The organism is Bacteriovorax sp. As-1 (assembly GCF_058446905.1).
The window spans coordinates 3,302,543-3,358,934 of the sequence record NZ_CP184341.1; the positions used below are offsets into that span (position 1 = coordinate 3,302,543).

Below are 56,392 nucleotides of genomic sequence, written 5' to 3' on the forward strand. Positions count from 1 at the left end.
GGTGATGAACTTCGCGACATCGTCCAGGTTGACCGCGTTCACTATCACCAGATAGAAAGCAAAAGCACGACAAGCGAGACTTAATTAAGCTTTTTTGATTTTAAAAGTCAGCACCCCGTCCTGATAGTTCTGGGTGATGTGTTTTGGGCTCAGGAGATCCTTAGCGTTGAACTCTTTTGAGAAAAGTTCACTGCGGGTAGACCTGTTTACACTGCCATCTTCGCTGTTCATGCTATCAGTGTATTTTCTTGAAAGGGTGATTTTAATATTTCGCCCTTGAGTTGAAAGGTGCACGTTTTCTTTCTCATAATCGGCCACAGGCAGGCTGATTGTCACTGTTTCTAAGTCTTCCACCATACTTGGGTTTAGTTTATCCACGCGGTAGAAAGGGTCAGTGACCTTGTCAGAGATTTGCTTTTTTTCACTTGAGGTCTGATCGACCATTTTTTTCACGTCAGCGGCAAATGTCGTTTTTAAATGGCCCAGGATTTCATCGTGTTCCTTAACCATTCTTTCATAACGGACCTTAAAATCGGCCTCTCGCTGCTTGAGCATGTCTTGTTGGTGTTTATCCTGAAATGTCATCTGATCTTTGTGGACTCGGTTTTTTTCGTCACTTAAGCGCTTATTTTTTTCCGCGTCCATCGTCATCATTTTTTTGAGTTCGCTTTTTTGTCTTTCGACTTCCTGATTGTGAAGGCGTACATCGTTGTCGAGTTTGTCGCGGAAGTTGCGCTCACCTGCAGCTGCTTTTTGATTGAAGTCGCTTGATAGGGCATTGATCTCATATTGAGCGTTACTTTCCATCGCCATTTTTTCGATTTTTGATTTCGTTGCGATTTCTTTTACCGCATCCTGAGTAGAGCTCTGGATTTCGCGTTGTGCTTCCTCAGAACTTAAGTACTGATCTTGGAAGTTAATTTCCATCTGATCTTTTAAATCGGCGAGTTTTTCGCGGTGAGAGCCTTTTAGCGCTTCCTGCTCTTTTTCAACAGTATCCTGGGCCTTTTTCAACTGGTTTTGGTAGCCCTGCATTTTTTCTTCGTAATTTTTAGTTTCACCGACTAGGCGCTGGTTGTTGCGATCAAGGCCTTGCATGTACTCGCGTTCGCCTTCCGTTTTGGCGGCAGCGAGCTTTTTGTCATAGAGCTCGTCGACTTGTTTGATTTCCTGCTCTTTGCTGGCGATCTTTTTTTCCAGGCCATGATTCATGCGTTTTAGCAGGTCCTCATTGTCCTTAAATCTTTGCGCCATTTCCGAATTGGCAGGGATTTTCATTGGGCACTTCCTTCGAGCTCACGCCCTTCACTCATACTACAGATGGATTTTTTGCTCGTATCGCCCATGCAAACCCATGAGCGCAAGAGGTTCACTTCAATTGAATCCTTCCCTCCGTGATAGACAGCGTAGGCAGAAGGGTTCATGGTTGAAGTCACCAGTTGAGCGTTAGTAGGGTTGATGTTTTTTAATTTAGAGCGGACATAATACTGATAAACTCTATATTCACCAAAAGCTTGTGAAGAAAGGAGAGTTAAAAGTAGAATGATTGATCCGTGTTTCATTTTCTAGTGAAGCTCCGGCCTTTGATCAAGGATTTTTCCTTCAACCAGTTTAAAGAAAGCTTTCATAAAAAGTTTTCTGTCTTCATCACACATTGAAAGCAGCACTGTTTTTTTGTGTTCAAGTTGACGGTGTTTAGAGACTTGTTGAAAAAGTTTTTTCGCTCTGGCGCGCTCGATTCCTGTAATTTTTTGGAATCTTTTTTCTTTCATGTCTGGATCATTCATCCAAATGTCGTGAAACAGAGGGAAGTGTCCCGTTGTTCCAAGGTGAATCAGGGCCTTCATTGATTCTTCAGGGCGATAAGTAATGTCCAAACAATCCTCCTAATAGTCGCTCGCTCATCCTAAGCAAGTACCTTTTATTTTACTGGGCACCCCCGACTTTTTAGGAGAGGGTAACTTTGTCCTTATTTTTTCGATTCGAAGGATTCTCATAACTTAAGATATTTGCCCGGAATAGTCGGATAAATTTTCAGGGTATGGATTTAAAAAAAGTTTAAGTATACTATTAAGGAGTAAACATTTGCCCATAAGATTTGGGCAAAAATTGACCAGGAAGGTTTGAATGAGGAAGTCTCTGCTTTTATCGTGTGCTCTTATTTCTTTAAACGCACATGCCTTGGTGGATTATTCAGAAACTGTAAACGAACCCGCTGATAAATCACCTTCCAAATCAGTTCAAAAAATGTCAAAACCACAAAGTTCAGGATCGGGAAGAAGTCTTTCCTGGAAAGCGGATATGTCGCTTGAAACAAATTATGAATCGCTTGAAGTCGGTGGCAATAAATATGGAGTGATGAACTTCGCCACTCACATTCAAACGCCGGTGGATGTTTATTTTGATGCTTCTTACTGGCACGTCAATGGCGATGAAGGCTCATCAAGTGGTAACCCAAAACTTATTTTAGGATTTAACTGGCTTCGTTTTGGAAACCCAAGCGAAGAAGCAAGAGTCGATATCTATGGTGGAGCGAAACTTTCTTCAAGTTCAAAACTTGGAAGTTCGCGCACGGATAAAATCATTGGTGCTGAAACAACAAAACGTTTTGGAACATTCGGTCTGGGGATCGGCTACGACGTAACTCTGGTAGGGAAACCAAAAAATTCACAAGAGCGTGCTATTGGAAATATCAGCCGCCTGACAATCAGCGGGGGATGGATGGTCTCTAACGACATTCAATTTGAGATCGAAGCTGAAAGTTTTACTATCGATAAAGCTAAAGACACTAACCTCGCAGCACGCCTGGGCGAGAAAGTGAGTTTTTCAACCTTATCACCCAAAGTCAATCTGGGGCTTGCACCGGCCGTTAACCTGGAGCTGGGAGCGAGATTCAGAATGAAAAAAGCAAAGAGCGAAGCTGACCTGATGTCGGCCAAAGTTTTTGACCTCCACGGGGCAAATTCCAACTCTCTTTTTGCGGGACTTAACTTAACAATCTAGTGACAACATTAAAAAAACCTCTTTATTTCTGTAACGAATGCAAAAAAGTAATGGGTCATCTCGATGACCTGCTCTTTGTTGATGAATACTCCCTTAAAGGCTTCTGCTCTGAAGACTGCATCGAAGACTTTTATTTTCCACTGATTAAATATTATGAAGTGATGGAGAGTTCTCTTCGAAAAAAACTTAATCTCCTAGATGAGGCCGTCAATCAGATCGTCGATCAGGAGATGGTGGAAGAGGTGCTGGCCACTCCGGATGAGATTTACCGCCAGAGCAATGAACTCCATGAAACCTATTACAATTTTATAAAGCACTACTCACACTCCTCGGTGATTGTAGTCACCAGCGTCTATCGCAAAGAAGCGTCTTTTGTCTTTTTGACAACCAGAACCAGCTCCAAGGCCTTAATTAACGAATTTAGAACTGGAGAAGAAGTGCGCGATTGGTTTTCTTCTTTAAACGAAGAAGAGGCACCTACGGGCATGATGAGTGTATCCGAAGAAGAATTTGCGGCCGGTATGGAAGAGGCCGATGCTGACGAGGACATGATCTTTCTTCAGCTCCTGGAAAGTAAAAAATCAAAAGTTCTTGCTGATATCCTGATTAAAAGAAAAGACAACGATATTCCTTTTGAAGACTATTCAGGTTACGAGTCTTGTTTCCAGGAGACTCTGGATCAACCGGATGAAGTTTTTGAAACCCGCGACAATGAAGGGGATAAACTCTTTCATTACATTAAATCATTTTCGATGGGCACTCGTGCAGATGAGAGTTTTTTCTACATTGTCATTTGCCTGAAGAGAAATTCAGACAATGCTACGACAAATGTCTACCCGATTCTGGCATTGCCGACGATTGATATGGAAATGTGTCAGGAATTTAGGACCGGTACAAGATTGACCGGCCCTATACAAAATTAGAATTGATTAAAAAGATTTTAGAACGTACTGGCCGACAGTTTTGAAGGCCTGGCAGTAATAAGCGTTGTTGTACGCTAAAGCGTTCATACAAGTCTTATAGGCGTCTAAAGTCATCATCGTACGGTTGTATGGTGATGAGTAGTAGTAGCTTGTATCCTTAAAGAACATGACAGAGTTAATAAGGGCACTGCTGTACTGAGTGTATTTTACGAAAGTGATTTTCTTGACAGTTTTAGGATCAGAGAATGTCCCGCACATTGGGTTACCAACGTAAATCGAATTAGATCCGCTTGTCGTGTGTGGGATAAAACAAATGCTCACATCCCCAGAACTTCCGACAGGTGGAGTTTTAACTTGCATGTAGAAGCTGTTTTTATCAGTACTACTTTGGCATAGAGTGTATGAACCAAGGTGAGTGCTTGTCGATTCAAATCCATTGACTCCGTCAGTAGAGAACTTACAGTGAGAAGCATCTGAAGGAATGTTTGTGTTGGTCGTTGTTGCAGTTGTATTGTCTGTCGTTGTTCCACCCAGATCAATACCGCTGCCAGTTGTCGTTCCATTGCCAGTTAGTGAGTTTCCACTTTGAGATGAAATGATTGATCTTGCAGACCTAGGTGAGTCACAAGAGGTTGCAAAGATAGCAGTAGAGACTAGCAATACAAGTGTTGGAATGTGTTTTTTCATAAAATTACCTTACCCCAAAGAAGGCGTGGCCTATTAGTTCATTAAACTCTTCGGCTATTATTTTAAATAGTTTAGCCAAAATCGAGGGACCCCCTAATCTTAATGCTTTAACGAGTCGATAAGGGGTTATGTTAAAAAAGATTATTTACCTGATCATAACACTGGCCCTTTTGGGAGGTGCTGTTGTCCTGGTGGCGATTGCCCCATACCACATCTATACCCTGACGTTGACGGAAGGGGTGAACACACAGTTTTTACAAATGAAGCCAACCAAAGCTGTGTTTTATGACGGTGAAACAATCGACGTTAAGATCCCAGAGAGAATGGATGATGAAAGACTGTATCAGAGTGTTCATTTTGGGCATTTTGAAATGCCGATGCCCATTAACCATTCGCTCTTTTCTTTAATTCCTATTATTCGTATTGAAGCTGCAGGACCGAGGCTTGGAGCAAGTTTTCAAAACTCTAAGAACTTAGAGTTTTTTAGTTTTATGATAGAGAGGCCTTATAAGTTTGAAACAACTTCAGGTGATCAGAAGATTTTTATCCTGCCGATTTTTAAAAACTACATCAATCGCAAAAGTAGTGATGATGTTTGGGCCGATGTATTTAAAAAACAACTTTCGCTTCCATCTAACGAAGGAAAAAGTTTCTTTGAATCACTAGTGACTTTGCAGGACGTGAGCTATTACGAGCTGGTTTACAATCTCTATATTCTTTACAACCGCCATTTTGTTTTACCTGAAGAGACGACAAAGTTTTCCTTTTATCCTGAACAAAATATGGGGATCGTAGAGCTTCCAAGTAATAGCGACAAGATGAAAGTCGAGCGCTTATTTATCATTGAAAAAGGATTGATCTATCCGGTTTTAATTAAAACAAAAACGAACGAAGTGGCCGCGATGAATTTCAGAACCAAGTTTATCCGCGAGATTAAATACAAGGCCACAAGCACAGATTCGGCCATTCCGATCTACGCCCGTTATAAGCAGATCTCTTACACCCAGCGCCTGGATCAGCAGGGGATGATTTATCTTTATTCGGCGTGGTCGCACGATTTGAATAACCGCGATTTCGTTCGTGTTATTATCTTGTTTCTTGAGCGCGGGAAACTTAACCTGAAGTACTTAAAACCGTTTTATGAGTTTGCTTACCGCAAATTCGGGTCAACACTTTCATCGGCCAGTGGTTATTTAAATGAGACGGCGACAGAGGCCTTAAAACGCAAGATGAGTGAAGAGCTTGACAAAGAAGTGAATCAGGAATCAGTTGATGGCAAACCAAAGTTTGAAGGGCAATTCAGCACTCCTGAAGAAAACATTCAGTTCAATCTTCAGAAGGCCAAAGACAATAAGGTCAATTCAGATGATAGTGATAAAGTGCTCTCGATTGAATAGTTCTATCTAAATTCGAGCCCTGCACCGATAAAAAGACTCACACCAGTGATGTCTTTGACACCTGGGATGGCATTACCGTTGAGGTCTTTAACCGTGGCCAGGTCAGTGACGCTGTATTTTCGAAGACCCATTCCTGCAAAGGCGTGGTATTTGGACGTCGGGAAAAACACAACACGCGCATTACCTTGAACTCCCCAAATCCATCCGGCCGGCTCTTCTTCGAAGTTGCTCTCGATATTGTATTCCAGGTTCATACCAAGATCGAGTGAACCGTAGATATCAATAGAGAAAAGTGGATTCTTAAAAATGCTGTAACCAACAGTTGGTGAAAAAAGCCAGTAACCAAATTTCATATTGTCTGTTGAAACGGCACTATAATCAGCAGCAGCACCCCAGAAGAAATTTGAAGTCGTCTGGCGGTGGATAAACTGGAGGTTAAACCCAGTCATGACATCTTTTTCAGTATTGTCGTTTGTGAGAAAGAGTTGCTTAATCTCATCTCCAGCGCCGTAGCGGTGAAGGCTAAAGTAAAAAGAGTTATTCTCAGAAAGGCGCTCTTCTGGCTTTTGAATAGTGACATCTACGTCGTGCTCTCTTGGTGCCCCGCGCTTGGTATTGTATTCTTCTTCGGTGCCATCTTCAAAGCGGATGTCTTTTGTTTCAATGTAAGCAATTCTTCCGTAAACCACTAATGGTACGAGGTCGCGGTTCATGCGTCTTGGATTTCCAACAATAATGGCCTTTCCATTGGCAATATACCCAAGAGGTGTAAGCATATTTTCATCGGCGTAGACAATCGCTTTACTATTGATAACACGGGCCTTATGGGTCGAACCAGTCAGGACGACTGTGCCGTGGTCATTGATAACAGAATTGTCGGCTGCCATAGTGACGAACGACAAAAGAAGTCCTAAAATAACAGGATAAATTTTAAAATTTAGCATTAAATAAATTATAAGGGGAATCCTTTGAAATTTCCAGGCAAAAGAAAGACGAAGCATTACTTTCCAGTCAATGAATCAGGACGTATTCCTTTTGATCCGGATTTCTCTGAAAGAAGTTCAGTGTACGTTGTGGGCATCGACCAATTAATCGTTGATATCGAGGCCAACGTTAGCTTTGAGTTTTTGGAGAAATACAAGATTCAAAAAGGTGAGTCAGTTGTTTTTGATGATAAAATAGTTGAAGAAATTTATCGAGAATTAAAGGCCAACAAATGCATCGTCGGTGAGTACGCCGGAGGAGCAATTGGAAACACTCTTCACAACTACAGTGTCCTTTCTGATTCGCGCTCGGTGGCCCTGGGAGCGATTTCAAAAAATATTTCTGTAGGTGACTACGCTTTTAAATACATTTGTACGACGAACTCGTTTGTCGATTTCTCTTATTTGAAACCAGTTGACGGGCCAATGGGCAGAGCGCTTTGTCTTTTGACACCTGATCATGAAAGATCATTTTTAATCGGCAAGGGAATCATGAATGAACTCTCGCCTGATTATGTTCCGGAGGAAGTGGTCAAGGGGGCTGCGGCCCTTTTAGTGTCGGCCTACTCACTTCGCGATGAAAACTCATCAATGTTCCAGGCCAATCTAAAGGCCTGTCAGTATGCCAAAGAAAGCAATGTGCCGGTTATTTTATCTCTTGGAACCAGTTCTCTCATTGCGGCCAAAAGAGAGTTCTTCTTAAATTTTATCAGAGAGTATGTTTCTGTCTGTGCAATGAACGAAGAAGAGGCCCATGCTTTGGTTAATGAAAATGACCCGCTTCTTGCCTGTGAAAAAGTCCTGGATTACACCGATATGGTGCTTTTAACAGTAGGCCCAAGAGGGCTTTATATCGCAGCTTATGCCGATGAAGAATATAAGCGCGAAACAAAAGACATGATCCATTCAAAATCAATCGGAGAGTACAACAAGTATGAGTACTCGCGTGCGATTTTAAAGAAAGACTGCAAGCACCCGTTTAAGATTTACACGCACATCAACCCTTATATGGGCGGCCCTGGTGTGATTAAAAACACTAATGGTGCTGGAGATGCAGCACTCTCAGCACTTCTTCATGATATTGCTTCCAACACTTATCACCGCCAGGTGACACCGAATTCTCCTAAACACAACACGCGCTACTTAACGTATTCATCGATTCACCAGGTAAGTAAGTACTGTAACCGCGCAAGTTTTGAAGTACTAAAGCAGAATTCACCAAGACTGATTAAAGGTCTGCCAAATAGAGAGGAAAGTTTAGAAGACGCATATTGGGATTTATAATTTTAGTTTTAACAAGGATGTTTTAATGAAAAAGTTTCTAACCATCGCTTCTCTTTTAGTAAGCGCCAATGTTTTTGCCGGCATCAACATGGCCTGCGTGACAGAAATTCCTACGACAAGTTTTGTCGCGATGACAGAAGGGGATGAAACAATTATCCGCCTGATTCACCACAACGGACCAAAGTACATGCCGATCTGGGGCAACATCATCACTCCTAACGACCTTCCAAACATTCAAGAAGCTGCCAATGCTCTTTATGACCTGGGAAGTGTACTCGATTTCAAAATGCCAGCGAAAGCTTGTGAGCAATTAGATGGAATGCTGATTAACTGTTTTGGAACTCAGCCAGCAGTTGAAATGGGTGGCCACCAGGTGAGCCTATGGGCCGTTCACACATCTGAAAGTGTAGAAAAAAGTTTTGCCGGAGAGTACGCTTACGTGAAGTCATCACTGGCACTAGACGTTGATGGAAAGACTTTCCACGTGCCGATGAAATACTCAGACTACGAATGTTTCAAGGCAAACTCGGCAAGTGAGTTAAGAGCTCGCTTAAAAAGTAAAAACCTATTCCTTAAGTAATCGCAGACGCTCACTGAGGTTTTGAGTCTTAGTGAGCGATCGCCCCATCACCAGGTAATCAGATCCCGCATTGAAGGCTTCTTTGGGGTCCATGACACGTTTTTGATCCTGCACCTGTGCACCTTCAATTTCATCGCGGAAACGGATTCCTGGGGTCACTGATAAGAGGTGAGGGTAATGTTTTTTAAGGAGTCCCACTTCATGAGGGCTTGAGACAATCCCATCAATCCCGGATTCAGAAGCCGTTTTAAAGAGTCTTAAGAAGGCCTCTTCGGTATTGGTGATGCCGAAGAGGTCGTTTAAATCTTTTGCTTCGAGGCTGGTTAAAAAACTCACGCCTAGGACTTTGCATTGAGGAATGCTCATACGGGCTTCGGCCATCGCTGCCTTTAACATTGCTTCACCACCACTTAAGTGAACAGTGAGAAAATCAATTGGCAGGTTTTTTAGTGATGAAATCGCCTTGGCCACAGTCACTGGAATATCATGCAGCTTTAAATCTAAAAAGATTTTCTTTTTATATTCAAGGCTGATCTTGTGAACTAAGTCCGGGCCGTATTTGACAAAAAGTTCCAGTCCAATTTTAACAAAGGGCAGGTCGTTTTCTTTTTGTCTTAAAAACTGGTCGATCTCATCTAATGACATCTGATCCAGGGCCACAATAATTTTATCCAGTTTACTCACGCGTTCTCCTAAAAATTCATTTCCTGCAGGGCCAGCGGCTTAACCTCTAAGTCATCAGTTCCAATTAAGGCCATGGCCACTGCACGGATATTTTCCGGGCGAGTAAAACATGGGATCGCGTACTGGATGGCCGAGTTTCTGATGTGCTCTCCATCGTTTTGCGATTGCCCCTGGTTTTGAGGAGTGTTGAAAACCATTTTCATGTTTTCATCTTTAAGCGCTTCTAAAATCGTCAGCCCCTTTTCATCAAGCTTCATCACCAGTTCGCATGGGATGCCTTGCTTTTTGATATAGTCACACGTCCCGCGAGTGGCGATAAACTTATAACCGATTTTATGCAGAGACTTTAAGTAAGGAAGGATAAGCTCTTTGCTGTTGTCAGCAAGGCTCATAAGGATTGTTCCTTTCTCTGAAAGTTTTGGGTAATTTCCTTGATAAGATTTTAAGATCGCCGTTTCTTTATCGCGGTCAATTCCCATCGTCTCACCAGTTGATCTCATCTTTGGCCCAAGCAGGATATTGTCTTGAACGAAACGATCGAATGGGAAAGTTGATTGTTTAACCGAGAAGAAACCTGAAAGTGGCTGCTCGATCGTTTCAATCTTTTCACCCAGCATTGCGTCTGTCGCAATTTTTGGCAGAGAGATATTGTACGCTTTACTTAAGAAAGGAAGCGTTCTTGATCCTCTAGGGTTGGCTTCAATACAGTAGATTTTTCCATCTTTAATCGCAAACTGGAAGTTGATCGGTCCCACAATTTTTAAAGCATCAGCAAGCGCATAGGAAATTTTTTTTAACTCTTCATAGTTTTTCTGAGTCAGAATAACTGGAGGAGTGATCATTCCCGAGTCACCTGAGTGAACACCGGCATATTCAATGTGCTCGCACACCGTAAAACAGAAGTTTCCGAATTGATCGCGCACTAAATCCACATCGTATTCAATCGCGTTTTCAAGATAGTTCTCTACCTGGAAAACTGCTGTTGCACTTTGCAGTTGATCTTTAAAAGCTTTTGGAAGCTCGTTAAGTTCGTCGTGGCCGTAGAAAATATACATCGATTCACCACCGATAACATAACTTGGACGGATGATGACCGGAAAGCCGATATCCACCATGGCGTTAACCAGGTTTTTGTACCCAGAAACTTCGCGGCTTTGCGTTTGAGCGAGTTTTGTTTTTCTTGTGACTTCGCCAAAAAGTTTTCTATCTTCTGTCAGCTCCAGGATTTCCCACGTAGGTCCCAGGAAATTCATTTTGAAGAAGTCCTGACGGAAGCTCTTTTCTAAGTGCTCTCTTAACTGAATTCCTGTTTGACCAGAAAAAGAAGCGATCACTCCAAATGGGTTTTCGTTCTTTAAGATATCAAACAAGTCTTCTGAGTAAAGAGGAGAGAGATAAAGTCTATTTGAGCTGTCGTAGTCTGTAGAAACTGTTTCCGGGTTAGAGTTAATCATGATGGACTGAATGCCTTTTTCTTTTAGGCGCTCACATGATTTTACACACGAGTAATCAAACTCGATCCCTTGACCGATTCTGTTTGGCCCTGATCCCAGGATGGCCACAGACTTTCCTTTTTTACTTAAGGCCTCAGCTTCGTTTTCCTCAGCATAAGTCGAGTAGAAGTAAGGTGTCTCTGCCAGGAATTCTCCAGAACAAGTATCCACGGCCTTATAGACCGGGAAAATGTTTTGTTTAAATCGGTATTCTAAAATCTCTTTTTGCGAGCGGTTCATCATGAAAGCAAGGTGCTTATCAGAGAAGCCAAGCTTCTTAAGATTTAAGAATTCCTCTCTCTCCATATTGATGTCTTTGTGGATGTGAGAATTTGCTGTTTCATGTTTTAGTGATTTTTCAGCTTCAACCACTAAGGCCATCTGGTCGATGAACCAGTGAGTGATTTTTGAAAGTGAGAAAATCTCTTCTTTTGTCATGCCGATGCGAAGAGCTTCAAGCACTGTCAGAAGTGAAAGTTCACTTGGCGTTTTTAATCTCTCGGCGATGTACTCGCGAGAAAGTTCAACCGGAACTGTTTTTAGCTGAGATAGTGATGGAACTTCAAGCCCCATTTCAAGAGCTCTTAGTGCTTTCATGAAAGCTTCATTGAAACTTCCACCAAGAGCGAGAACTTCACCTACTGAGCGCATTTGCGGTCCAAGAGTTTGTGAAGAGCTCGGGAATTTGCTGAATGGGAAGATAGGAATCTTAAGGGCCACGTAATCCAGCGTTGGTTCAAAGGCCACTGGAGAAGCTTTTGTGATGTCGTTTAAGATTTCTTTTAACGTATAGCCGATTGAAAGCAGGGCCGAAATTTTAGCGATCGGGTAGCCTGTTGCTTTTGAAGCAAGGGCACTTGAGCGTGAAACTCTAGGATTCATTTCAATAACCACGATATCATCTTCGTTGTCTGGATTGATGGCAAACTGAACGTTGGCCCCACCAGCAACAACTCCCATGTGTTTAGCAATCGTCAGAGTCATCGTACGCAGCTGTTGCATGCAGCGGTCACTGATGGTCATGGCCGGAGCGACAGTGATTGAATCTCCCGTGTGAACTCCACATGGATCGACATTTTCGATTGAACAGATGATGACTCCGTTTCTCTCGCAGTCAACCATGACTTCAAGTTCGATTTCTTTTTGGCCAACAAGAGATTTTTCCATTGTGACCGGGAACTTGATATCTGATGTGAACACTTCTTTTAGTTCATCTGTGTTCCAAACCAGGGCCGCCCCCTTTCCACCAAGAGCGAAATCGCGTCTGATGATCAGCGGGAATTGCACTACTGATTTGGCCATCTCTAGCGCTTCAGCTTCAGAGTTCGCGGTAAATCGCTTTCCTGTCTGGTAACCAAGCTTATCTAGCTCGCGGGCAAAAAGCGCTCGGTCTTCTGTTTTCTTAATCGTATCAACGTTTGCTCCCAGAAGGGCTACATTGTGATCTTTTAGGAAATTTTCTTCTTCTAGCTCAACACACAGGTTAAGGGCCGTCTGTCCTCCCATCGTAGAGAGAACCGCATCGACTTTTTCTTTTAAAATGATTTTTTTTATCGTCTCTTTAGTAATCGGTTCAATGTAAGTGCGCGCACACATTTCCGGGTCAGTCATGATGGTCGCTGGATTTGAGTTTAATAGAACAACATCAATTCCTTCTTCTTTAAGTGACTTCAGGGCCTGAGTCCCAGAGTAGTCAAACTCAGAAGCCTGGCCGATTTTAATCGGGCCTGAACCGATAAGAAGAATTCTCTTATACGGAGTTGGCTTTTTTACTCGGTTAGTAAGTTTATTAAAAGAATGAAGTCTTTTTGTATCGATCGGGTATTGGTTCTTTTCTTCTAAGAAAGCTTTTACTTCATGGAAGAATTCGTGAGCATCATGAGGCCCAGGGTTGGCTTCAGGGTGAAACTGCACCGATTTAACAAAGTGGTCACTTGAAGCAATCCCTTCGATTGAATCATCAAAAAGGGAAGTGTGCTGCACGAAAAGCTCGCGCTTAAGCGGGTTTTCCATGCGCATTTTATTAAACGATTCTGTTTCAATTGCATAACCGTGGTTTTGTGAAGTGATCACAATTTTATTTGTGATGTGATCGATAACCGGATGGTTGGCCCCACGCTGACCAAAAGGAAGTTTAATAATTTTAATTCCCAGGGCAAGGGCAATCAGTTGGTGCCCCAGACAGATCGCACGCACAGGAATATTGAGTGTGAAGATCTCGCGGACAACTTCAATTTCTTTGGTGAAGTTTCTTGGATCCCCCGGGCCGTTTGAAAGAAAGATCAGGCGCGGATTGTATTTTTTTATAGTTGCTAAGTCTGCGTTGTGAGGAAGACTCACGAGAGGCATCTTTAATGTCATTAATTGATCAATGATTGCTTGTTTAATCCCGTAGTTCATCAACACGATCGGATTTTCTCCAGGGATGTGAACAATTGGAGAGGCTTGTGAAACAAGAGGAAGATCATCTGTTTTTAATCTTGCTGATTCAAAAACAGATTTCGACGGAACCTGTTCACTGAAAGTCAGAACTGATTTATGTGATTTTGATTTCCCGTTTGTTAGGTAGCGAACGAGTTTTCTCGTATCAACACCAGAAAAAAGTGGGACATCAATATTTTCTAAAAAATGGTTGTGAGAAAAGTTTCTGGCAATAATCACTGTGGCATGAGTCTTTTTTGACTGCATAACAGTTTCATTGTGTTCATAATTTCCGATGTGAGCGTTAGTGAAGATAATGTGCTGGCCGAGAAAAGATGGGTCGGTGATGGTTTCTTGATAACCGCTCATACCTGTAGTGAAAGCGGCCTCTCCCCAAATCCCTTTAACTAGATCCGGGTCTGAGTTCTTACGATTGACGTAGCCTTTAAAAGTCGTGCCGTCCTCAAAATGAAGATAGGCGATAGATTGCTTGAGACTCCTGTTAAAACTTTTCTCCATTAATAATTCCTACGTTCTGATCGTTATTTAAGAGCATGGCCTCGATAATGGCCATTCTCATTGGGATTGAATTTTCAACTTGCAGATAACCTTTATAGAGCGATGATTTAATCAACGCCTGGTCTAATTCCACACCAATATTGGCCGGGCCCGGGTGTAACACCGGAATTAATTTATTGAGCGACTTGAGTAAGTCTAAACTCACGCCGTAATTTTCAAGATAACTGTCGTAGTGAGCGTTGGCCGCTCCTGCATGTCTTTCCTTCTGAATTCTTAAGAGATAAATGAAATCACTTTTTAAAACAGTTTCATTTCTATTTGTTGAAATCTCAATATTAGAAGGAAGGGTCTTCGGGTCTGGAAGATAATCTTTTGGCCCGCTTAAAATCACTTTCATTCCAAATTGCGGAAGAAGTTTAATGAGTGAGTGCCCAACACGCGAGTGAATATTGTCTCCAATGATAGAAATGGTTTTCCCATTTAAATCACCGTTAGAAAGATTAATCAGTGTATAAAGGTCTAAAAGGGCCTGTGATGGGTGTTCATTGACCCCGTCACCGCCGTTAACTAACTTAATAGGAGGCGATTCTCTAAATTCTGAAAGTTGGTGAGAAACACTTGTGCGGAAAACACAAAGATTCACTCCCTGATAAAAAAGAGTGAGGAAAGTTTCTTCTAAGCTTTCACCTTTTTTTAAGCTCGACGTCTCTGCATTGAAATCTAAATAAAGCCCGCCTAGTCTTCTGATTGCGACAGCAAAAGAATGTTTTGTTCTGGTAGAATTTTCGAGAAAAGAAGTGGCAATGATAGGTTTCGGAGTCGAGGAAAAAGGGGCAAATTCGGGATGGTTTTTAAAGTGCTTTGCACGGGAGAGGAGCACATCGATCTGGGTCCTGGTTAGATCGTCTATGCTTTCAAGTAATGAAGGAAATGAAGTCATTTTCTTCCTTGTTAAGTCTTGTTATGCTTGTGCATAAGAAAGAGCTCATTTTTAGATTTGTAATAGTCTATAAAAAAAGTAATCTGTTTGAAAAGAACTTTATTATGAAAAAGATTGACCAAAATAATCAATTACAAATTGAATCACTTATTAATGAGTGCAAAGGCAATCTGTTTGAATTTCTAGTCGCACAAACGCTTTCGCGCAAATTTAAAAAAGAGGACGTCTTTCTTTTGAATTTACCCCGCGATTTCCGCGGAAGACTGCAGTTTTACGAGGAGACCATCCGTCAATTTGACTCGGAACTCCTAAAGAATCTCCCCCTCTTAGCTGAAAAAGCGGCAAGCGAGATCGAAAATCACCCGATTTTTAAAAATAAATCTCAGTTCAGTTTCACCGTCATCGGGAAAATGGTGGCGACAAACGACAATGAACTCTGGAATGAAACGGATATCGTGGCCCTGGAAGAGCTTTCCAATGGCGAAACAAAAAAGCACTTTATCAGCTTAAAACTCACCAAAGATCACAGCTACACCAATACAAAAAGTGCTGGGATTAAAAGTTTTATTGAAAAGTATTTTGCTCTTTTTGAAAATCACGCCGCTCTTTTTCAGAAAAAGCTTAATGAAGAAGTCGACGAGTCTTTCCATATGATGGGCCACAAGCTTTATTCAATGTTTGACCAGGAATTTAAGGGCAGCTTCGATGCCCGTTGGAGCAATGATCACACAGAACTTCCCGGCGAACTTCCGCCAGAAATGCGCGAAGTGGTCCACGCCAATTATTTCCGCGTAGGAGTAAAGGTCCGCGAGTATTTAGGCGAACTATACAAACTAGACCCGCACAAGTTTTACCTGTGCCTTCACGCCCTTTGTGGTTTTGGGAATCAGGACATTATTCAGGTGAGCTGCTTTCACCAAAATAAAGAATTAAAAGATATTCTCATAAAAACTCATTCGGATCTTTTTAGTGGAGACCACAACGAAATTGTGGTCAAAGAGCTCTCACCCGGTGTGGCCTCTTTTGATATTTCCTTTAAAAAATTCGTTTTACAGATTAGAGTGAAACCTATGAATAAATTTACGACAGCAGCTTATAAAATTAACTGCTCAATTAAAATGAAAGGGGACTCCCATGCATAAGGCCCTTTTCTTAGACCGCGATGGCATCGTTAATATCGACAAAGGTTATGTCTATAAATGGGAAGACATTATCTGGATCGAAGAGATCTTTCAGATCATTCAGCTTGCCAACGAAAAAGGTTATAAAGTGATCATCCTGACCAATCAGTCGGGAATTGACCGTGGCATGTACACTCACGAAGACGTCCACACACTTCACCAGAAGATGCACGCCTTTCTTGCTGCAAAAAAGTTAAAAATCGACGACTGGTTTTACTGCGCCGAAATGGACAGTGAACTCAGAAAACCTCGTCCTGGAATGCTCATTCTTGCCCGCGATAAACACGATATCGACTTATCCCAGTCTTTTATGATCGGCGATAAGCCATCTGATGTTTTTGAAACCGACGGAAAGTTTGCAGGACCTTCGACTTTATTAGTGGAAGGAAATTACGATTTAAAAGACGCCCACACTAAAGAGCGCGTGAAAGTTTTTAAAGACCACGCAAAAATCCTTGAAGAATTAAAAAAGGTTCTCTAATGAAAGAAACAAAAATCGATATTCATTTTTCCCTGCCATTTACAGCGAAGAAAGTTTTCGATTTTATCGTTCTCCCAGAAAATATGCCTTTATATCAAGGGTATTTCCTGCTTCCAGGAATTAAAAAAGTCGTCTCAAGTGATCCTGTTCGCAAAGTCGGGACTGTTGATAAGATCACCAATACAGACAATAGCTCTCATGAATCGCGCACCGACATTCTCGAAGATGCCAAAAGATACTTACTTACCTTAAGCAATATCAAAATGAATGGGTTTAAAGAAAAACTCGCGAATCCTCTGACCGGTTTTAAGGAAGATTGGATTTTTCATGCAGGTGGAAACCATGTTCACATTGATAGGACGCTGGTGATCTTTCATAAGGAAGGTCTGGTGAATGAATTGATGGTGAAGTGGGTGATTTATCCGCAGATGGTGATGTCGCTTCATAGGCATCATAGGAAATTGTTGAATTCAATTTGATACCTTATTTTATTTTCTTGAATTTTTCTTGAAGTAAAGCTGATCGCATAACTCAATATTCTTAGGGAATATTGAGTTGATAATAAGAAAAAGAAGCGGATTGGAATACGGTAGATAAAGAGGAAGTTTTTTTGTGAACACTACAAAGTTTTTTAAAACTAAATTCTAGCCCTAGACCAAAGAGCAGGAAGATAACACCTATCTCGGCCCAAATATGAACAGACTGTGTATCTTGAACGTGAATAAAAAAGGGGAAATGGGGCCGAGAAAAAAACCTGCGATCAAGTAACCGAGAACGACTGGTTGATGAAGTCTTTTAAAGAGGAGCGTTACAAAAGCAGCTGTAATAAGAATAAAACCAAGGTCGCGAATGAGGTCTGGTAGGTGGGCCATAAATGTCTTTGTTAAAAATTGATAAGAAATGAACAGTTAAAAGTTAAATGAAAAAGGACACTTTTTTAATACGCTGGCGGAAGTATGACAGTGAATGTAAGACTAGGTAACATTCAACGCCAGCTTAATTTTCTCGGGTAAAGACCTCAAGGTTTGCACTAGTGGCGACTTCGTTCATTAAGGCTTCGTTGTAGAAGCGCTTTCCAGGTTTTAGTCTTGGAACACCGCTAGCATCTGGCGTGTCCTGAAAAGTATTCTGGTAAAAGTCAGCATTTTTTTCCAGTCTTTTCGCAGATTGCACGGCCAGTGTTTGAGTCTGGCTTAAAGAAGAGGAAAGAGCTGTATTTTCCTCTGAGAAGGATTTTTGTTTCCTATCATTTTTAATTCCTAGAGTGTAATCAAAGATGAGGAAAGTACAGCAGGAACCAATGGTCACAATGAATACATTTTTAAGCAATTTCATAATTACCACCATCTCTTAATCATACGGATTGAATGAGCATCTCGTTCGGCGACGAATAGGTCGCCGTCCTCATTAAAGGCTAAGCCGGCAGGGCCAGCTAGAGAAATACTGGTTGCGGCCACTCCTTCTTCTTCAACATTGTAAGGCTGAGCTCCGCGTCCAATAAAACTCGAAGGGTTGCGACCAAATCGATAATAGGTTGTCCCTGTAGATTCATCACGGTTGAAACAGACAACGTTATTGTTTGAGTTAGATGAGTTTCCGTTTGAGGTATAGTTAAAGTTACCACCAGAAGAAAAACAAATCATTGAATCAAAAGCTGCTAGGTCTGCACCGTGGCCATCAGTTGCTGTATAAATAGTCTTTATCTCTCCACCGTTAATGGTAATGCCATAGATATTTACTTGAGAAGAGCCTTGGTTTAGGTAGCGAATTCGAGTTGGACCAGTTGACGTTTGGTCGAGAATAAATAAGTTTCCAGTTGTATTGTAAGGTGCTCTCGGATCGACGACAACAGCTGTTGGGAGATTAAAGCGAATCGTACTATTTGTGAAGGCAGTACCTGCACCGTTAGCAGCTCCACTTGTTCCACATAGACCAGCAAGCACTGACATGTTTCCAGTGGAATCGAGCTTGATAATACAGTGAGCACCTGTATTGGCAAAGTAAAGGTTGCTTCCATCAGTTGTTACACCTTGAGGCTGTTGCAACCTTGCTGATGTATGAGTCCCTGTTGTTGCGGTCACGTTCCAAGCACCACAACCTTGTCCCCAGTTTCCAGCAATTGTTTGAACAGCATTGGCATTAGTTAAAACGCCTAAAATATTTTGGTTAGTAGAGTCTGTGTTTAGAGCTCTAAGAACACAGTTGTTATTTTGGTTGTCAGCATAGATGATTTTATTTTGATAATTGACAACTCCTCTAGGCCCTCGAAGTCCAAGAACACTCGGGTCGGCGTTAGTGTTGTTTGCATCTCCGGCACCGTTACCTATAAAAGAGTCGATTCGCCCTGTGATTAAGTTCAATGATCTGATACGATAGTTGTAAAAGTCTGAGATATAAAGTTTATCCGTGTTCTCATTATAATAAAGGTTGAGTGGCAGGTTGAACTGAACATACTCAGATGATGTACCACCATTACCGGCAAAACCGCGCTTACTATCAAATCCAATTTCATCTGCGACAACTCCATCACCAACTCCAAGATTGAGAGTCCTGATTCGGAAGTTTGAGTAATCAGCAAGATACATCTTTGATCCGACAACCATCATCGTTGAAGGGTTATTGGTATAACATGTTGCTGATGAAGCCGAACTACAAGGCATATAGTATCCTGCAGTACCACTTCCCCAGATAGTCCCCATTGAATATGAACCAATAGTTGTTCCACCGAAAGAAAGGTTACCGGTCGTGTTGTTGGCAAGAGTCACCCTGTGTGTGTTGTAATCAGTAACAAAGATACCATTTAATGTAGAACCAGACATGAGCAGCTCTAATCCCATCCATCCGCCATTGTACCTGGCCGCAGAATAGGTTCCTGAAGTGAATGGTGTACATGTATTACCTAGTACACTAACAGTTGATCCAGCAGGAAGAGTGATTGCACCAAAATAGTAATTTGTTCTCGCTACAGCGGTCATGTTGATAGCGCGAACACGGCAATCACCTGTCGTTGTCACGTAAAGAATATCATTTAGAGTATCGTATCTTAAATGGTTCGGGCTGTAGAGCTGTGCTGTACCTGCAACTCCATTTGTACCATCAACTGATGCGTTTCCAGTTGCACCACCAGATGCTCGACCAGAAACGATCGAAGCAGTCCAAGAAGCAAATGAAGCATTTGATGTATCAATAACCTTGATGGTTCCGGCAGCTTGACAAGCTACGTAGAGTTTTTGTTGAGTATTATGATAGTAAAGTCCCCGCGGAGCACCACAGTATGAAGATAGCGCGGCAGTTGCATTGGCATTTCCTGCAGTATTATTACCTCCACCACCGGCCACGATATTAACAACACCATCTTGATCTACCATCAAGACCTGATTTGTTCCTTCATTGGCGATAAAAAGCCTGCGATTGCCACTGTCCCATGCTACACCTCGAGGAGAAGAGAGAGGGTAGTCGTTATAGGAAATACCACTAATCCCAGTGCCGGCCATTCCTATACCTGCAACAATTTGCAATTTTCCGGCACCAACAGATTGGCCAAGTAGGCTGATAGGTGAGGCACTTTTATTATAAAACCATACGGTGTGAGTGTTTGGGTCAGAGAAAAAGTAGCTGGTTGAATCATACGGATAAAGGAACATTGGCTGAATTCTTGTGGCCTCCGGATTTGAAATCGGGTTTATACCACTTCCCATCCCTGGACGACCGATAATCGTGCAGGCCCTTCCTGCACCCATGTTATTGCAGATATCAGAAAAGTAATTAACGTTTACGTTCCAGACATGTGACGAAGGCTCAAGACCATCATTAACGATTAATTCAACAGTATTGTTACCAATGATCGAAGCACTCGGCGAAAGAGTCAGCACCGATGAACCAGAGGCAGGTGTCACTATTGCATTTGGGTTTCCAGATCCTACGACAACATTGTTTAATTTCCATTGAACAGTCATCGTATCGTTGTTGGCGTCAGAATAAGTGGCACTAAAATTTGTGACAGTGTTGATGTTGATTTTAATTGCACTTGAGGTCGGTAACTTGTTGGCAATCACAGGAGGAGCATTTTTAATCAGGTTAAATGAATGAGAAAGTTCCGAATCAGAGTCAGAGACTTTCACTACTAATGTATGTGGTCCGGTAGCGAGTGAAGCCGCTGATATTGTCGTAAAGGCACCAGTCGCTGAGGCAATGATATTGCCATCGAGCTTCCATTCGTAAGCGAGCGGGGCCTTACCAGCAGCTGATACGGTAAATGTCTGAGCACCAGAGCTTAAAATATTGACCGGGTCCGAATTAGGAGAATAGGCATTAATTGAAACAATTGTTGGATTCACTATTGAAACAGTCCATGTTTTAGATGTTGTTTCATAGCCGTCATAAACATCAACTCGAACTGTTTTGATCCCAACTTCAGAACAAGTTGGGCTGTAAGTAGCTCTCACTTCTGATTGGGTTGAAGTACTTACCAGGTTGGCCGGGGCCGTTGCACCATCTAGATACCAGTTGATTGACATGATGTCGTTATCATTATCAGCAAGAGCTGACCTAAAAAGCTGTGATGAACTTCCACAACTTAAAACCACACCGGTTAGCGCGGGAGAAAAAGTTAATGGTGCAGGTGGAAGTGAGGGAGGAGAGTTTTTTCTTACTGTAAAAACATGGTGATCAGAGGACGTTCCGTTAGAGGCAATTACATCTAATTCATAAAGACCTGCAGAGATAGAAGAACCTGCTAGGTTATAAAATGGGCTTGTACCAGATTGCAGAGTCGAAGTGGCCTGTGTACTCAAATTTTTTAGGATAAAACTATAGGTTACATTGCTATCTGAATTTGCTAGGGCCACTGCAAAAGTTTTTGTTTCTGTATTAGTCAAAATAACGGGGTTGGCCGTGGGAAGAAAGCTGGTGATGGCCAATGAAACAGGAGAAACGACGCTTACAGACCAGGTAGTCGTCGTTGATTCATAACCGTCACTGACAGTTGCCTTGATGATTCTTGTCCCGGCAATAGAGCAGTTTGGAGTGAATGTGGCCTGAGCGCGGTTTCCTGAGTTGGCCGGAGCAATATAGGCCGATGGAGCATCGTCTACTGACCAAGTATAAGTCAGGTTGTCGCCGTTAGGATCGACGAAATCAGCATAAAAAACTTGTGGAGTTGTTCCACAATTTAATGTCGTCCCAGAAAATGATGGTGAAAAGGTTGTATATGAAGGAGGAGAGTTTTTACGAATGTTGAATGTTTTTGTGTCACTTGATGAAGCATTTGAAGCGGTCACTTTTAGTGTATGGTTTCCTGGTGTTAAAGTAGAGCCAAGAATGTTTAAATACGTTCGATGATCATTTTGCAGTGAAATGGTATTGTCCAGAATAAAGTTGTAATTGGCCGCTGGATCAGGAGTTGTTAAAGTTACAGCAAAAGTTGTGGAGGTCGAATTAGTGAAAACGACCGGGTTTCCTGTCGGGATGGCATCAGCAATTTGAATGGTAATAGGTGAGGAAACAAATATAGTCCATGTCTGAGTCGTGATTTCTTGCCCGTCATTTAAATCCATGCGAATGAAGTTAACTCCCGGATGACTGCAGTCAGGGTGATAGTTCATCGTGGCCGTATTGTTTGAGGGATCGTTAGTCACTAAGGCCTGAGTATTTCCTAAAATAATTTGAGTGTCATTCAAGTACCATTTAACGTTAATTGAATCACTTGGGTTTGGGTCAGAATAGAGTGCAGAAAGAGTGAGTGTATCAATTCCACAGGCGATTGTGGCACCTGTCAGAATTGGTGTAAATGTATTGACCTGTGCCGGTGAATTAATAGTGAGATTATAGATATGTGAATCGCTCGAAGTAGAATTGTAGGCCTTAACTGTGAGCGTGTGAGTTCCGCCAGTAATAATGGCCGAATCTAAGTTATAAAAAGGGTTAGTTCCATCTTGAAGGATTGTGTTTGAATCAAGAGCAAACTGATATTTTACACTTGAGTCCGTCGCATCTAAAGTCACACCGAAGGTTGTTGACCCTTGACTAGGGAGACTGATTAAGTTTCCGGCCGGAGTTGCAGTGTTGATTTTTACTTTTATCGGCTCAGTTACAGTGACTGGCTTGTCGGCCGGGTCGAGATCTGAAAATTTTCCGTCAGCTCCTCCTCCTTTACATGAAGCGAGAATGACAGTGATGAAAATCGCCTGAATCAGCTTTGCCAAATTTAGTCGTCCTTGATTTTTAAAAAGTTTCATAAAATAATCCATTAAAAATTAAATAAAACTCCAACTAAAGCATTCATTTCCGTAGCAGTCGCACCAGAAGGACCCGAGTAAGAATTCATTCTGATCTCGGTCTTAATGGTGTAATTTTCGTTGATATATTTTTCAACTCCTCCAGATACACCAAATCCGGCAAAGGAGCTCTTGGCAGACTGAAATTGTCGTTGGTTAAATGAAAGACCTACATAAGGTTTGTAGAAGTCTTTTATCTCTATTGTTTTGTTAGGGAGAGAGATTTTCTCATCACCTGAAAAATTCCATGGAAAGTAGTTGACTCCAAGTTTTGGTCCATAAGCATAGTCGCCACCAACAATACTGGTCATTGTGAAGCTATAACCAATCACAAACTCAAAGTGATTTTTAAAAGAAGCTAGGTAAGACACTTCGTAAACTCCCAGTCCAGAGAGGGAGGTTGATTTACCGGCCACATCGGCCTTGAATAAATAAAATCCAAACATGGCATCAAATTTCGCCGCATGAGCGGATGGCATGCAAAATACCGTGAATGCGAGTGCTCTAAGCAGCTTGGTTTTCGTGCTCATTTGCCGTTCCTTCTGTCGTTAATTTTGCCACATTCTTTTGAGCGGCCATCTTTTGAAAGTTTTTTGCTATCTCTTCACGCAAAGAACTTTGCTCTTTCACTAGTGCAGTCCCTTCATCCATTTGCTTTAGATAGTTGGAGAAGATGTACTTTTTCTTTTCATCAAGTTCAGCTGTAACTTTTTTCATATAATCCCTAGGAGCATTGAGCACAGCTAGTGCCCAGTCCTGAATGTCGTATTGAGTGAAAATCTGCTTAAAGTCTTCATCGTTTGCTTTGAAAACAGCATAAAATGGAGGGCGGATCTTAAAAATGTTTGAATTGTCATGAAGAGATTCATAGACCTCTTCTTCATCTCTTAGTGAGGCATTGCGAAGGTAATCAATCAATTCCAAATCTTTTTTATATTCATCGATAGATTTAAAATCGAAGTACGGTTTAATTTGAAGAGCACGTGTCAGGTAACCATCAATTTTTTGATCGTCTTCGATCACGCCGTGGCTTTTTGACTCTAAGACTCTTGCCCATGCTCCAGGGAAAGTTTTCTTTGCACAAGGAACAGCAAAGGTTTTAGGCATATGTGAAAGAATCATGAAAGCTTCATCTTGAGGGATTTGCTTGAGAAAGAGAGAAGCTTCTTCATCAAGTCGCCAGACTTGAACGAGTAATTCTTCCCATTTCTCTGAGCCTGTGATTGTTCTGTTTCGGAGCATTTTTTCAACGGCCATAAAACAATCGATATCTACAGAGGCAGCTTCAATGTATCCTCTAAACCACTTGTCAGAGCGTCCACGGAAAAAAACTTTTTGCTGCTGTTTTCTTGGCATTTCAAAAAGAAAGGCACCTAGAGAACTTAGGGACTTTTGCGAAAGCTCTTCGAGCACTAACATGTCTGAAAGCAGAGGGAAAGCTCCACCGTTAATGACTCCATGGAGTTTTTCTTTCAGCATGTCCGCTGCACGGATACTATCTTTAAAGTTGATGTCTCCATTAACTTTGCTGTTGAATGATCCTGATTTTAAATCAACACTTTTACTTCCTGATGACCTGGCCGGAGCAGCTGCCTGAACCGGCGCACTCGCGTTTGAGTTCTGTCCGGCATTTGCAGATGCTGATGTTTTTGGACCCGACACTTTAAGGGCAACAAAAAGTCCCGCAAAACCAATCAGTACAAGTGCAGATATAAAGTAATAAAGAGTATAATTTTTTTCAGGTGCTGAAACGGCAAATGTCTTCTTTTCAAAAGTGATAGAGTCCCTTACTGGCACAAGCTTTAAATGCTCATAAAGTTTTTCTTTTAAGTCAGCGATTTGTACATCTGAGACATTGGCAGGAACTTCAACCCTAATTGTCGCTCTTTTAATTCTTGATAAAAGAAGAACCATTGGAGTGTCTATCGCATCCCATTCATCATTGACTTCGTCATCGCTGGCGAAATAGGGAAGTTGCTCATTTTTTGAATCCACGCTTCTTCTTAAAGGGTCAATATCAACATTGACATAGACCTGGTCATTAGGGAGTCGCTGTTGAAGAAAGCTGGTTGCTTCTTTACTGAGGAGCATCTCAACTTCAATAACTTTGGGGTGCTTGGTATAAGCGTCCTGGCCAAAGGCAAGAGTGATGTTTAATGCTAAAAGTAATGAACAAATGATTCTTTTCATAATACGCTCTGCTCGTTGTCGTGTTTAATAATCAATACAATCGTTCTTGAAATATTTTTTAATTCGTTTTCACTTAATTTCTCCAGTTTTTCTGGATCAATGAGTGAGCCCAGTTTGTTCATTTCCCCATAACCGGCGATTTCCATGCGGTTGAGTGGGATACCTGCTTTTTGTAGCACTCTCAATGCCGCAAGAGCTCTTAGAGCAGAGAGCTCCATATTATCTTTATAGCGGTGGCGGTTAGTAACAGGACGGTTGTCAGTGAAGGCCTTGATTCCAATCTTATAAAGTCCAGCATAAGGAAGAAATTTTTCAGCAAAAGCTTGCAGGGTTATCGTGCCAGTTTTGTTAGGCTCAGTTTGGGCCGTTTCAAAAAAAGACATGCTTTCAAAAGTGACGAGTAGGCGGTCATCAATTTTAGTAATTTTAGCATTTTTCAGTGCTTCAAATTTCGGTGCTTCTCCGACCTTTTTAGATTTAGTGTCGATTTCTAAAGTCGGTGAGTACTTTTTATTAGCTTTTAAATCAAGAGTTTTAAATTGAGAAATCATGTGATTGTCTAATTTTTCCATTTCTCCTTTTTTAGGATCTACAGAAAAATAGATCACGAAAAAGCTTAGGAGCAAGGTGATCATATCGCCGTAGCTAATCGCCCAAAGTTCATCATTGTGCTCTTCGTGGTTTTCTGAATGTAGCTTTTCACTTAATTTCATACAATCCTATGCGGCCATGCTTTCTTCTGGTTCTTCTTCCGTCGAAAGACCAGACATAAAGTTGATTTTACCGTTTACATCTCCAAGGTAAGAGTTCAAGGTCTCCTGGCACTCTAGTAGGTTGTATCCTTCCTTCAACATCAGGATTGTCTTGATCGCAGCTTCAACCAGTTCCTCATCAGATTTTAGTTTCTCTGTCATCGTTTCAGACATTGGGTTTAAGACGAGGTTGGCAATGAGAATTCCATAAAGAGTGGCCACGAGTGCAACGGCCATTAGGAGTCCAGTATCTTTTGGGTTCAGACCACCTGAGATCCCTTTCATTAAGTGGATGAGTCCAAGAACTGTTCCGCCTAATCCGAAGGCCGGAGGGTATTTTGCAGTTCTTTTAATCCATGAAGAAATAAGAGTGATAGATTTTTTGTGGTTCAAATAACGATCGCTAAGGATGTCTTCAATTTTTTCCTTAGTAAAACCAAGCTCAATCATCTCCATGCCGTCGACTAGGACCTTATCTTCGATGCGAGCGAGATTGGCGCCTTCAAGCTTTTTGTCAGTAATAACTTGGAAGCATCTTTTGATAAATTTGAATTTATCTGTTTTTCCAGAGAATAAGTAAAACCCCAGATTGCGAAATAAAAACTTGCCCTGGAGTTTTGGTCTGGTCATCAACATTACAGAGATTGTTCCGCCTGTAACTACAGCAAAAGCAACAAAATCCCAAAAGTCACGAGGTCCTTGCTCTAAATGTACCGAAGCGGCAACCAAAGCTGAAACGGCAATAAAAAATCCTAGGATAAAGTTCATTGTACTTCTCCTGCGCTGTCATTCTTTGTGATGAGTTCAAGTTTTTCTACAATTGTTCTTCTTTCTGCATTTTGTGGATTAAGGCTCAGCGCTTTTTTGTAGTATTTAAGTGCTTTTGAGAATTTCTTCTGAAGATAGTTGAGATTTCCTAAGTAGTCATACCCAACACTGATTGAAGGATACTGGTCCACAAAGTTTGTCATGACAGCTTCAGCTTCTGCATATTGTTTTGCTTGAATCATACCGTTTGCACGAGCAATGGAGCTGGCGATTTTTTCCTGAGTCGCTGTTTGATCAATTGAGGTCGCTGGCAGATCTTCGTTTAATAGCTGAACACTCACGCTTGTTTCACCGCCCATCGGTGATCTCGTGAGTAACATCTCTTGCGATTTGTATTTTTCTTTTGCAATTTGAATTTGCGAGTAACGTCCATTGCGATAAATATCAGATTCATTAGCAACGTAAGGTGTTTTTCCTATTGGAGTTGCGATTCCATTAGCATCAACGAGACTTACCATTGCATCGGGAGGAGTTGATTGAAAGCGTACGACAGAGGGGCCAGCACAGCTGGTGAGGGCCAAAATAAGGCATAGTTGAGCGAATTTGTTCAGCATTAATAACCTCTTCCTTGAAAGTTATAAACTTAATATTCATGACTTTTATCGGAATCTTTATGAGAAGTATAAATTTTTTAAGGATTAATAAATTCAGGCTAAGGATTCATTAGATTGTGAATAATGATTTATTGAAAATAAAAATGCTCTATCTGCCTGAAACACTTCATGAATCATCCAGCACTAAGGAATGCGAATTAAAAATCATTTGGTGTACGTAACTTGGAACTTACTGCCGGTTTGATAAGGTAAACTCTGAAGTGTTCCATTAACCACTTTGCCTGACGATCGTTGATCATTTTAATTTATTTCTTAAAATTTCGTAAGGGGTCTTACCACCATGTGATCCATGAGGTCTATGGTGGTTATAAAAATTTTCCCAAATCGCTAATTTTTTCCTCAAGTCTTGATCACCTTTATAATTGAGGAGCTGATAAAACTCTTGTTTGTCAGTGGAGTGAGACCTCTCAACTTTACCATTTAAGTGAGGTGAAGCTTTTTTAATGTACACATGTTCAATACCAATATCTTGGCAAAACCAATGAAATTGAGATTGAAATTCAGAACCATTATCAGTTCTAATTTGTTTTATTCGAAAGGGAAATTTTTCCGAAATATATTTTACAAACTTTATAGCATTTTGTTGTGTATGACGATCATACATTTGTAAGCCACGCACTCTGGTTGCATCATCAATAGCTGTATATTGATATCTTTTTATTTTTTTGCCTTTTTCTCGGAAGATACAGATCTTAACGTCAACCTGAACCTGATGGCCTGGAATTTCTTGGCTATAAAGCTTAAATTTAGGCCCAGGAGATCTTCTAGAAATATTTTTAGGTAATAGTCTTAGATTATTCCTAACGAGGATTTTACGAACTCCTGCTTGGGATAATTTGATTTCAAAATATCTTTCTAAATACCAAGAAATTCTTTGAGGCCCAAGATGATGCTCTTTCCTGATCTTGATAACCATGTCTTCAATGTGTTTTGGAGTTCTTAGTTTAGGATTCTGAGGACAAGGTTTAGAATTGATGAGAGCTACTTCACCATCGTTTTCAAGTTGCTTTTTCCAACGATAAAAAGTGTCTCTTGAAATACCATAATAACCACATAGACGAGTAATGTTGAAATCAAAACGTTGAAGATCGGTTAAGATTTTCTTCTTTCTTTTGATGTCCCGTAAAGCTTCCTTGTTCATTTCTAACCTCAATAAGTTGATACAATCGATCACTTATCGTCAGGCAAGGTAGAAACTTTCATAGAATGGTCAGGGACAAGTTTATCAGATGGAGAAGCTACTATTTTTTATTATAATTTAAGTACTTTAAATTTTTTAAATAATAGAAAATCTTTATTTGCATACATTTCACCAAACCTGCCAGAAGATATATGTTTTTACTTAAAAAATGATTCTCCTTTCTTGGTAACGATCTCTCATGAAAAGGATCTTTATCTGATAACTGAAAAACCTATGTATCAATCAGTAATTGATTTGTTGAAGGGAAAGGGAATAGAACCTATCTAAAAAATCGTTTGTAAGATTTTTGAGGGAAGGCCAATGTACAAAGCAGAAGTACAGATAGATCAGATGGATCTTTGTCGGTCGCCATCTAAAATTTCCCATTTTTTTTAAAGAGCACCAATCATACTGGATCGATATGCTTTTAGGTTTAATGATCTGGATTTGGCTGATCGCAATGCTTCCTTATTAACTTATTCTCATATTCCTCCAAGCGCCGCGTCTTCAATAAAACGTGACCAAGGTCATAGTCTTCCCACTGATAATGTGAGCTAATTTAAAACTAAGGTCCACTATACTTACATAAGGAATGACTCATGAAAGGCACTTTAATTTTAGCATTATTCATTTTAAACACTTCGTTTACGTGGGCTTCCGCCGAGCTTTCAAAAGAAGATGAAACCAAAGTCCAGGCCAAGGCCGTCATGGGAGGAGTCTATGAGACTTTTATCAAAGTCATCCCTTACGTCTATTCGGATGAAGAATCGCTTCTTGTTTTAAAAAAAGACCCGGCAAAAAAAGAGGAACTATTAAAAAACCTGGATGATCTCTCAACCTTTTTTAAAAGTGCCCGCCATGTGGAGTATTTTCAAAGGCCCGGGTTTCGCCCAAGCCTGGAAACCATGAATGATCACCTTGCCGACACCATCAATTCAGTTAACAGCAACAATTTTATTTTCGCTCAAAAGCGCTTGTCGGCCTTAACCTCCCTGTGCATCTCATGCCACTCGCAACTCTCTCCAAAAGGGCAGGAGAATGCTTTTAGCGCCCTTATTAATAAGGCCAAGAGAGAAGATTTCAAAAGTGACCATGACTATGGAAACTATCTTTACTTGATTAGAAATTTCAATGAATCAGAAAAGTTCCTGGATTTGGCCATTGAGAGGGCGCTAAAAGAGTCAAGAAGTCATGAGCTCTACTCATCGCTAAGAAGAATGATTTCAATCTATACGAAAATCTCCTTTGATTACGATAAAGCTAAATCTTTTACCGGAAAATATAAGGGCAATGAGCAGATGCCAAAGCTGGCAAAAGAGATGGTGACTTCATGGGATTTAGGGCTAGAGGAGTGGAAGACATTTAAGCCTGGTAAAGTCGATAATATTGATAAATTTATTAAGACACACCTTTCGCCATTAGAAGAGGTCAAAGAGCTTGCCGGTGAAGGGAAAAATGACATTACCTTGCTTGTTGCTTCAGGTGTTCTTTCAAAATATTTGAATGATCACCCGAAAACTAAAAACACTCCTGAGATCCTTTACTGGATTTCCGTAGCGGAAAGAAGATTAAGCAGCACTTACTTCTTTACTATCAGCGACCTTTACTTAAAAGATTGTGTGAAACTCTACTCAAAATCTCCTTATGCAAGAAAGTGCTATAATCTCTACGAGAATAACGTTGAAAATGCCTTTATGGGCTCGGGAGGGATGGATGTCCCTTCGTCTGAAAGGCATGAGTTGGCAAAGCTAAGAGACCTTTTAAAATAATACTTCTCCAAAAAAGGCCTCATTCACACTGAGGCCTTTTTTGTCGATTCCTTGGCCTATGTCAAAACTTTAGACACTCCTTCACGGCTAATTCCCCGATATTAAACCCTGTAAACTGGCATCCATCCTGCACCTTCACCCAGTGATCATATTCATTGGAGTTTTCATGAAAAAGACGCTTTTTGGCCTTCTTTTCCTTAACTTAGCCCTTGGTTCAAGTGCTTTTGCATATGACTTAAGCCTTAAGTATGCGGCAGACACAAAGGCCCAGGATAAAAAAGTCTTAGAAGAGACGATGGAAGAAGTCGCAGCATACCTGCCTCCAAAGATGAAAGAGTTGATGCCTAAAGACATCGAAATCAAAGTGGCGGCACTGTCTAATCACAAATTCATTCCAGATGAAGTGTGTTCGACAAGCGCTCATGCCGCTGAAGTTAAAAAGGAAGACAAGAAAAAGGAAAAACCTTTTATCTATGGCCAATACGACAACTATAAAAACGTCCTGACAATCAATGCACCGGTTTTACTGGAGTTGCAAAAAGGTCGCGACAATTCAAAGCGCATCAACTGCCAGCACAAGTCATTATATGACCAGGCGGTGGCCACACTTATTCATGAATTCACGCACGCGTACGATTTCAATAATGGACGCATTTCAAACTCAATGGAATACATCCGTCGTGCAGGTTTTAAAAAGGGCCTTCTCAAGATCAAGAATAAAAACGTAGAAGCGATGAGATCGGCCGATGCCTACGAACTCGTAAACATTGCTGAATCCTTTGCGGTTAACATGGAATACTTCACAATGGACCCGGAGTTCATGTGTAGAAAACCATCTATGTTTGAATATTTCAAAAAACAATTTGGAATTGATCCATACCCAAATAGAAACTGTAACATCAATAAGACGGTGATGATGACGACAATGAACGGATTCATCCCGACAGCTCTTGATGCCAGCCGAGTTTACCGCATTGATTACCTTCTTGCCTCGGCAGGGAAGGGGCTTCAGAGTGGATTTGGTCACTCAATGTTTAGAATTGTTGTGTGTGCTCCTGAGCGTTTTGACCCGATCACTAACCGTGTGGTTCCGGCCACTCCGTTTGGTAAAAGATGTTTAGACGATAAACTTTTTCACATTGTTGTGAGTTATAGAGCAAACGTTGAAGATGCGACCCTGAACTACCTCAAAGGTCTGACAGGTGGATACCCTTCAATGCTTTTCATCCTGAATTTCGGAGACGTTCTTGATGAGTATAACCGCGATGAGCTTCGCGATGTGATTTCATACCCACTTAACTTGACGGCAAAAGAGCGCGAAGAATTCGTTAACCGAGTAAGAGAAGAACACTGGAACTACAGAGGGTCGTATAAATTTATCAACGCTAACTGTGCTACTGAAAGCTATGACCTTCTAAAGTCAGCTCTTGATCGCTCACAACTAGACTCTAAGTCTTCAATCAGCCCGAACGGGGTTTTAGAAGACCTTGACCAATTGAACTTCACATCTATGAAGAGCAATGAAGTTGAAACTTATAAAGCAAAAACAGAACAGATTATTTTAGCTTACAATAAAGCCTACGGTTTTAAATTAAAGAGCAGTGAAAAATCAAACAAGTCAGCTGTTCAGAAGTTTATGGATGAAAGTACGGCAGACGAAAGAATGGCCGCTTTCTTGAAATTTAAGAAAACAAAACTTCCAACATCAGACTTGAATGCTGAAGTGACTTTATTAAAAGAAAGACTAGTTCAAGCTTCATCTTTCTCGGTTATGGAGCAACAAATTCTAAGAACACTGGCGCTTAAGTACAGAAAACAAGCGGCCGATATGTTCATGGATACAAAAGATGAAAAAATTAAGGAAATGGTAAAAGAAACAGGAGCGGCCTTTGCTCAGACATTCTCAGATCTTTCAAAAGAAGGTTATGGGATTCCGTTTGATACAGAGATGGTGACAAGAGAAGACCTGGCAGGAAAAGCGGAAGCTTCAACTGAGGCCCTGGCAAAAGCTGAAGCGGTTCTAAGAGATATCATGCCAAACGAGTTTGCGACATTGGAAAAGATCAATGCCAACGTAAAGACTTATAACACTGAATCTCTAGTGGTAAGAAAAGAGTTCAGAACAAAGCTGGATCAATATGTAAACCAAGTTCTAAAAAACCTGGCACGCAATGACTTTACGAGAGAGACAATGGTTAAGGCAGCAGAAGGTGATAAAGAGAGCTTAACAAAAGTCAGGGAGCTGATTGGAAAAGACCTAGTGACTGATAAAGAAATTCTCGATGTGAAACTAAGAAAACTAATTCAAGAACTAGTATAAAAATAGGGCCGGTAAAACCGGCCCTTTTTATTTTCTTCTATTTTGTAAGGATCAATTGGCTTGCTTCAATTAAAAGATCTACTGACTCATCAACTGAAAGTGTTTCATCCAAAGATTTAAGTGCTTCGATTTTGTTTTCCAGGTACACGCTGATTGAACCTGTCTGACTGTACTCTTGAACTTCCATCAAGATTTTTTGTGCTTCTCTTTTTTGTGACTCAGAAGTTGAAATTGAAGCAGCTTCAGATGTTGCTACTGTGACTGCAGTTGATAAAATAATCTCTGCAGCCGTAATGGCCGTCACTTGAGAAGTAGCATCAAAGGCAAAAGAAGCCTGAGACATTGCAGCGATTGATAAAGCGACCATAAATTTTTTCATAAGATACCCCTCAAAATGACATTTTCGTGAAGCTTATTTAACACATGAGGTGCCCAATACGGCATGGCCCTTGTAAAAATTATCTAAACGCCAAAAAAAACGAAAAACCAGCTCATCATTTTGCCTCTTTTCTGGTATTTAAGGGCCATGGAAGAAAAGACAAAACCCGCACCTCCGCGCTGGGCGAAGATATTTAATATTATAGGAAAAGTGTTTATTGCACTTTGGGTCCTGGCCATTATCTATGTGGGCCATCTCGTTTCTCCGTTTGTGGGTGCCATGTATTCCATTACTAAAATCCCAAACACGTATTTCGAAATCAAAGTCGATAAAGAAAATCACCGTGCGATTTATAAACAAGTGACCACCATGCCAGGGGACTGGGTGCCGCTTGATAAAATTTCTAAACGCCTGCGTGGAGCGATTATTTCAAGCGAAGATGGGAAGTTTTACACTCATCCGGGTTATGACATTGAAGAGCTTCAAGATGCTATCAATGATGGTGTGGTGAAAAAAAAGAAAAAAGTCCGAGGTGCTTCAACTATTACTCAGCAATTAATTAAAAACCTTTATTTCCAAAGTGACCGCAGTGTCTGGAGAAAGGTGAAAGAGATGGCCCTTACTCTGTGGATTGAAGACCATGTGGAAAAAGACAAAATCCTTGAGACTTACCTCAATGTGATTGAGTATGGTGAAGATCTCTATGGGATTAAAGACGCAGCGAAATTTTATTTTAATAAAGAACCAGCTAAGCTTACGGCCAGAGAGAGCGCATTTTTAGCAATGCTGTTACCAAGCCCGAAGCGCTACGCTCAATCGTTTAGAAAAAAACAACTGACTTCATTTGCAAACAGGATTATCCAATCTGTGCTTTTTAAAATGTTACAAGGTGGATATATCGGAATTGAAGAGTATTACGACAATTTAGACAGTCGTTTTACGTGGGAGAAACATGCACAACCAGAACCAAACGAACCAATCGTCATCGATCCAAACCAACTCGAGCCCGAAGCTTCGAGTGATGATCTCGGAAACCTTTGATCCGTGGTTTAACCTGGCAACGGAAGACTGGATCTTCCGCGATATGGACCCGGAAACGAAGGTGCTTTTCCTTTGGAGAAACGATAAGACTGTTGTTATCGGGCGTTTTCAAAACCCGTGGACAGAATGTAATACACAAAAAATGGAAGAGAATGGTATTAAACTCGCTCGCCGCCAAAGCGGTGGTGGCGCCGTCTTCCATGACTTGGGAAATACCAACTTCACCTTTTTATCGAGCAAAGCGACTTTTGATAAGGCCGCAAATAATAAAATTATCACGCGTGCTCTAGCCGCTTTTGGTTTAGAGGCCTTTCCTTCAGGACGAAACGACATTCTGGTCAACACTGCTGATGGAGAAAAGAAAATTTCCGGAAGTGCGTTTAAAGAAACAAAAGACCGCTCATTTCACCATGGAACGCTGCTTATCAATGCCGATATGACTCAGCTTGGGTTGTACTTAAATCCAAATGTTAAAAAACTTCAGTCAAAAGGAATCACATCAGTGCGTGCACGTGTGGTGAATTTACAGGAGTTAAGCGCAGATGTGACTCACGATGCTCTTTGTAAAAAAATTATTGAAGAGTTTTTTGAACACTACCAAACGACGGCACCGATTGAAATCCTGGACCACGAATACCTAAAAAATATCCCGGCCCTAAACGAACATTTTCAGAAGATGAGTGACTGGAACTGGCGTTTCGGGGAAGCTCCACAATTTAACCATCAAATGTCTGAGCGTTTTGATTGGGGATTGGTGGATGTTCACCTTGACGTGCACAAAGCGATAGTTGAAAAGGCGCAGATTTTTTCGGATTCACTTCACCCAGAAATGATCGAACAACTTATGGCCTCTTTAACGAAGATTCCTTATACTAAGGAAGCTTTTCAGACAGCGATTAGAAAAGTGGCTGCAGATCTTCCGATGATTGCGGATTACCTGCAGGAATTTGAAAGCTGGATTGCAAAAGAGATTAGCTAAAACCAAAAACATTTTTCGATTTACTTTTTTATGAGAAACACGAAGTTTCACGATCACGCTTATTTTATCTGGAAGTCTTTTTTAAAAGACCGCTGGCCGACGTATGCGCTCGGGGCCCTTTCTGTTTTACTCACAAACCTTATGCAGATCCTGGCACCGAAGAACATCGGCTGGATCGTCGATTTCTTTGCTAAAAAACCTATCCCTCATTACTTAACAGGAAAAACAGATGAGGAGACATTTCTTATTCTTTTTATCGTCCTGGCCGTCTCACGAGTTTTAATCAATATCTTTCGCTTTATGTGGAGGATTACGCTAGGGAGACAGACTCACTACGCGGCCGCTGATCTTCGCCGTGATGTATGGGAGCACGTTCGTTACTTTAAGAAAGAAGACTTAGATAGAAAGTTCACTAAAGGTGTACTGATGAGTGCTTCGGCCTCTGATAGCTTGAGTGCTCGCTTTATTTTTGGTTTTACTTTAGTCGCTGTCTTTGACGTGGCCTTCTTAGGTGCTTTTACTTTTATTACTATGGCCTTCATCCATGTGCCGATGGCCCTGCTGTCTTTTTTAGTTCTGCTTTTTGTTCCGATTTTTGTTCGCAAACTCTCTAAGAGAGAAGTTGAACAGTACCGCCAGGTGCAAGATACGCTTTCGCACTTTAACGACCTGTCTTCTCAGGCCGTCTCAACGATTAAGCTTCAGCGCCTCACTCAGACGGGCCCATTTTGGGAGAGACGTTTAATGGGAGTCGCGGAAGAGCACCGTGAAAAAAGATTAAAAGGAATCTGGCTTTCTCTTCTCTATATTCCGGTGATGGGAGCAGCGACGATTATTTCTTACGTTGTTCTTTTTGCGATGGGGATTTATTTTACTTTCAATGGAAAAATGACTGTCGGGGAGTTTATCTCGATGCAGGGATTAATTTTTCTTCTGCATGATCCATTGATGTCGCTTGGATTTATTATTTCTGAATGGAAAAAAGGCTTTACGGCGCTTGAGCGTCTGGCCGAAATCTACCAGCATGAAAAAGAGCAGTTCTTATTGATGATTGGCTCGCCCATTGATGAGACTAAGTCTGAACACGTTTTAGATGTTGAGAATTTAAGTTATGCCTTTAGAGATTCTGCGCCACTGTTTCAAAACCTGAGCTTCAAATTAAAAAAAGGGGACAGACTGGGAATCACGGGGCCTATTGGGTCAGGAAAGACAACACTCCTTTCAGTCCTAACCGGGCTTGACCGCCAAAATGGTGGAGAGGTTCGTTTATTTGGAAAGCCATTTTCGGATTATGGGCATCACGATCTAAGAAACTACATTGGTTACGTTCATCAAAAACCATTTCTTTTTGCTGACTCGATTAAAGTTAACGTGGCAATGGATAGAAATATCAGCGACGAAGACATCTGGAGATACCTGGATCTTGCAGGCCTTAAAGATGACGTAGAAGCTTTCCCTCATAAACTAGAGACTCAGTTAGGGGAGTGGGGAATTAACCTTTCAGGTGGGCAAAAGCAGCGCCTAACGCTTGCTCGTGCACTGGCCAGAGACCCGAAAGTTCTTTTCCTGGATGACTGCTTGAGTGCGGTGGACACCATCACAGAAGAGCGCATCTTAAAAAACTTAGATACGCATTTAAAAGATGTCACTCTCATTTGGGTGGCCCATAGAAAGTCGACACTGAAATACTGCAATCACACTTTTGAATTAAAGGCGCACCATTGAAAGCACGATTTAAAACCTTATTCAGAAGAAAAAATTCTAACCGCATCTTGCCGGATCAACTGGCGCTGCATCAGCACACTTACTTAATGGCCGATGACCAGGATGAAAGTCAGGTTGGTGAAAAAGGGATGGGTGACAAAAAGTCTTTTCTGGTTCTTCTTCATTATGCAAAACCTTATAAATGGCAAATCATGTTTGCCTTGTCTCTTATTTTCTCGAGTTCTTTTCTGGCGATTTACTCATCAAAGCTGATGGGGGATTTACTGGAAGAGGGTCTGATGAAAAGAGACATGCATATGTCTATCCTCTATGCCGTGAGCATCCTGCTTTTAGAAATTGGAAGCATTTTCTTTATTTGGGTGGGAAGACAAAAACTTGCCGTTGCTGCTTCAAAAGTTATTTTCTCAGTAAGAAAAAATCTTTTTGCTAAACTTCAACAACTTCCTCTGCAGTACTATGACCGCCAGCCTCAAGGACGCATTGTGACTCGTATCACTCACGATGTTGAAGGGATCGAAGAATTTTTCACTTCCGGTCTTGGAAACTTAATTTCTGCTTCAATGATGACGATTCTCGCTGTCGCCGCGATGATTGTTTCTAATCCAAAGTTAGGATTAGTCATGACGTTGTCGATTACTCCGTCGATTATCCTGATTATTAAAACCAAAGACTTCTTAAAAAACTCTAACCGCAGAGTTTCTAAATTCTCTTCGGCCATCAACGCTAAACTTTCAGAGTATTTAAATGGCGTGGAGACGATTAGAAATTACGGCCTGGAAAAATGGTCGATGGAAAAATACGCTCACACGGTTGATGATTATCTTTATGCTCAATTAAGAGGGAACACTCTTTTTGCCTGGAGTATGCCTCTGGTTTCTTTCTGTGCAACGATTCCACTCATTGGACTTGTTTGGTACGGAGGCCATGGAGTTTTAACCGGTGTTTATTCTGTAGGTCTTTTTGTGGCCTTCGTTCGTTATTATGAGAGATTCTTTAACCCGATGATGCTTTTATCGCGCGAAATCCACGTGGTTCAGCAAGCTTTCACAAGTACAGAAAGGGTTATGAGTTTTCTTAACGAAAAAGATGAAGACGAAGTGTTAAAAAATAACGGCAAGATGATCACTAACTCACTTCACGGTGACATCAAGTTTGAAAACGTCTTTATGAAATACCTTGAAGGTGGATGGGTTCTAAAAGATCTGAACTTCCATATTCAAGCGGGAGAAAAAATCGGACTGGTAGGAAAGACGGGGTGTGGAAAGAGCTCTACGGTGGCCCTTCTGTCGCGTTTATATGAATACCAGGAAGGGGAAGTCTTAATTGATGATATCCCCATTAGAAATTACGACCGCCACGCTCTAAGAGATAAAATTGGTTTTGTCTCTCAAGATGCGATTATTTTTAAAGGATCATTAAGAGAAAATCTCTCATGCGATGAAACACAGACAGACCAATACTTGATTGAGGCCTCACAGACCACAGGGCTGGTGCGTGCACTCTCAAAAGAAGGGTTTAATCTTGATATGGAAGTTTTAGAAGGTGGGACAAACCTTTCTGTCGGACAAAGACAGTTGGTGAGTTTAACCCGCGTTCTTTTAAAAAACCCATCTATTCTGGTTTTAGATGAGGCCACGGCCAACATCGATCCTCACTATGAAGAAATCATTCACGAAGCCGTCATGAAAATGATGAAGGGAAGAACGTGTCTGATGATTGCTCACCGCCTGGAAACACTTAAGCAGTGTGACCGTATCTTAGTCTTTAATCAGGGGCAATTAGTGGAAGAGGGACCTTTATCCGAGCTTCTCACTCAAGGGAATTACTTCTATCGCCTGCACAATGCTCAGTCGGTTCATTAATCACCTCTTTTAAAATTCGAAACGTTTGTTAAACTAAATTCATGAAGTTTAATAACCCCGAAATCAAACGTCTTGTTGAACAAAACTTATCGCCTGCTGATCTGGCGCGTGCCATGGATGAACTCCTGAGTCGCGAAAGAGAAAGTGTGGCCCACATGAAAAGTGAGTATGAAAGACTTAAGGTTATTATCGACTTAATTCCCAATACGATTTCATGGGTCAATAGCGACATGACTTATTTTGGTGTCAACCGCGCCCTCGCTGATACATGTAATGTAACTCCGGATGATTTTGTAGGAAAGACGATTGGTTTTCACACCAAAGAGCGCTTCTTCTATGAATTTGTCACCGAGCTTTTCCGCTCAAAAAGCGATACGATTTACCGCGAACTCGAGGCCCGTATTTCAGGTGTGGATCACACTTACCTGGTGACGGGAACAAAGCTTGAAGACAAAGAAAAAGCTGTTGTGATCGGTGTTAATATCACTGAGCTTACGAAACTAAAAGACCACGTCTCTTTCACCCAGAAGCTTGCTAATTTAGGGGAGATGTTTGCGGGAATCATCCACGACATCAATAACCCGCTGATGATGATTGAGGCCAACATTAAGCGCGCTAAGAAGAAAATCAATGACGATGAAGTCAATGAACTTTTAACGAAAGTGGAAATGAGTTCACAAAAAATCTCTAAGATTGTCAAAGGGATTAAAGTTTACATCCGCCAGGATGGGACAGCTGAGCCACATGTAAAAGAGAACTTAGGAAAGATTGTCGATGATGCTTTAGTGATTTGTGAAAACAAACTCAAAGAGAATATGGTCGCAGTGACTTTTGATCCAAAGATCAATCAAATGGAAGTCTCTTGTCATTTCACTCAAATCTTCCAGGTGTTTGTTAACCTGATCTCCAACGCGTTAGATGCCATTTCCCACCTTCAGGAAAAATCTATTGAAATTACCGCCAGGGATCTTGGAGAGCGCATTCAGGTGCGTTTTATGGATTCTGGTAACGGGATTCCCAAAGAGATTCAGGAAAAAATGTTCAATGCCTTTTTCACCACGAAAGATCGCGGAGTAGGCTCTGGATTAGGGTTGTCGTTGTGCCGAAAAATTCTTGAGGCCCACGGCGGAAGTCTCACTATCGACGATAGTGCTCCTCATACAACATTTGTCGTTGAACTTATGAAATAGTGGCTTCTTTATAGAGGAAAGCTTTTTTTCTCACGTTTAGAACTAAGTCTTTAGCTTCAACAGATTTTTTAGCAGTCTTCTTTTTTGCCGCTGATTTTTCAGCATGCATAGAAAGAATCGCTGAGCCGATTGCTTTTCCTAATAATGGCGGAACCGCATTTCCAATTTGTCTCCACTGAGCAGACAGCGGGCCATGGAAAGTGAAGTCGTTGGGAAAACTCTGAAGGCTAGCTGCTTCTCTTTGAGTCAGGTAGCGGTTTTCAGTCGGGTGAAAGTAATTATGTCTATGAGTCATGATGGTTGGGCTTGGTTTTTTTCTATCCAGACGCTGATACTTTGTTTGTCTGAATCTATTTTCACGAAGCTCTTTCCAGTTCACACCCAATTTTAATTTCTTCTTTTTGAAATACGCTTTTTCATCAGCTTCATAGCGAACGCCCTTTCCTTCTGGAACGCAGGCAATGCGCTCAAGATCGATGGCAGACTTTATTTTTGCCGCTTCGATATCATGGTTAAGGTATTTGCCATTTGGCGCTTTAAGATTCTTGAAGGCCTCTCCAACAGTCATCACTTTGTTTGTCATCTGTGGGAACGTAATGTGCTGGTGAACGCGCGAACCGATGATGATTGTGCGTCTTCTTCTTTCTGGCACACCGTAGTTTTCAGCTGACATCACTTGCACGTCAAGTGTGTATCCCATTTTGTTGAAGATGCTGAAGATTGATTGAATTGTTTTTTCGTTTTTCTTTGCCAGAAGACCCGTTACGTTTTCAATGACCACGTAAAGTGGGTTAGTGACCTTCACCACACGGATGAATTCCTTAAAAAGCATATTTCTTTGATCGTTCGGGTTTCCCAGACCGACTGTTGAGAAGCCTTGGCAAGGAGGACCACCGACTACTGCGTGGATTTCTTGACCCTTCGTTAGTTCTCTGATTTTGGCCGCTGAAAGATCGACGATTGACCCGCAATGAGCGTTGGCATAATGGTGATTGGCCTTGAAGGTTTCAATCGCATTTTTGTCCATGTCCACACCTAAAACGCATTTCATCCCTGCTAATTCAAGCCCGCAAGAAAGCCCGCCGGCGCCAGAGAATAGGTCGATGAAATTCAAAGTAGGTGTTGTTTTTGTCATAGTATGACAATTATCTCGATTCCTGAGAGATTTTGTCAAAGATAAAATTAGGCCGCTTTCTTTTTTCTTGTACGGTTTGGAATGCTGAATTTCAGGCCGTCAAAAGTTTGTTCCAGCTCAGGTGGAGCATAGAAGCGCTCGCACTCTTCGTCCCATAGGAAATTGCGAGAGACCGGAGAGATCAGGAAGCTATAGTCTTTCATTCTCTGGACCATTTTCTGGGCGTGGGGCATCCAGAGAGGGAGGTTTTTTGAGAAGATAAAAACGTTGATTTGGTGAGCTTTCACGTGCTCTTTAAGCGCGTTGATGAAGAGATTCAGAGTTTCTGGATCTAAGCCGATTTCAGGTTCTTCAAGGAAGATGAATTGTCCCTCATAAAGCAAGGATTTCATCAATGAGCAAACCTTCTTCATCTGCGCATTAGTTTGATCCGGCAGTTCATGAGGAAGTTCGATGCTTTTATAAAGGGCCTCAAGAGCTCTGCTGCCTTGAGTTCCGAGAAAATCCTGGAATTGAACTTCTTTTGATTCGGTTAATGAATCTGGAGTGAAATCAATCAGGATATTTTGGTTTAATGTCATTTCTGGAATCAGACTTGCTTCACGTGCTACGAATGAAAATTTATACGGAAGCGCCACTTTATGGAACTTCAAAAACGACAGGAACTCATTGAGCTTTGATGCTCCCTGGGCCTCTTCGTTTGGATAAGTGAATAAATAAATTTCGAAGTTTTCTTCGAAGTTGATCTTCGTCATCGTTGTCTTTTCGGAAAAGTCAGGGGCGAGCTTGAAAAAAATAGTATCCGATTATATTTATCAGGATTCATTATTTCCACTGTTTAAAACAATGCCTAAAAATAAAAGTTTTCGGATATACTATTTTTATGAAGGAAAAGACCAGTTCCAAAACAGTTCTTATTGCGATGACCGGAGGAGTTGAATCCACCGTGGCCGCGTACCTTCTAAAAAAGCAGGGCTATCGCTGCATTGGAATCGGTCTTCAGCTTTTTGCCGATGGTGAAGAAGCAGGCCCATTTGCCGACGTGGCCGTGCTTGATTTAAATAAGATCAAAGGTATTTGCAATTACCTCGATATTCCTTTTTACGCCGTCAATGCCGCCGATATTTTCACTGACAAAGTTTTAGATCCTTTAGTCGGGAGAGTTTTAAGCGGACAGACTTTTGAGCCGCTGGTATTTTTAAACTCAGTGCTGCTTGATGTGCTTTTAGAAAAAGCAAAAAAATTCCAGACGACACTGGTTGCGACAGCTCACTATGCGAAAGTTTTAAAAAATCAAAAGACCGGAGCTTTTGAACTCATGGTGGCTAACGACCTAGAGTTTGATCAGTCGTATTCATTGGCAAGATTAGAGCAAAAACACCTGGAGAATTTAATTCTTCCACTGTCTGAAATCAGAAAAAAAGAAGTCGAAAAAATCGGCGAGCTTATCAAGGTTGATTTCATTCCAAGAATAAAAAGTAACTACAAACACATCATGCATGACCCGCGCATGGCAAGACTTGTAGAGGCCCGCTCGTCAAAAGATTTAAGACGCACGGGAAATATCTACGATTACGTCTCTGATGCCTCTATTTGTGAGCACCAGGGAATCCATCATTATTACGTCGGGCAATCAGGGTTGGTTTTTGATAAAAAAAGTGAAATCCAGATTGATCCGATAAAACAAATTGTTTCCATCGTGCCTTTTAAAGGAAACATCTTCATTGATTATCCCAAAAGATTAAAGCATCAACAGATACTGGTTTCTGGTTTTCTTCCGGCCACCAATCTCGACATGTCTTTGCCGATGTCTTGTTATGTAAAGATGTCGCCCAAAGGGGAAAAGATTCCATGCCGTCTGTTTTTTAAAAATAATGCTCAGGCGTTAGTCGAATTTGATAATCCTCGCGAAGGTCTTTTGGTGCCAGGTCAGTTTTTGGTTTTCTACAACCGCGAACACGAAAAAGGAAAAGTTGTGGGCTCTGGTTTAGTGGAAAATAGTGGGATGTTTGATGAATTCAATTACAACACACTTCCAGAGAAAAAAGAGGAAACTGATGAAGATCAAGAAGAAACAAACCAAGGTCACATCGTCAAATTGGGCTTCTAAGCTCTTTTTTGGCGCTCTTATTTTTTCATCTGTCACTGCGTGGTCATTTGAGTACCAGGACTTCGAAAAAAAAGTTAAAAATCCCTATCAAGTGCGAAGCTTAGTTGAAAAAATGCCTCGAAAAGATATCGAAGAAAACCTGCGCTCGTTTTTAGTGGCCGGGAGACCTTCGCGTTTAATTGGGAGCGCTGGTCACAAAAAAGTTCAAGACTATCTCGAAGAAAAATTAAAAGCAGCAAATAGCACCAATGCCACTTACAAACGCCAGGAGTTCACTCTTTCAGATGCGAGTGTCTCAAAAGAAAAAGGTGTGAATTTTATCTGGGAGAAAAAAGGTGCAACGAAGCCGGAAGAAGTCATTATCCTCATGGCCAATTACGACACACTTTTAAAAGATCCCAAGACGGGAAAAGTCATTTTAAAAGGCGAGATGCCGGGAGCTGACAATAATGGCTCTGGGGTGTCGATGCTTTTATCGATGATGGAAATTTTTAATAAACTTGAAATTCCAAAGACAGTTTTATTGGTTTTTTTAGATGCTGAAGAATTTGGGGCCCAGGGATCAAAAGAGTTTGCGAAATCTCTTAATGAAGGTGTTAAGCCTGCTGGTTTTATTAATCTGACCATGCTCGGTCACGACAGCAGAACAACTGATACTGAAAAAAAATTAAACAACTTAAAACTCTACACCAGCGGAGCAGAAGGGGATTCGGCATTTGGGAAACTCATCACGAAGCTGGGGGAAAGAGAGTATAGTTCAATTTCTTTTAAGGAAGAAAAAATCAGCGATGGGACAAGCACCCTGGGCTTTCCGGCCACGGCCGAGAATCTTTGGGGGGCGGGGTTTGTAGGAATTACACTGACCCAGAACCGCCAAACGGACCTAAATCCCCGCTATATGACCGCTAATGACTTTGCGGAGACCTTGAATATAGCTACTTACACCAATGTGTTTAAGTACGTCACTTACGCCGTCCTCTCGTGGAATTATGACATAGTCAAATAACGGGTCTTGTGCTATAAAACCCCTCGTTATGAATAAACCTAAATCAGAAACATTGGTCATTGTCGGCATGAGCGGAGGCGTAGACTCCTCGGTGAGCGCTGCCCTTCTTAAAGAAGAAGGCTACAATGTCGTGGGTCTCTTCATGAAAAACTGGGAAGAGTTTGATGAGCACGGTGTATGCCAGTCATCAAAAGAATACGCTGATGTGGTTAAGGTGTGCGAGAAGCTCGACATCCCATACTACTCTGTAGACTTCATCAAAGAATACAAAGAGCAAGTGTTCTCTCACTTTGTTGAAGAATACAAAATGGGCTTCACTCCTAATCCTGACATTCTTTGTAACCGCGAAATCAAGTTCAAAGTTTTCTTTGAAAAAGCAATGGAGCTGGGAGCGGACTTTCTGGCCACAGGACACTACTGCCAAAGCCTTATGGTCGATGGAGAGCAGCGCCTGGTAAAAGGGGCCGATCCACTAAAAGATCAGTCGTATTTCCTCTACACAATTAAAAAAGAAATCTTGGAAAAAGTTCTTTTCCCTATCGGTCACATTCCAAAGACTGAGGTTAGAAGAATTGCTGCTAAATACGACCTGGCCACTAAAGAGAAAAAAGACTCGACTGGTATTTGTTTTATCGGAGAGAGAAACTTTAAAAACTTCCTTTCAAACTATGTAACGTTTGAAGACGGAAATTTTGAAACACTAGATGGCACGATTGTCGGCCGCCACACGGGAGCGACTTATTACACTTTAGGACAGAGAAAAGGTCTGGGCCTTGGTGGACAAGGGGAGCCTTGGTTTGTGGTTGGAAAAGACATGAAGAGAAACGTAGTTATCGTTGAGCGCGGAGACCATCACCCACACATGTACGCTGACACTTTAACAGCGACAGACCTGTCGTTTGTGGGCGGCGCTTGGGATCGTCCATTGCCTTTTAAATGTACGGCGAAGGTTAGATACCGTCAGAAAGACCAGGCCTGTACTGTGACGAAAATTGAAGGCGATAAGATCTACGTTGAATTCGATGAAGCTCAAAGAGCGATTACGCCAAGACAATCTGTTGTGTTTTACGACGGGGACGTTTGTTTAGGGGGAGCGATGATTGAAGCTTCCGGCCCTAGTTATTACGAAATGAAAAGGCCCTTAGCGAGTCTGGAAGTCACCAGTACTTCGGATCATTAAAATCCTTTTTTCCACCCTCATCATCACCGCCCTTTTTAGCTTTCTCTTCAAAGGAAGGGCAGTCTTTACCCGTTGATTGTTTAACCAGGATATAAGGCATTGTGGCCGATTGGAATTGGTAGAGCTTACATCCGCGCGGGATCTTAGGATCAAACGTAGAGTAGTAGTGCTTACAGCGCATACAGGGGATTCGATGGTTTGTGTTTTCATCCATAAAAACAAATCTCCGTCATGTCAGGGTTATCGACACCTACTATAAATCTTACATAAGGCCCAGATTTTTTAATAGTCCATTTTTGAGCGTGTTACGATTTGGGGGAAAGAAGGCAGGCAACTGTCTAGGCCTTTAAGGTATGACTGATATTTGGTCACCTAATGGTCTTTAACTTGTTGAAATGACTTAAGAATTGTGGCACCCATAGTGCACTATAAGTATTGGATTTAAAATAGGCTTTTTTACTTGAGGACCCTGCAACCTATGAAGACAACAACTTTAACCACAGAAACTGACAACCTAGTTCTTTTCCCATCGGCCAAAAACTTTGCGGTGGAAGAGAATCTGCAGGATCCAATGCTCGATCTATTAAATGAATACTCTCACATGACTGACGCCGATATCCCGAATCATTTAGATGACCGTTTTGAAAATGAGTTAGAAGATGAAACATCGTTTGGAAGCCTTGAAGCTTTTATGAATCGCCACCAGTCTAATGACACGCTAACTCCTGATGACAAACTTGTGAAGCTAATCAATGAGCGCATGGAGGCCATTGCTGAAGCTAAGCAAAGAATCAAATTTTACCTCGATGAAATTGAAATGTTCTTGCCTAGAAGAAGATAAGATTTTATCCTACTCGCTCATCTTATGCGCGGGTGGCGAAATGGCAGACGCACTACCTTGAGGTGGTAGCGCCGCGAGGCGTGCTGGTTCAAGTCCAGTCCCGCGCACCATCTTCTTTTTACTTTCATCCATCTTCGTCGTCATTTCTTCGATTTCACTCGTCATTCCTAGAATCTGAATAAAATTAAAAAGAAAATGAAACGTTCCCTGCAAGTCCAGTCTAGCGTTATTTCTTCATCAGGTTTTCATCACCACAGTAAGAGTCACCACGAGACTTCTCTACACTTGAGTAGTTGTAATACAAACTCCCACCGGAACTGTTGTTAGGGGCCTTGATGGTATCAACAATTTCATCGGCCACTTTAGGCCCGATCATTGTACAGCCTTGACTCAGATAAAAAGGATAAGGATCAGTTCTTAAACTTGGTTTTTCATCATCACTTGAGGCCACGTCGTTGGTCACATCAGGAAACGAGTGCATGACAACGGCCCTTGAGTACGATCTGTCATTAACACCTTCTTGCAGGCCGTGGAGTTTCATCGAAAATTTCCAACGCTGCTTTGGATCCGATGAACCATTAATGCGTGAGCCGGTAATAAAGAATCCACGAGGAGAGGCGTTGGATCCATCTATATTAGATGTTTCAACTGTCCCTGCATCACTTTCCGGAACGCCTTTTTTTCCACCAGCACCGTGAGAAGAGTAGTAGGTCTTAACTTTTCCCGTTTCTAAATCAAGAATGAACATGCGCGACTGAAAGTAGCTTTTGTTCATGTCGTTGATAGTGATGTATCTTTGGTTCTGGATTTTGATCCCTTTTTTTCTTGAAGGGTCACCGGCCGCATCGAAATTGACTCCGCGGTTTTTATCATAGAAACAGAGGGCCTGCTCAAGTGCCGTCGGGTCTCCGCCGAGTTTTTTGTAGTTGGTTTTTAGTTCTTCACGAAGCCTGTCTGCGTCTGTGTCGTCTTTTTGTGAAAAGCCCACCTCTTTTTCTTCACCTTCTTCCGGCACTTCATCAAAGGAAGAAGAGGCACCCATCTGAGGTTGCTCTGGATAATTAGTTGTTGGTCTGTCGCCTTGAGCTTCAGAGCAAACTTCTCCAGGAGGTGTGACACTTTCATTCACCGTGCGGGTGATGTCGAGACCTAAGAATGTTCTTAGGCTGTCCCAGATTTGCGAGAGCATTCCGGCCGAAGCGGTGTTGGAGTAAATAACAATGGAAAGAATAATTAGTATTTTTCTCATAACTTCTTTAACACTCCATCTTGTCCGTCTTTTTCTACCACGGCCATATCCTGCGAGCAGAAAGTTTCACCTTTTGTTGTGATTATTTTAACGGTTAGGACGCTAGGGCGAATAACTGCTTCATTGATCATCTTCATAAAATCAAACGGAGACGTTTTATTTTTTTGTAGAGAAAGAGTTTGAGTTTTAAGTTCTTTTCCTTCTTCATCTTTTAAAATGAATTGAGCTTTGGCAAAAGATTCTTTGCTTGTGATATTGAGCTTTGTAAAATTTCCGGCAGTCTCAGACCAAAGTTTTAAGAGGGGAGCTTCGTTTTTTCCAAACTGGCCATTGAGTTCGACCGATTTTTTTGCGCATACTTCTTCGCCGGCCATTAGTTGGACGCTACTAAAAAGCAAGGCCGAAAGAATTAAAAATTTCACTTTGACTCCCTTAGTGGTTTACACTATCTACAATAAATCTTTTCGGGTATTTTAGGGGAAATCTAAACAAAATAAAATTTCACATTTCCGACTTGTAAGATCAGAAATAGGAGAGAGAAGTGAGCATTACTGAACTTGTTATTACAGACACTTTGATCGGAGAGGGACTTTCGCCGTCAAAAGGAGCTTTGATTTTTGCACACTACGAAGGACTCCTTGAAGATGGGACAAAATTTGATTCATCATATGACAAGGGAAAACCCTTTCAATTTGTCTTTGGAGTTGGCCGTGTGATTAAAGGTTGGGATCAAGGTCTCATCGGTATGAAGGTTGGCGGGAAGCGCACATTACATGTCCCAGCGCACTTAGCGTATGGTGAGAGACAAATTGGTGCCTTTATAAAACCTCATTCAAATCTAATTTTTCATATTGAACTTCTTGAAGTTCGCCCAAGAGAGTAAAAGAACGTGCGACATACTGTCGTGCAAAATCTTTTTATGCCTGTGTCTAAGGGAAAATCAATGTTCTCATTGTAAATGTTTCGTTATCCTTAGGATAATTAAACTTTAACCCAAGGAAGACATATGGATTCTAAAATTTCTCAAATTGAATTTAAAATGGCCGACGGCAAGTCGACAACACTTTCAGCTTTTGATGCCAAGGCCATCATGGTGGTCAATGTCGCTTCTAAATGTGGACTCACTCCACAATATGAAGGACTAGAAACACTCTATGAAAAATATAAAGACAAAGGTTTTTTAGTGATTGGTTTTCCAGCAAATGAATTTGCCGGACAAGAACCAGGGACTGATGAAGAAATTCAAAAATTCTGTTCAGGTACTTTTGGAATTAAATTTCCAGTTGCCGCTAAACTTGTTGTTAAGGGTGAAGGACAGCATCCACTGTTTGAACTTTTAACTGAAGAAAAACCTGTTGCCACAATGAAGGCCGGTGGAACTCTTGAAGCAAAACTTCGTGAGCACGGATTATTAAATGGCAAGGCCGGCGATATCATGTGGAACTTCGAAAAATTCTTATTAGATAAAAAAGGAAATGTCGTGAATCGTTTTGCCCCAGATATCACACCTGATGATCCGGCCATCGCTCACGCAATTGAGGCTGCCTTAAAGTAATTATTTCTTTTTAGGCTCAAAAGAAATCTGGCGTAGGTAGTGGTTGTCGTATCCTCCGGGATTTTTCACCAGGTACTTCTGGTGATACTCTTCTGCCCGCCAGAACTTTTTAGCTTCTGTGATCTCGGTCACTACAGGTTTTTTCCACGCTTTTGATTGATCCACTTTATTTTTAAAGGCCATTGCCTTTTTCATCTGTTCAGGCCCATGAGTGAAGACCGCTGAACGGTATTGGTTTCCTTCATCGTTACCTTGGCGGTTGAGTGTTGTCGGGTCATGCATTTTAAAGAACTGATCTAAAAGAAAATCATAGCTCACAACTTTTGGATCAAAAGTGATCTCGACACTTTCAGCGTGTCCGGTGTGACCGTCGTGCATTTCATCGTATTTTGGATTGGCCGTTTTTCCACCAGTGTATCCAACTTCAGTTTTTTGCACACCTGGAATCTTCCGAAAGAATTCTTCCGTTCCCCAAAAACATCCGGCCGCAAAAGTGGCGACTTCTGCACGAAGAGAAAAAGTGAAGATGAGTGAGCTGAGTAGAATGAGATTTTTCATAACTTCATTCTACCCGAGATTTTATAAACAGATCAATTCGACAAGCGCTGGACTACTGGCAACGCTCTACTATGAAGGAGTTATCTATTCCTCCTAAGTCCCAAAAATGAAAACCAATACGGTTTTGATCAACTACCATGCCGTCACTTAGACCCCAATCTCCGTCTTCAAACACGCGCGAATTAATGTCGTTTACTAATTCGTCAGCATTGCCGTTAAAACAGCTCTCTACGCTGTTTTCAGAATAGAGGATGAGGTTTGACATGTTGTCGTCTTTTGCAAGTGTAATAAGAGCGCCAGAGTCGTCAGTGATTTTAAGACTTGGTTCTTTTGCTTGAAGATTGAAACTAAGAAGAAGCGAGGTGAGTAAAAGAGCATTAATTTTTGATCCTTATAAAGAGTTTTATAAGGAATTACCGAATACCTCTTTTGATCGAACTTCGTCAAGGCGATGATTAATTAAGCTTGATGTCCTGGCGCCTGACTGACCATATAAAGCCGTCAAACCAGAAGTGCATCAGCGAAGTCAGAAGCCAAAAGGCCGCCACATACTCTAATTTTTGAGTGACTTGACGAAGGCCAGCGAAGATAAAAATCATCGGGATGATTAAGAGGAAAAAGATGAGAATACCGATGCGGTGGTCCTTCTTTTCCAGTCGAATACCCGCCTCTTCTTTTTTGACGGCTATTTCTGTCAGGTTGGATTTCTCGCTAGCGTAGACAATGTAGATATACTGAAGAGCATGATAAATATTTCCAAAAAACACACCATCAGCAATCGTGTAAAAACAAGAAATCAAAATAGTCGTCACACCAGTGACGGCAAAAAGAGCAAACTTCGCTTTGGAGTACTGGTAACCATTTTTAATTAGTTTGTTATAAGAATAGATGTAAAAGAGAGTGTACCCCACACCTAAAAGAATCAGCGGGATTCGCGCCGAAGTGATCAGCCATCCATGTTTCTTAACTGCCATGATAGGCATTTCTAAATACTCGACCAAAGCACCATTGACCTGAGTGTCCGGAAGGTAGGTCAAAAGAATAATGTTAGGAAGAAGACCCACGACAAAGGCCATTCCCATATCAAGCTTTCTTCCTGCTAATGGGTCATTGCCCTTTTTTCCGTCATAAATTCTACCGAAACCAAATGTCTGCATGAGGGAATGCCATTCATCCCAATAAACGCCGATAACCCCCATGATCCCAAAAACAATGGGAGAGACCCACATGGCGATGAGAAGGATGAGAGGGATAACGGTAAAGCGGTATTTATAGCGTTTGAAAACAGTGACGTTTAAGTGGCTTCTGGCAAAAACTAAAAGAACATGGGCGTGAGTCAGAACTGAAGCGGCCACGGTAAACCAGATAGGAGTCAGGTTGCTATAGATATAATTGCCATCGCGGGGCTCGCAAATGAGAGCGACGATAATTAAAGCGATAAGCGGGCATAGGATAATAAAAGCGATGTCGCCTTTATGGGCATGGATATACCAGTTCTTTTTAGTAAGTTCAGTCATACAAAGAGGATAAAGCAGAACCAAAATAAATCAAGTTTGGTCTGACTTTTCCTCAGGTCAGGAACTTTGTCGCTAAAACGATAAGCCCAAAAAATGTGGCAGAGTAAATCGGGTAGAGTCTTTCGCCTTTGTCGTTTCCATGAAATTTTCCCGCAAGGAAAAAGCCAAAAGCACCAGAGAAGCCACCAGCGAGGGCACCAAGCATAAGTATATTCATTTTTTCTTCCTGAAAAAAAAAAGTGTTCATCAAGGATTATAGAATAGAATAATTTTTGGTGAGTTTAAAGCGGGAAAAATAAATTTAACCTGGTGGAAAATTGTCAGTGACAAAAGCCCACCATTTAAAGTGCTCGGTTATTTACTCGCAAAGAGAATCAATGTCTTCGAGCTTGCGGTCGAATTTCGGGCGCGAGCTAAAGAATTCTTTAATGAAGTCATCATTTTGATTCACTGTGATTTTTGATTGATAGCTCTTCACGCGCTCAATATAAAGTGGGTTTTTCTTAAGCTCACAATAGACTTCTTTAATAGTCGGTTTAATTTTTTCCCAAAGCTTTGGTTTCCAGAAGGCCGGTTTATAAGACTCGTCCATCTTCGGGTTGATGTAGTTCTTGATATCAAAAGCGCGCTTTGGATTTTTCTTCCATTGTCCGTTTTCATTTATTAGGTAAGGGTTTTCTCCATCACACATTGAAATGGCAAAATTCATCCCTTGGTAGTTGGCCTCCAGGTCACCAAAAGAGAGAACTCCTCCCAGTGTATAACCTAGAATGTGGATCTCTTGCTTAAAGCCGGTAAAGACTGAATCTTTTTTTGCCACTTCAGGACTCATACCTTTATCTAAATTCTCTAAGTAACGACGGTAGTAGTTTCGTCCAACCAGTGCAAAGTGTCCTAGTTTATCTGTTCCAATATAGACGCCGCCGACATTAATTGTTCTGGAAATGATTCCAAAATAAAAAGGAAAACCGCCGTCTTTATAAATAGACTGGTTAATGTATTCGAATTGAGAAATTTCATCTCCCGGAAAGCGTTCGATGTCTGGTGAGTTTTTCGCAAACTGGCTAATCTTACTAATTGAAAATTTACCTACGATTCCGCTCATGACATCATCAGCGAGATCGCGGCAGGCCACAGCTTTATCTTTTTCATTGGCATTTGCCAGGGCCTTTTCAAATTTATCATCAATGTATTTATTGATTTGCTCAGAAGACTCTGCCAACACATGGGAGGCCGCATGGAATTGATCCGTTTCTAGAGCAAAGACAGATTGAGCAAAAAGCAGTGTAAGAAGCGCCGTTTTCTTCAATTAATCCCCCAAGATTAGGGATTGAACTTACCATGGTCACTTTTAGATAATCTTCGGACCATGAAAATAATTCATAATCTTTGACGATAGGTAAACACCACGATATTACAGGGCAAAATTAGAGAAGGGGATTATAATGAAAAAGATCATGGGGCTTTTAGCACTTTTAACACTAACAACTGCCTTTGCTGGTGAAGTAAGACTGGTAAAAGTAAAAGAACTGGGAGTGATGAAGAATAAAGTTATCTTCCAGAGTTTAGATGTAAAAAAAGTAAAGAATTCAAATGTTGTGCGCGGAAAACTAGTTGCTCAATGGGGCACTCAGGTTTTTGAAGTGGTAACTGGTTACTACACTTGTAACGCTAAAAATGTTTGTAAGTTAACTGACTATGAAAGAGTCGCGACTTATGAATCATGCAAAGTTAAAAACAATAAAGTATCTTGTTCAAAGAAAATCGCAGGGGACTCATATGAAAGCGACTCTCGCGATGTCATCGTTAACGGCAATCCAGATGAAGTAAGTGATGAATTCGGCCACAACAGAACAGGTGAGTACGATTCAGAATTCCCGGTTCGCATCCAGGACGAATACTCAGACATTTTCTAAGAGATTAAGTTGAAAAAAACTCTTTCATTATTTTTATTATTACTATCTTTTCAGGCGATCGAAGCAAAAACGATCGCCGGAAAAGTCATCAGCATTCACGATGGCGACACACTAACTTTCCTGCCAAGTGAAACTCCGACGAAAAAAGCCAAGCTTCGCCTGATGGGTGTAGACACTCCGGAAATTGATTTTAACGGTGCAACTCAAGGCGAGAGTGCAGAGATGGCCCGCGATTACTTAAAGAGTATGCTGCCGCTTAATTCGACGATTCAAATTGAGCTCTCTGATAAAAATATGGACTCTAACAACCGCTACCTTGGGCAGATCATCTATAATGGTGTGGACTTGAACCTGGAAATATTAAAAGCAGGTTGGGGTGCTCTTTATTTCATTTATCCATATGATAAAAAAATCTTTGTTAAATACAGTGAAGCCGCAGAGAATGCCTCATTAAACAAAGTAGGAATTTATTCAGATAAGTTTTCTCACAACCCACTTCCGTATGTTTTTCGTCAGGAAGGAAAAGGGGTACCGGGGACTAACTTAATCGGAAACTTCAAAACTAAGAAGCTTTTTTCACCAGAAGATATTGAATCAGTGCCACATTATCACCGAGTCTTTTTCTCGAGTGAGAATACAGCAATTGGACAAGGATTTAGTTGGTAGATTTTCTGTTTTTTATTCAGGCATAATGAATGAATGCCAACCAAATCAAAAAAACAAAACACTAAGTATTCTGTTATCGATCTAGAAACCACCGGTGCCAATAGCTTCGGCCAAAAGATTATTGAGATCGCAATCATCAATTACGACGGTGATAAGGTCGAAGAGGTTTGGAGCACATTAATTAACCCGGAAAAAAGTATTAATCATGGGATTACGATGATTACCGGAATCACCAACGAAATGGTAGAGGGTGCTCCCAAGTTCTATGAAGTGGCCAGAAAAATTGTAGAGATGACAGAAGGGCGAGTTTTGATCGCCCATAATGTCTTCTTCGATTACCGTTTTCTACAGAGGGAGTTTTCCGATTTAGGTTATACTTATAAACGCGATGTCTTTTGCACGTGCAAAACATCACGAAAAGTTTTTCCGGGACTTCCTTCATATTCTCTTCGTGCTCTTTGTGATTATTTTAAGATCAATAGAAGAGCGGCCCATAGAGCGTTGTCTGATGCCGAGGACTGCCTGGCAGTTATGAAGAAGATTGAGGCCCTTCAGGATATTGCGACAATGCGTGAGGAGCTCGATCACTTAATCCCGGCACAATTGGAGAAATTCAATTTTGATGATTACCCGGAAACTCCAGGGCTTTATTTTATGTACGATAAAGACAATGCTCTATTGTATGTGGGAAAAAGTAAAAATATCCGTGGACGATTAAAATAGCACTTCAAGCAGTTTCATGGGATGCAAAAAGAAGAAGCGCTCAAAAGTCGCGTTTCCAAAGTGGATTTTCTGGAGTGCTATCATGATCTTCCGACTAGTCTTTTAGAGCTTCATTTTATTAAAACCCAAAGGCCTTTCTACAACCGGGCCGGGCGAAGAAAGAATTTTCATTATGGGCTTAAACTCGCACCTCTTTCCGAACATACAATGCCTGGGGAGGAGCTTAAAGTGACTAAGGTTATGGAAGGGGTGCCTCTTCTTTATTCCTTTGGTTCAAAGCACAGTGCTGCCCGAGAAAAAAGAGAGAATCTTCTTAAATGCATTTGGTGTAAGTTCTGAAATGATGAACTTCAGCACACAGATGCACAATTATAAAAAGGTGCTTGGGCCTGAAGCCTATTATAAAAAGCTTAAGAAACACTATGAAGAGAAGATTCAGGATCTTCCCGATGTAGAAATAGAAAAACGCAACTGGGGGCTCTCAATTCAGGAGAATGTCTTAAAGTGCATCTGGATTAAAGACCAGGTTTTTAAAATCGAAGAGACACCGGACATGCGCTCGATTCTTCTTTCTTCGCTCAAACAGACGTTCAAAGAAATTAAGCGGTCACAATCAGAGGTCTGTGTTTCGTGATAATCATTGTGTGCTCGTATTGAGCAGCAATGTTTCCTTCTTCACAGTAAAGTGTCCAGCCATCATTAGATTCTTCAACCCAGTTTGATTTCGTCGATAAAAACGGCTCAATCGTAATAACCTGGCCCTCATGAAGAGTGCGGCGATCATCCGGATCATAGTAGCTGGCAATAAAGCCTGGTTCTTCGTGAAGGGCGCGGCCTACACCGTGTGAGTCAAGGTTTTCAATAATTTTTAATTTGTGTTTGCGGGCCACTTTCTCAATGGCCTTACCGATAAGATTTAAAGGTGCACCAGCGCGTGCCACTTCCATGGCCGCATTCAGTGCTTCTCTGGTTGCTTTCATCACGCGTTTTTGATCAGCAGTTGATTGTCCTAAAACAAACGATCCGCCAGTGTCGGCAAAGTAGCCGTCTTTTTCGGCAGAGACATCGATATTGATGATATCGCCGTCTTTTAAAGCGCGCTCACCTGGAATACCGTGAGCAATTTCTTCATTGACTGAAATGCAGGTGGCCCCAGGAAATTTATAAGTGATGAGGGGAGCAGAGTTTGCTCCGTGATCGACTAAATACTTCGCTCCGATATCATCAAGCTCTTTTGTCGTCATTCCCACTTTAGCTTCACTCATCATAAGCTTAAGAGCGTCGGCCACAATTTTTCCGATCACTTTTAATTTTTCAATGTCTTCTTTGGTTTCAATCGTCATGGCAATTATCTTTGGCTGTGTTTGGCCACTGTATCGATAAGCTCGTTAACATCCATCGGCTTTCTAATCTTAGTGACGTTGGCAGGCATATTGACCAGATCTTCTTTTGGATTTCCTTTGGCCGTTGTTATAATAATGGGAAGTTTCGCCAGGTCATTGGCGTGGTTGCTTAAAAGATATTCCATCACTTGAAGTCCAGTCATAACTGGCATCATGAGATCGAGAATCACGCAATCTGGAAGAGAATCTTTTGGACAAGCGATAAGGTAGTCTAATCCAACGCGACCATTTTCGGCCGTTTTAGTGATATATCCTTCATCGGTTAAGATTTCAGCAACTAGCTCACGGATGTCCATGTCGTCTTCAATAATCAGCACTGTCTTTTTATCGGTCGTCATTTCGATTGATCCTCTGGACTAATATCTTTGGGTGAACTCTACCTTGGAGAGGGTTAAATCACAATGAATTTTATAGGATTACGCGTTCTGCCACTTTGATAATACCTTTAAATGATAATCTTCCTGCTCTGTCGTGTATTGATGCTCCTTATGAAAAGGGCATAAACGACGCGCAAGAGAGAACTCTTTTTCATTCAGGCATGGCCTTGGGCATGGAGTGCAAGGTGAATCCCATGGTTCTAAGGGCGCCGTTTCGGTTAGCGGAAAAGACGTGAGAAAAATTCCACGGAACCCAAACCATGGGCCAAATTCAAAAGAGAGGTCGGGTCCAAATGGTGATGGGTGACAAAGATTGAAGTGCCTTCCGATTTGTTGAAGCGGTAAAATCTTTTGGTCGTGTGGAAAAAGAAGTGTGAGATCATTGCTTAAAAAAATCTCACTTGCTTCTTTCATAACATTCAACGTGTATGAGTCAATCGGATGTTCACCTTCTTTTTTTGGAAGCTTTTCCCAAA

Annotated in this window: 57 protein-coding genes, 1 tRNA gene and 1 pseudogene (2 of these 59 cut by a window edge); 28 read left to right on the forward strand and 31 right to left on the reverse strand. The window is 41.4% G+C overall.

From position 1 onward, the window contains the following. Positions 1-84 carry the final stretch of an MgtC/SapB family protein gene (locus ACN20O_RS16765; RefSeq protein WP_491635299.1) on the forward strand. Its footprint begins 657 nt before the window's first position, so only the last 84 of its 741 coding nucleotides appear in the window; its start codon lies beyond the left edge, outside the window; its stop codon occupies positions 82-84. Here the strand turns inward: ACN20O_RS16765 and ACN20O_RS16770 are convergent, their stop codons facing one another. From ACN20O_RS16770 to ACN20O_RS16780, 3 genes are read right to left on the reverse strand one after another with little or no spacing between them, the layout of a single operon-like run. Further along, complete coding sequence (locus tag ACN20O_RS16770) at positions 85-1,278, reverse strand: Hsp20/alpha crystallin family protein (protein ID WP_491635301.1); 1,194 nt, start codon at positions 1,276-1,278, stop codon at positions 85-87. It abuts the gene before it with no gap. After that, complete coding sequence (locus ACN20O_RS16775) at positions 1,275-1,562, reverse strand: hypothetical protein (RefSeq protein WP_491635303.1); 288 nt, start codon at positions 1,560-1,562, stop codon at positions 1,275-1,277. The genes ACN20O_RS16770 and ACN20O_RS16775 overlap by 4 nt, the downstream gene beginning before the upstream one ends. Before the next feature lie 3 nt (positions 1,563-1,565). After that, positions 1,566-1,877 carry a hypothetical protein gene (locus ACN20O_RS16780; protein WP_491635305.1) on the reverse strand — a complete coding sequence of 104 codons (312 nt, stop codon included), beginning with the start codon at positions 1,875-1,877 and terminating at the stop codon, positions 1,566-1,568. 250 nt (positions 1,878-2,127) lie between these two features. Here ACN20O_RS16780 and ACN20O_RS16785 point away from each other — a divergent pair, with 250 nt between their 5' ends. Both ACN20O_RS16785 and ACN20O_RS16790 read left to right on the forward strand, forming a co-directional pair. Continuing rightward, positions 2,128-3,003: a hypothetical protein gene (locus tag ACN20O_RS16785; protein ID WP_491635307.1), complete on the forward strand. Its 876-nt coding sequence runs from the start codon at positions 2,128-2,130 to the stop codon at positions 3,001-3,003. Further along, complete coding sequence (locus ACN20O_RS16790) at positions 3,003-3,926, forward strand: hypothetical protein (protein ID WP_491635309.1); 924 nt, start codon at positions 3,003-3,005, stop codon at positions 3,924-3,926. The genes ACN20O_RS16785 and ACN20O_RS16790 overlap by 1 nt, the downstream gene beginning before the upstream one ends. A 6-nt stretch (positions 3,927-3,932) precedes the next feature. On the opposite strand, the gene ACN20O_RS16795 is transcribed toward ACN20O_RS16790, so the two are convergent. Further along, entirely contained in the window at positions 3,933-4,613 is a 681-nt protein-coding gene (locus tag ACN20O_RS16795) for a hypothetical protein (protein ID WP_491635311.1), read from the reverse strand. A gap of 128 nt (positions 4,614-4,741) precedes the next feature. Between ACN20O_RS16795 and ACN20O_RS16800 the strand changes: the two genes are divergently transcribed. Next, a complete protein-coding gene (locus ACN20O_RS16800; RefSeq protein ID WP_491635313.1) occupies positions 4,742-6,010 on the forward strand; it encodes a hypothetical protein in 1,269 nt (422 codons plus the stop codon). 2 nt (positions 6,011-6,012) lie between these two features. Here ACN20O_RS16800 and ACN20O_RS16805 read toward each other — a convergent pair whose 3' ends face one another. After that, positions 6,013-6,954: a hypothetical protein gene (locus ACN20O_RS16805; RefSeq protein WP_491635315.1), complete on the reverse strand. Its 942-nt coding sequence runs from the start codon at positions 6,952-6,954 to the stop codon at positions 6,013-6,015. 24 nt (positions 6,955-6,978) lie between these two features. Here ACN20O_RS16805 and ACN20O_RS16810 point away from each other — a divergent pair, with 24 nt between their 5' ends. Continuing rightward, positions 6,979-8,277, forward strand: a complete 1,299-nt coding sequence (locus ACN20O_RS16810) for an inosine/guanosine kinase (protein ID WP_491635317.1) — start codon at positions 6,979-6,981, stop codon at positions 8,275-8,277. Between the two features lie 25 nt (positions 8,278-8,302). Next, positions 8,303-8,857: a hypothetical protein gene (locus ACN20O_RS16815; RefSeq protein WP_491635319.1), complete on the forward strand. Its 555-nt coding sequence runs from the start codon at positions 8,303-8,305 to the stop codon at positions 8,855-8,857. Here the strand turns inward: ACN20O_RS16815 and pyrF are convergent. Genes pyrF through ACN20O_RS16830 form a run of 3 tightly spaced genes read right to left on the reverse strand, consistent with a single transcriptional unit; the run spans position 8,843 to position 14,914 of the window. Continuing rightward, positions 8,843-9,541 carry an orotidine-5'-phosphate decarboxylase gene (pyrF, locus tag ACN20O_RS16820; RefSeq protein WP_491635321.1) on the reverse strand — a complete coding sequence of 233 codons (699 nt, stop codon included), beginning with the start codon at positions 9,539-9,541 and terminating at the stop codon, positions 8,843-8,845. The genes ACN20O_RS16815 and pyrF overlap by 15 nt on opposite strands. An 8-nt stretch (positions 9,542-9,549) precedes the next feature. Next, positions 9,550-13,974 (reverse strand): carbamoyl-phosphate synthase large subunit, encoded by a 4,425-nt coding sequence (gene carB, locus ACN20O_RS16825; protein WP_491635323.1) that lies wholly within the window; start codon positions 13,972-13,974, stop codon positions 9,550-9,552. Then, the gene (locus tag ACN20O_RS16830) at positions 13,958-14,914 is read right to left on the reverse strand and encodes an aspartate/ornithine carbamoyltransferase family protein (protein WP_491635325.1); all 957 of its coding nucleotides are present in this window, start codon (positions 14,912-14,914) and stop codon (positions 13,958-13,960) included. The genes carB and ACN20O_RS16830 overlap by 17 nt, the downstream gene beginning before the upstream one ends. A 104-nt stretch (positions 14,915-15,018) precedes the next feature. Between ACN20O_RS16830 and ACN20O_RS16835 the strand changes: the two genes are divergently transcribed. From ACN20O_RS16835 to ACN20O_RS16845, 3 genes are read left to right on the forward strand one after another with little or no spacing between them, the layout of a single operon-like run. Continuing rightward, complete coding sequence (locus ACN20O_RS16835; RefSeq protein ID WP_491635327.1) at positions 15,019-16,056, forward strand: hypothetical protein; 1,038 nt, start codon at positions 15,019-15,021, stop codon at positions 16,054-16,056. Beyond that, positions 16,049-16,576, forward strand: a complete 528-nt coding sequence (locus ACN20O_RS16840) for a D-glycero-alpha-D-manno-heptose-1,7-bisphosphate 7-phosphatase (protein ID WP_491635329.1) — start codon at positions 16,049-16,051, stop codon at positions 16,574-16,576. Before ACN20O_RS16835 ends, ACN20O_RS16840 begins: the two co-directional genes overlap by 8 nt. After that, positions 16,576-17,055 (forward strand): hypothetical protein, encoded by a 480-nt coding sequence (locus ACN20O_RS16845; RefSeq protein WP_491635331.1) that lies wholly within the window; start codon positions 16,576-16,578, stop codon positions 17,053-17,055. The genes ACN20O_RS16840 and ACN20O_RS16845 overlap by 1 nt, the downstream gene beginning before the upstream one ends. 136 nt (positions 17,056-17,191) lie before the next feature. Here the strand turns inward: ACN20O_RS16845 and ACN20O_RS16850 are convergent. From ACN20O_RS16850 to ACN20O_RS16890, 9 genes and pseudogenes are all read right to left on the reverse strand, one after another. After that, positions 17,192-17,448, reverse strand: a pseudogene (locus ACN20O_RS16850) (cation:proton antiporter domain-containing protein); the annotation flags it as partial. Positions 17,449-17,572: 124 nt separating this feature from the next. Continuing rightward, positions 17,573-17,911 carry a hypothetical protein gene (locus ACN20O_RS16855; protein WP_491635333.1) on the reverse strand — a complete coding sequence of 113 codons (339 nt, stop codon included), beginning with the start codon at positions 17,909-17,911 and terminating at the stop codon, positions 17,573-17,575. A 2-nt stretch (positions 17,912-17,913) separates the two neighbouring features. Next, positions 17,914-22,812, reverse strand: a complete 4,899-nt coding sequence (locus tag ACN20O_RS16860) for a hypothetical protein (RefSeq protein ID WP_491635335.1) — start codon at positions 22,810-22,812, stop codon at positions 17,914-17,916. Positions 22,813-22,823: 11 nt separating this feature from the next. After that, complete coding sequence (locus ACN20O_RS16865; RefSeq protein ID WP_491635337.1) at positions 22,824-23,381, reverse strand: hypothetical protein; 558 nt, start codon at positions 23,379-23,381, stop codon at positions 22,824-22,826. Then, complete coding sequence (locus ACN20O_RS16870; RefSeq protein WP_491635339.1) at positions 23,356-25,041, reverse strand: hypothetical protein; 1,686 nt, start codon at positions 25,039-25,041, stop codon at positions 23,356-23,358. Before ACN20O_RS16870 ends, ACN20O_RS16865 begins: the two co-directional genes overlap by 26 nt. Further along, positions 25,038-25,754 carry an OmpA/MotB family protein gene (locus ACN20O_RS16875; RefSeq protein ID WP_491635341.1) on the reverse strand — a complete coding sequence of 239 codons (717 nt, stop codon included), beginning with the start codon at positions 25,752-25,754 and terminating at the stop codon, positions 25,038-25,040. The genes ACN20O_RS16870 and ACN20O_RS16875 overlap by 4 nt, the downstream gene beginning before the upstream one ends. Positions 25,755-25,760: 6 nt before the next feature. Further along, the gene (locus tag ACN20O_RS16880) at positions 25,761-26,561 is read right to left on the reverse strand and encodes a motility protein A (protein ID WP_491635343.1); all 801 of its coding nucleotides are present in this window, start codon (positions 26,559-26,561) and stop codon (positions 25,761-25,763) included. Then, positions 26,558-27,175: a tetratricopeptide repeat protein gene (locus ACN20O_RS16885; protein WP_491635345.1), complete on the reverse strand. Its 618-nt coding sequence runs from the start codon at positions 27,173-27,175 to the stop codon at positions 26,558-26,560. The genes ACN20O_RS16880 and ACN20O_RS16885 overlap by 4 nt, the downstream gene beginning before the upstream one ends. A 295-nt stretch (positions 27,176-27,470) precedes the next feature. After that, positions 27,471-28,376, reverse strand: coding sequence for an IS481 family transposase (locus tag ACN20O_RS16890; protein WP_491635347.1), 906 nt, complete (start codon positions 28,374-28,376; stop codon positions 27,471-27,473). A gap of 638 nt (positions 28,377-29,014) precedes the next feature. Between ACN20O_RS16890 and ACN20O_RS16895 the strand changes: the two genes are divergently transcribed. Both ACN20O_RS16895 and ACN20O_RS16900 read left to right on the forward strand, forming a co-directional pair. Continuing rightward, positions 29,015-30,184 (forward strand): hypothetical protein, encoded by a 1,170-nt coding sequence (locus ACN20O_RS16895; protein WP_491635348.1) that lies wholly within the window; start codon positions 29,015-29,017, stop codon positions 30,182-30,184. 166 nt (positions 30,185-30,350) lie between these two features. Continuing rightward, positions 30,351-32,504: a DUF7844 domain-containing protein gene (locus tag ACN20O_RS16900; protein ID WP_491635349.1), complete on the forward strand. Its 2,154-nt coding sequence runs from the start codon at positions 30,351-30,353 to the stop codon at positions 32,502-32,504. A gap of 37 nt (positions 32,505-32,541) precedes the next feature. On the opposite strand, the gene ACN20O_RS16905 is transcribed toward ACN20O_RS16900, so the two are convergent. Further along, positions 32,542-32,883 (reverse strand): hypothetical protein, encoded by a 342-nt coding sequence (locus ACN20O_RS16905; protein ID WP_491635351.1) that lies wholly within the window; start codon positions 32,881-32,883, stop codon positions 32,542-32,544. Positions 32,884-33,093: 210 nt separating this feature from the next. On the opposite strand from ACN20O_RS16905, the gene ACN20O_RS16910 reads away from it, so the two are divergent. From ACN20O_RS16910 to ACN20O_RS16930, 5 genes are read left to right on the forward strand one after another with little or no spacing between them, the layout of a single operon-like run. Next, positions 33,094-33,924 (forward strand): biosynthetic peptidoglycan transglycosylase, encoded by an 831-nt coding sequence (locus ACN20O_RS16910; RefSeq protein WP_491635353.1) that lies wholly within the window; start codon positions 33,094-33,096, stop codon positions 33,922-33,924. Next, on the forward strand, positions 33,836-34,903 hold the full coding sequence (lplA, locus tag ACN20O_RS16915; RefSeq protein WP_491635355.1) for a lipoate--protein ligase: 1,068 nt from the start codon (positions 33,836-33,838) through the stop codon (positions 34,901-34,903). The genes ACN20O_RS16910 and lplA overlap by 89 nt, the downstream gene beginning before the upstream one ends. Before the next feature lie 30 nt (positions 34,904-34,933). Further along, positions 34,934-36,628 carry an ABC transporter ATP-binding protein gene (locus tag ACN20O_RS16920; protein WP_491635357.1) on the forward strand — a complete coding sequence of 565 codons (1,695 nt, stop codon included), beginning with the start codon at positions 34,934-34,936 and terminating at the stop codon, positions 36,626-36,628. Next, complete coding sequence (locus ACN20O_RS16925; protein WP_491635359.1) at positions 36,625-38,490, forward strand: ABC transporter ATP-binding protein; 1,866 nt, start codon at positions 36,625-36,627, stop codon at positions 38,488-38,490. Before ACN20O_RS16920 ends, ACN20O_RS16925 begins: the two co-directional genes overlap by 4 nt. A 41-nt stretch (positions 38,491-38,531) precedes the next feature. Then, the gene (locus ACN20O_RS16930; protein WP_491635361.1) at positions 38,532-39,680 is read left to right on the forward strand and encodes a sensor histidine kinase; all 1,149 of its coding nucleotides are present in this window, start codon (positions 38,532-38,534) and stop codon (positions 39,678-39,680) included. On the opposite strand, the gene ACN20O_RS16935 is transcribed toward ACN20O_RS16930, so the two are convergent. Both ACN20O_RS16935 and ACN20O_RS16940 read right to left on the reverse strand, forming a co-directional pair. After that, the gene (locus ACN20O_RS16935) at positions 39,670-40,815 is read right to left on the reverse strand and encodes a DNA cytosine methyltransferase (protein ID WP_491635363.1); all 1,146 of its coding nucleotides are present in this window, start codon (positions 40,813-40,815) and stop codon (positions 39,670-39,672) included. The two genes, ACN20O_RS16930 and ACN20O_RS16935, sit on opposite strands and share 11 nt — an antisense overlap. 47 nt (positions 40,816-40,862) lie before the next feature. Then, entirely contained in the window at positions 40,863-41,570 is a 708-nt protein-coding gene (locus ACN20O_RS16940) for a hypothetical protein (protein ID WP_491635365.1), read from the reverse strand. A 128-nt stretch (positions 41,571-41,698) separates the two neighbouring features. Between ACN20O_RS16940 and ACN20O_RS16945 the strand changes: the two genes are divergently transcribed. Genes ACN20O_RS16945 through mnmA form a run of 3 tightly spaced genes read left to right on the forward strand, consistent with a single transcriptional unit; the run spans position 41,699 to position 45,111 of the window. After that, entirely contained in the window at positions 41,699-42,925 is a 1,227-nt protein-coding gene (locus ACN20O_RS16945) for an aminomethyltransferase beta-barrel domain-containing protein (RefSeq protein ID WP_491635367.1), read from the forward strand. Beyond that, complete coding sequence (locus ACN20O_RS16950) at positions 42,873-43,931, forward strand: M28 family metallopeptidase (protein WP_491635369.1); 1,059 nt, start codon at positions 42,873-42,875, stop codon at positions 43,929-43,931. The genes ACN20O_RS16945 and ACN20O_RS16950 overlap by 53 nt, the downstream gene beginning before the upstream one ends. Positions 43,932-43,959: 28 nt before the next feature. Beyond that, on the forward strand, positions 43,960-45,111 hold the full coding sequence (gene mnmA / locus ACN20O_RS16955; RefSeq protein ID WP_491635371.1) for a tRNA 2-thiouridine(34) synthase MnmA: 1,152 nt from the start codon (positions 43,960-43,962) through the stop codon (positions 45,109-45,111). Here mnmA and ACN20O_RS16960 read toward each other — a convergent pair. Next, positions 45,089-45,325 carry a uracil-DNA glycosylase gene (locus tag ACN20O_RS16960; RefSeq protein ID WP_185902991.1) on the reverse strand — a complete coding sequence of 79 codons (237 nt, stop codon included), beginning with the start codon at positions 45,323-45,325 and terminating at the stop codon, positions 45,089-45,091. The two genes, mnmA and ACN20O_RS16960, sit on opposite strands and share 23 nt — an antisense overlap. Positions 45,326-45,589: 264 nt before the next feature. Here ACN20O_RS16960 and ACN20O_RS16965 point away from each other — a divergent pair, with 264 nt between their 5' ends. Together ACN20O_RS16965 and ACN20O_RS16970 are read left to right on the forward strand one after the other, a co-directional pair. Continuing rightward, positions 45,590-45,952: a hypothetical protein gene (locus ACN20O_RS16965; protein WP_491635374.1), complete on the forward strand. Its 363-nt coding sequence runs from the start codon at positions 45,590-45,592 to the stop codon at positions 45,950-45,952. A gap of 26 nt (positions 45,953-45,978) precedes the next feature. After that, a tRNA-Leu gene (locus ACN20O_RS16970) sits at positions 45,979-46,062 on the forward strand. 116 nt (positions 46,063-46,178) lie between these two features. Here ACN20O_RS16970 and ACN20O_RS16975 read toward each other — a convergent pair. Both ACN20O_RS16975 and ACN20O_RS16980 read right to left on the reverse strand, forming a co-directional pair. Then, positions 46,179-47,201, reverse strand: a complete 1,023-nt coding sequence (locus tag ACN20O_RS16975; RefSeq protein ID WP_491635376.1) for a murein L,D-transpeptidase catalytic domain-containing protein — start codon at positions 47,199-47,201, stop codon at positions 46,179-46,181. Then, a complete protein-coding gene (locus ACN20O_RS16980; RefSeq protein ID WP_491635378.1) occupies positions 47,198-47,623 on the reverse strand; it encodes a hypothetical protein in 426 nt (141 codons plus the stop codon). The genes ACN20O_RS16975 and ACN20O_RS16980 overlap by 4 nt, the downstream gene beginning before the upstream one ends. 119 nt (positions 47,624-47,742) lie before the next feature. Here ACN20O_RS16980 and ACN20O_RS16985 point away from each other — a divergent pair, with 119 nt between their 5' ends. Both ACN20O_RS16985 and ACN20O_RS16990 read left to right on the forward strand, forming a co-directional pair. After that, positions 47,743-48,084 (forward strand): FKBP-type peptidyl-prolyl cis-trans isomerase, encoded by a 342-nt coding sequence (locus tag ACN20O_RS16985; protein WP_491635380.1) that lies wholly within the window; start codon positions 47,743-47,745, stop codon positions 48,082-48,084. A 123-nt stretch (positions 48,085-48,207) separates the two neighbouring features. Beyond that, on the forward strand, positions 48,208-48,756 hold the full coding sequence (locus ACN20O_RS16990; protein ID WP_491635382.1) for a glutathione peroxidase: 549 nt from the start codon (positions 48,208-48,210) through the stop codon (positions 48,754-48,756). Here the strand turns inward: ACN20O_RS16990 and msrA are convergent, their stop codons facing one another. The 5 genes from msrA to ACN20O_RS17015 all read right to left on the reverse strand — a co-directional run bounded on the left by msrA (position 48,757) and on the right by ACN20O_RS17015 (position 52,140). Beyond that, a complete protein-coding gene (gene msrA / locus ACN20O_RS16995; protein ID WP_491635385.1) occupies positions 48,757-49,314 on the reverse strand; it encodes a peptide-methionine (S)-S-oxide reductase MsrA in 558 nt (185 codons plus the stop codon). Positions 49,315-49,366: 52 nt separating this feature from the next. Next, positions 49,367-49,579, reverse strand: a complete 213-nt coding sequence (locus ACN20O_RS17000) for a hypothetical protein (protein WP_491635387.1) — start codon at positions 49,577-49,579, stop codon at positions 49,367-49,369. A gap of 190 nt (positions 49,580-49,769) precedes the next feature. Further along, complete coding sequence (locus ACN20O_RS17005; protein WP_491635389.1) at positions 49,770-50,831, reverse strand: hypothetical protein; 1,062 nt, start codon at positions 50,829-50,831, stop codon at positions 49,770-49,772. A 52-nt stretch (positions 50,832-50,883) separates the two neighbouring features. After that, complete coding sequence (locus ACN20O_RS17010) at positions 50,884-51,048, reverse strand: hypothetical protein (protein ID WP_491635391.1); 165 nt, start codon at positions 51,046-51,048, stop codon at positions 50,884-50,886. Positions 51,049-51,189: 141 nt separating this feature from the next. After that, positions 51,190-52,140: a hypothetical protein gene (locus ACN20O_RS17015; protein WP_491635393.1), complete on the reverse strand. Its 951-nt coding sequence runs from the start codon at positions 52,138-52,140 to the stop codon at positions 51,190-51,192. A 136-nt stretch (positions 52,141-52,276) separates the two neighbouring features. Here ACN20O_RS17015 and ACN20O_RS17020 point away from each other — a divergent pair, with 136 nt between their 5' ends. From ACN20O_RS17020 to ACN20O_RS17040, 5 genes are read left to right on the forward strand one after another with little or no spacing between them, the layout of a single operon-like run. Continuing rightward, positions 52,277-52,747 (forward strand): hypothetical protein, encoded by a 471-nt coding sequence (locus ACN20O_RS17020; RefSeq protein ID WP_491635395.1) that lies wholly within the window; start codon positions 52,277-52,279, stop codon positions 52,745-52,747. 9 nt (positions 52,748-52,756) lie between these two features. Next, complete coding sequence (locus ACN20O_RS17025; RefSeq protein WP_491635397.1) at positions 52,757-53,413, forward strand: thermonuclease family protein; 657 nt, start codon at positions 52,757-52,759, stop codon at positions 53,411-53,413. Positions 53,414-53,446: 33 nt separating this feature from the next. Then, positions 53,447-54,136, forward strand: coding sequence for an exonuclease domain-containing protein (locus tag ACN20O_RS17030; protein WP_491635399.1), 690 nt, complete (start codon positions 53,447-53,449; stop codon positions 54,134-54,136). Between the two features lie 21 nt (positions 54,137-54,157). Beyond that, entirely contained in the window at positions 54,158-54,475 is a 318-nt protein-coding gene (locus ACN20O_RS17035) for a GIY-YIG nuclease family protein (protein ID WP_491635401.1), read from the forward strand. Position 54,476: 1 nt separating this feature from the next. Then, entirely contained in the window at positions 54,477-54,770 is a 294-nt protein-coding gene (locus ACN20O_RS17040; RefSeq protein WP_491635403.1) for a hypothetical protein, read from the forward strand. Here the strand turns inward: ACN20O_RS17040 and map are convergent. The 3 genes from map to ACN20O_RS17055 all read right to left on the reverse strand — a co-directional run. Next, the gene (gene map / locus ACN20O_RS17045; protein ID WP_491635405.1) at positions 54,736-55,479 is read right to left on the reverse strand and encodes a type I methionyl aminopeptidase; all 744 of its coding nucleotides are present in this window, start codon (positions 55,477-55,479) and stop codon (positions 54,736-54,738) included. The two genes, ACN20O_RS17040 and map, sit on opposite strands and share 35 nt — an antisense overlap. Positions 55,480-55,484: 5 nt before the next feature. Continuing rightward, complete coding sequence (locus ACN20O_RS17050; RefSeq protein ID WP_102243538.1) at positions 55,485-55,877, reverse strand: response regulator; 393 nt, start codon at positions 55,875-55,877, stop codon at positions 55,485-55,487. A 78-nt stretch (positions 55,878-55,955) separates the two neighbouring features. Then, positions 55,956-56,392, reverse strand: the 3' portion of a protein-coding gene (locus ACN20O_RS17055; RefSeq protein WP_491635407.1) for a hypothetical protein. Its footprint extends 151 nt past the window's final position; 437 of the gene's 588 nt are visible here — the last part of the coding sequence; its start codon lies off the right edge, out of view; its stop codon occupies positions 55,956-55,958.

Excerpts from the sequence above, each read along its gene's own strand:
- ACN20O_RS16770 (WP_491635301.1), bottom strand. The coding sequence starts at position 1,278 with ATGAAAATCCCTGCCAATTCGGAAATGGCGCAAAGATTTAAGGACAAT.
- ACN20O_RS16775 (WP_491635303.1), bottom strand. The coding sequence starts at position 1,562 with ATGAAACACGGATCAATCATTCTACTTTTAACTCTCCTTTCTTCACAA.
- ACN20O_RS16785 (WP_491635307.1), top strand. The coding sequence starts at position 2,128 with ATGAGGAAGTCTCTGCTTTTATCGTGTGCTCTTATTTCTTTAAACGCA.
- ACN20O_RS16795 (WP_491635311.1), bottom strand. The coding sequence starts at position 4,613 with ATGAAAAAACACATTCCAACACTTGTATTGCTAGTCTCTACTGCTATC.
- ACN20O_RS16800 (WP_491635313.1), top strand. The coding sequence starts at position 4,742 with ATGTTAAAAAAGATTATTTACCTGATCATAACACTGGCCCTTTTGGGA.
- ACN20O_RS16805 (WP_491635315.1), bottom strand. The coding sequence starts at position 6,954 with ATGCTAAATTTTAAAATTTATCCTGTTATTTTAGGACTTCTTTTGTCG.
- ACN20O_RS16815 (WP_491635319.1), top strand. The coding sequence starts at position 8,303 with ATGAAAAAGTTTCTAACCATCGCTTCTCTTTTAGTAAGCGCCAATGTT.
- carB (WP_491635323.1), bottom strand. The coding sequence starts at position 13,974 with ATGGAGAAAAGTTTTAACAGGAGTCTCAAGCAATCTATCGCCTATCTT.
- ACN20O_RS16830 (WP_491635325.1), bottom strand. The coding sequence starts at position 14,914 with ATGACTTCATTTCCTTCATTACTTGAAAGCATAGACGATCTAACCAGG.
- ACN20O_RS16835 (WP_491635327.1), top strand. The coding sequence starts at position 15,019 with ATGAAAAAGATTGACCAAAATAATCAATTACAAATTGAATCACTTATT.
- ACN20O_RS16840 (WP_491635329.1), top strand. The coding sequence starts at position 16,049 with ATGCATAAGGCCCTTTTCTTAGACCGCGATGGCATCGTTAATATCGAC.
- ACN20O_RS16845 (WP_491635331.1), top strand. The coding sequence starts at position 16,576 with ATGAAAGAAACAAAAATCGATATTCATTTTTCCCTGCCATTTACAGCG.
- ACN20O_RS16855 (WP_491635333.1), bottom strand. The coding sequence starts at position 17,911 with ATGAAATTGCTTAAAAATGTATTCATTGTGACCATTGGTTCCTGCTGT.
- ACN20O_RS16860 (WP_491635335.1), bottom strand. The coding sequence starts at position 22,812 with ATGAAACTTTTTAAAAATCAAGGACGACTAAATTTGGCAAAGCTGATT.
- ACN20O_RS16865 (WP_491635337.1), bottom strand. The coding sequence starts at position 23,381 with ATGAGCACGAAAACCAAGCTGCTTAGAGCACTCGCATTCACGGTATTT.
- ACN20O_RS16870 (WP_491635339.1), bottom strand. The coding sequence starts at position 25,041 with ATGAAAAGAATCATTTGTTCATTACTTTTAGCATTAAACATCACTCTT.
- ACN20O_RS16875 (WP_491635341.1), bottom strand. The coding sequence starts at position 25,754 with ATGAAATTAAGTGAAAAGCTACATTCAGAAAACCACGAAGAGCACAAT.
- ACN20O_RS16880 (WP_491635343.1), bottom strand. The coding sequence starts at position 26,561 with ATGAACTTTATCCTAGGATTTTTTATTGCCGTTTCAGCTTTGGTTGCC.
- ACN20O_RS16885 (WP_491635345.1), bottom strand. The coding sequence starts at position 27,175 with ATGCTGAACAAATTCGCTCAACTATGCCTTATTTTGGCCCTCACCAGC.
- ACN20O_RS16890 (WP_491635347.1), bottom strand. The coding sequence starts at position 28,376 with ATGAACAAGGAAGCTTTACGGGACATCAAAAGAAAGAAGAAAATCTTA.
- ACN20O_RS16895 (WP_491635348.1), top strand. The coding sequence starts at position 29,015 with ATGAAAGGCACTTTAATTTTAGCATTATTCATTTTAAACACTTCGTTT.
- ACN20O_RS16900 (WP_491635349.1), top strand. The coding sequence starts at position 30,351 with ATGAAAAAGACGCTTTTTGGCCTTCTTTTCCTTAACTTAGCCCTTGGT.
- ACN20O_RS16905 (WP_491635351.1), bottom strand. The coding sequence starts at position 32,883 with ATGAAAAAATTTATGGTCGCTTTATCAATCGCTGCAATGTCTCAGGCT.
- lplA (WP_491635355.1), top strand. The coding sequence starts at position 33,836 with ATGCACAACCAGAACCAAACGAACCAATCGTCATCGATCCAAACCAAC.
- ACN20O_RS16920 (WP_491635357.1), top strand. The coding sequence starts at position 34,934 with ATGAGAAACACGAAGTTTCACGATCACGCTTATTTTATCTGGAAGTCT.
- ACN20O_RS16930 (WP_491635361.1), top strand. The coding sequence starts at position 38,532 with ATGAAGTTTAATAACCCCGAAATCAAACGTCTTGTTGAACAAAACTTA.
- ACN20O_RS16935 (WP_491635363.1), bottom strand. The coding sequence starts at position 40,815 with ATGACAAAAACAACACCTACTTTGAATTTCATCGACCTATTCTCTGGC.
- ACN20O_RS16940 (WP_491635365.1), bottom strand. The coding sequence starts at position 41,570 with ATGACGAAGATCAACTTCGAAGAAAACTTCGAAATTTATTTATTCACT.
- ACN20O_RS16945 (WP_491635367.1), top strand. The coding sequence starts at position 41,699 with ATGAAGGAAAAGACCAGTTCCAAAACAGTTCTTATTGCGATGACCGGA.
- ACN20O_RS16950 (WP_491635369.1), top strand. The coding sequence starts at position 42,873 with ATGAAGATCAAGAAGAAACAAACCAAGGTCACATCGTCAAATTGGGCT.
- mnmA (WP_491635371.1), top strand. The coding sequence starts at position 43,960 with ATGAATAAACCTAAATCAGAAACATTGGTCATTGTCGGCATGAGCGGA.
- ACN20O_RS16960 (WP_185902991.1), bottom strand. The coding sequence starts at position 45,325 with ATGGATGAAAACACAAACCATCGAATCCCCTGTATGCGCTGTAAGCAC.
- ACN20O_RS16965 (WP_491635374.1), top strand. The coding sequence starts at position 45,590 with ATGAAGACAACAACTTTAACCACAGAAACTGACAACCTAGTTCTTTTC.
- ACN20O_RS16975 (WP_491635376.1), bottom strand. The coding sequence starts at position 47,201 with ATGAGAAAAATACTAATTATTCTTTCCATTGTTATTTACTCCAACACC.
- ACN20O_RS16990 (WP_491635382.1), top strand. The coding sequence starts at position 48,208 with ATGGATTCTAAAATTTCTCAAATTGAATTTAAAATGGCCGACGGCAAG.
- msrA (WP_491635385.1), bottom strand. The coding sequence starts at position 49,314 with ATGAAAAATCTCATTCTACTCAGCTCACTCATCTTCACTTTTTCTCTT.
- ACN20O_RS17000 (WP_491635387.1), bottom strand. The coding sequence starts at position 49,579 with ATGTCAAACCTCATCCTCTATTCTGAAAACAGCGTAGAGAGCTGTTTT.
- ACN20O_RS17005 (WP_491635389.1), bottom strand. The coding sequence starts at position 50,831 with ATGACTGAACTTACTAAAAAGAACTGGTATATCCATGCCCATAAAGGC.
- ACN20O_RS17010 (WP_491635391.1), bottom strand. The coding sequence starts at position 51,048 with ATGAATATACTTATGCTTGGTGCCCTCGCTGGTGGCTTCTCTGGTGCT.
- ACN20O_RS17020 (WP_491635395.1), top strand. The coding sequence starts at position 52,277 with ATGAAAAAGATCATGGGGCTTTTAGCACTTTTAACACTAACAACTGCC.
- ACN20O_RS17030 (WP_491635399.1), top strand. The coding sequence starts at position 53,447 with ATGCCAACCAAATCAAAAAAACAAAACACTAAGTATTCTGTTATCGAT.
- ACN20O_RS17035 (WP_491635401.1), top strand. The coding sequence starts at position 54,158 with ATGCAAAAAGAAGAAGCGCTCAAAAGTCGCGTTTCCAAAGTGGATTTT.
- ACN20O_RS17040 (WP_491635403.1), top strand. The coding sequence starts at position 54,477 with ATGATGAACTTCAGCACACAGATGCACAATTATAAAAAGGTGCTTGGG.
- map (WP_491635405.1), bottom strand. The coding sequence starts at position 55,479 with ATGACGATTGAAACCAAAGAAGACATTGAAAAATTAAAAGTGATCGGA.
- ACN20O_RS17050 (WP_102243538.1), bottom strand. The coding sequence starts at position 55,877 with ATGACGACCGATAAAAAGACAGTGCTGATTATTGAAGACGACATGGAC.